44 protein-coding genes, 1 tRNA gene and 3 pseudogenes (1 of these 48 running past the window's edge) are annotated in these 57,671 nt (G+C 53.5%); 23 read left to right on the forward strand and 25 right to left on the reverse strand.

Annotated features, from left to right (window positions below):
* Together LC334_RS19035 and LC334_RS19040 are read right to left on the reverse strand one after the other, a co-directional pair.
* The coding region (locus LC334_RS19035) for a hypothetical protein (protein WP_223413079.1) at positions 1-305 on the reverse strand (305 nt) is incomplete at its 3' end.
* A gap of 1,390 nt (positions 306-1,695) precedes the next feature.
* Positions 1,696-2,256: a hypothetical protein gene (locus LC334_RS19040; RefSeq protein WP_085801905.1), complete on the reverse strand. Its 561-nt coding sequence runs from the start codon at positions 2,254-2,256 to the stop codon at positions 1,696-1,698.
* A 216-nt stretch (positions 2,257-2,472) separates the two neighbouring features.
* On the opposite strand from LC334_RS19040, the gene LC334_RS19045 reads away from it, so the two are divergent.
* Entirely contained in the window at positions 2,473-2,778 is a 306-nt protein-coding gene (locus tag LC334_RS19045; RefSeq protein ID WP_085801906.1) for a putative quinol monooxygenase, read from the forward strand.
* Between the two features lie 151 nt (positions 2,779-2,929).
* Here LC334_RS19045 and LC334_RS23110 read toward each other — a convergent pair whose 3' ends face one another.
* Positions 2,930-6,367, reverse strand: a complete 3,438-nt coding sequence (locus tag LC334_RS23110; protein ID WP_085801907.1) for a Hint domain-containing protein — start codon at positions 6,365-6,367, stop codon at positions 2,930-2,932.
* Positions 6,368-6,833: 466 nt separating this feature from the next.
* The gene (locus tag LC334_RS19065) at positions 6,834-8,444 is read right to left on the reverse strand and encodes a putative bifunctional diguanylate cyclase/phosphodiesterase (protein WP_085801908.1); all 1,611 of its coding nucleotides are present in this window, start codon (positions 8,442-8,444) and stop codon (positions 6,834-6,836) included.
* Positions 8,445-8,775: 331 nt separating this feature from the next.
* On the opposite strand from LC334_RS19065, the gene LC334_RS19070 reads away from it, so the two are divergent.
* Entirely contained in the window at positions 8,776-9,183 is a 408-nt protein-coding gene (locus tag LC334_RS19070) for a hypothetical protein (RefSeq protein ID WP_085801909.1), read from the forward strand.
* Positions 9,184-9,443: 260 nt separating this feature from the next.
* Here LC334_RS19070 and LC334_RS19075 read toward each other — a convergent pair whose 3' ends face one another.
* Positions 9,444-9,701, reverse strand: a complete 258-nt coding sequence (locus tag LC334_RS19075; RefSeq protein ID WP_085801910.1) for a hypothetical protein — start codon at positions 9,699-9,701, stop codon at positions 9,444-9,446.
* Between the two features lie 124 nt (positions 9,702-9,825).
* Positions 9,826-10,788 carry an IS1595 family transposase gene (locus LC334_RS19080; RefSeq protein WP_085801911.1) on the reverse strand — a complete coding sequence of 321 codons (963 nt, stop codon included), beginning with the start codon at positions 10,786-10,788 and terminating at the stop codon, positions 9,826-9,828.
* Positions 10,789-10,950: 162 nt separating this feature from the next.
* Here LC334_RS19080 and LC334_RS19085 point away from each other — a divergent pair, with 162 nt between their 5' ends.
* The 6 genes from LC334_RS19085 to LC334_RS19110 all read left to right on the forward strand — a co-directional run bounded on the left by LC334_RS19085 (position 10,951) and on the right by LC334_RS19110 (position 15,330).
* A complete protein-coding gene (locus LC334_RS19085) occupies positions 10,951-11,121 on the forward strand; it encodes a DUF6471 domain-containing protein (RefSeq protein WP_263286570.1) in 171 nt (56 codons plus the stop codon).
* Complete coding sequence (locus LC334_RS19090; protein WP_139836495.1) at positions 11,079-12,014, forward strand: hypothetical protein; 936 nt, start codon at positions 11,079-11,081, stop codon at positions 12,012-12,014. The genes LC334_RS19085 and LC334_RS19090 overlap by 43 nt, the downstream gene beginning before the upstream one ends.
* 440 nt (positions 12,015-12,454) lie before the next feature.
* Positions 12,455-13,537 carry a tyrosine-type recombinase/integrase gene (locus tag LC334_RS19095; RefSeq protein WP_085801914.1) on the forward strand — a complete coding sequence of 361 codons (1,083 nt, stop codon included), beginning with the start codon at positions 12,455-12,457 and terminating at the stop codon, positions 13,535-13,537.
* Positions 13,534-14,319 (forward strand): hypothetical protein, encoded by a 786-nt coding sequence (locus LC334_RS19100; RefSeq protein ID WP_085801915.1) that lies wholly within the window; start codon positions 13,534-13,536, stop codon positions 14,317-14,319. The genes LC334_RS19095 and LC334_RS19100 overlap by 4 nt, the downstream gene beginning before the upstream one ends.
* Before the next feature lie 78 nt (positions 14,320-14,397).
* A complete protein-coding gene (locus tag LC334_RS19105) occupies positions 14,398-14,637 on the forward strand; it encodes a helix-turn-helix domain-containing protein (RefSeq protein ID WP_085801916.1) in 240 nt (79 codons plus the stop codon).
* Positions 14,638-14,682: 45 nt separating this feature from the next.
* Complete coding sequence (locus LC334_RS19110) at positions 14,683-15,330, forward strand: helix-turn-helix domain-containing protein (protein WP_085801917.1); 648 nt, start codon at positions 14,683-14,685, stop codon at positions 15,328-15,330.
* A 31-nt stretch (positions 15,331-15,361) separates the two neighbouring features.
* Here the strand turns inward: LC334_RS19110 and LC334_RS19115 are convergent, their stop codons facing one another.
* Positions 15,362-15,808: a universal stress protein gene (locus LC334_RS19115; RefSeq protein WP_085801918.1), complete on the reverse strand. Its 447-nt coding sequence runs from the start codon at positions 15,806-15,808 to the stop codon at positions 15,362-15,364.
* 203 nt (positions 15,809-16,011) lie between these two features.
* Between LC334_RS19115 and LC334_RS19120 the strand changes: the two genes are divergently transcribed.
* The 3 genes and pseudogenes from LC334_RS19120 to LC334_RS19130 all read left to right on the forward strand — a co-directional run.
* Positions 16,012-16,428, forward strand: a complete 417-nt coding sequence (locus LC334_RS19120; protein ID WP_085801919.1) for a c-type cytochrome — start codon at positions 16,012-16,014, stop codon at positions 16,426-16,428.
* Between the two features lie 168 nt (positions 16,429-16,596).
* A complete protein-coding gene (locus LC334_RS19125; protein ID WP_085801920.1) occupies positions 16,597-16,827 on the forward strand; it encodes a hypothetical protein in 231 nt (76 codons plus the stop codon).
* A 49-nt stretch (positions 16,828-16,876) separates the two neighbouring features.
* Positions 16,877-17,352: pseudogene (locus LC334_RS19130) on the forward strand (transposase); the annotation flags it as partial.
* A gap of 37 nt (positions 17,353-17,389) precedes the next feature.
* Here the strand turns inward: LC334_RS19130 and LC334_RS19135 are convergent.
* Positions 17,390-20,659, reverse strand: a complete 3,270-nt coding sequence (locus LC334_RS19135; RefSeq protein WP_085801921.1) for an ATP-binding protein — start codon at positions 20,657-20,659, stop codon at positions 17,390-17,392.
* 429 nt (positions 20,660-21,088) lie between these two features.
* On the opposite strand from LC334_RS19135, the gene LC334_RS19140 reads away from it, so the two are divergent.
* Genes LC334_RS19140 through LC334_RS23215 form a run of 3 tightly spaced genes read left to right on the forward strand, consistent with a single transcriptional unit; the run spans position 21,089 to position 26,242 of the window.
* Positions 21,089-23,395: a hypothetical protein gene (locus LC334_RS19140; RefSeq protein ID WP_223413080.1), complete on the forward strand. Its 2,307-nt coding sequence runs from the start codon at positions 21,089-21,091 to the stop codon at positions 23,393-23,395.
* Complete coding sequence (locus LC334_RS19145; protein ID WP_085801923.1) at positions 23,395-24,777, forward strand: N-acetylmuramoyl-L-alanine amidase; 1,383 nt, start codon at positions 23,395-23,397, stop codon at positions 24,775-24,777. The genes LC334_RS19140 and LC334_RS19145 overlap by 1 nt, the downstream gene beginning before the upstream one ends.
* Before the next feature lie 40 nt (positions 24,778-24,817).
* On the forward strand, positions 24,818-26,242 hold the full coding sequence (locus tag LC334_RS23215; protein WP_085801924.1) for a Mur ligase family protein: 1,425 nt from the start codon (positions 24,818-24,820) through the stop codon (positions 26,240-26,242).
* Here the strand turns inward: LC334_RS23215 and LC334_RS19155 are convergent.
* Positions 26,185-27,672, reverse strand: coding sequence for a M81 family metallopeptidase (locus LC334_RS19155; protein ID WP_085801925.1), 1,488 nt, complete (start codon positions 27,670-27,672; stop codon positions 26,185-26,187). The two genes, LC334_RS23215 and LC334_RS19155, sit on opposite strands and share 58 nt — an antisense overlap.
* A gap of 247 nt (positions 27,673-27,919) precedes the next feature.
* Positions 27,920-28,612 carry a Crp/Fnr family transcriptional regulator gene (locus LC334_RS19160; protein ID WP_085801926.1) on the reverse strand — a complete coding sequence of 231 codons (693 nt, stop codon included), beginning with the start codon at positions 28,610-28,612 and terminating at the stop codon, positions 27,920-27,922.
* 864 nt (positions 28,613-29,476) lie between these two features.
* Between LC334_RS19160 and LC334_RS19165 the strand changes: the two genes are divergently transcribed.
* On the forward strand, positions 29,477-29,851 hold the full coding sequence (locus tag LC334_RS19165) for a hypothetical protein (protein ID WP_085801927.1): 375 nt from the start codon (positions 29,477-29,479) through the stop codon (positions 29,849-29,851).
* Positions 29,852-30,067: 216 nt separating this feature from the next.
* Positions 30,068-30,447 (forward strand): annotated as a pseudogene (locus LC334_RS19170) (DDE-type integrase/transposase/recombinase); the annotation flags it as partial.
* On the opposite strand, the gene LC334_RS19175 reads toward LC334_RS19170, so the two are convergent.
* Entirely contained in the window at positions 30,422-30,991 is a 570-nt protein-coding gene (locus LC334_RS19175) for a hypothetical protein (RefSeq protein WP_223413081.1), read from the reverse strand. The pseudogene LC334_RS19170 and the gene LC334_RS19175 overlap by 26 nt on opposite strands.
* A gap of 256 nt (positions 30,992-31,247) precedes the next feature.
* On the opposite strand from LC334_RS19175, the gene LC334_RS19180 reads away from it, so the two are divergent.
* On the forward strand, positions 31,248-31,649 hold the full coding sequence (locus LC334_RS19180; RefSeq protein ID WP_139836498.1) for a hypothetical protein: 402 nt from the start codon (positions 31,248-31,250) through the stop codon (positions 31,647-31,649).
* Positions 31,650-31,843: 194 nt separating this feature from the next.
* Here the strand turns inward: LC334_RS19180 and LC334_RS19185 are convergent.
* A pseudogene (locus LC334_RS19185) lies at positions 31,844-31,996 on the reverse strand (integrase core domain-containing protein); the annotation flags it as partial.
* A 102-nt stretch (positions 31,997-32,098) separates the two neighbouring features.
* Here LC334_RS19185 and LC334_RS19190 point away from each other — a divergent pair.
* Positions 32,099-32,830 carry an N-acetylmuramoyl-L-alanine amidase gene (locus LC334_RS19190; protein ID WP_085801929.1) on the forward strand — a complete coding sequence of 244 codons (732 nt, stop codon included), beginning with the start codon at positions 32,099-32,101 and terminating at the stop codon, positions 32,828-32,830.
* 164 nt (positions 32,831-32,994) lie between these two features.
* On the opposite strand, the gene LC334_RS19195 is transcribed toward LC334_RS19190, so the two are convergent.
* The 7 genes from LC334_RS19195 to LC334_RS19225 form a co-directional block, all read right to left on the reverse strand.
* Complete coding sequence (locus LC334_RS19195) at positions 32,995-33,345, reverse strand: lamin tail domain-containing protein (protein WP_176237755.1); 351 nt, start codon at positions 33,343-33,345, stop codon at positions 32,995-32,997.
* Between the two features lie 204 nt (positions 33,346-33,549).
* Positions 33,550-36,471, reverse strand: a complete 2,922-nt coding sequence (locus tag LC334_RS19200) for a UvrD-helicase domain-containing protein (protein ID WP_139836499.1) — start codon at positions 36,469-36,471, stop codon at positions 33,550-33,552.
* 36 nt (positions 36,472-36,507) lie between these two features.
* A complete protein-coding gene (locus LC334_RS19205) occupies positions 36,508-37,869 on the reverse strand; it encodes a hypothetical protein (protein ID WP_085801931.1) in 1,362 nt (453 codons plus the stop codon).
* Positions 37,870-38,844: 975 nt separating this feature from the next.
* Positions 38,845-39,765, reverse strand: a complete 921-nt coding sequence (locus tag LC334_RS19210; protein WP_085801933.1) for a hypothetical protein — start codon at positions 39,763-39,765, stop codon at positions 38,845-38,847.
* On the reverse strand, positions 39,758-41,614 hold the full coding sequence (locus tag LC334_RS19215) for an ORC-CDC6 family AAA ATPase (RefSeq protein ID WP_085801934.1): 1,857 nt from the start codon (positions 41,612-41,614) through the stop codon (positions 39,758-39,760). Before LC334_RS19215 ends, LC334_RS19210 begins: the two co-directional genes overlap by 8 nt.
* A complete protein-coding gene (locus tag LC334_RS19220; RefSeq protein ID WP_085801935.1) occupies positions 41,611-42,831 on the reverse strand; it encodes a metallophosphoesterase in 1,221 nt (406 codons plus the stop codon). Before LC334_RS19220 ends, LC334_RS19215 begins: the two co-directional genes overlap by 4 nt.
* Positions 42,824-43,627, reverse strand: coding sequence for a DNA adenine methylase (locus LC334_RS19225; RefSeq protein ID WP_085801936.1), 804 nt, complete (start codon positions 43,625-43,627; stop codon positions 42,824-42,826). The genes LC334_RS19220 and LC334_RS19225 overlap by 8 nt, the downstream gene beginning before the upstream one ends.
* A 36-nt stretch (positions 43,628-43,663) precedes the next feature.
* Here LC334_RS19225 and LC334_RS23310 point away from each other — a divergent pair, with 36 nt between their 5' ends.
* Entirely contained in the window at positions 43,664-43,951 is a 288-nt protein-coding gene (locus LC334_RS23310) for a tyrosinase family protein (protein ID WP_223413084.1), read from the forward strand.
* A 354-nt stretch (positions 43,952-44,305) separates the two neighbouring features.
* Here the strand turns inward: LC334_RS23310 and LC334_RS19235 are convergent, their stop codons facing one another.
* Entirely contained in the window at positions 44,306-45,325 is a 1,020-nt protein-coding gene (locus tag LC334_RS19235) for an IS110 family RNA-guided transposase (protein WP_085801938.1), read from the reverse strand.
* 39 nt (positions 45,326-45,364) lie between these two features.
* Here LC334_RS19235 and LC334_RS19240 point away from each other — a divergent pair, with 39 nt between their 5' ends.
* Positions 45,365-45,574, forward strand: coding sequence for a hypothetical protein (locus tag LC334_RS19240; RefSeq protein ID WP_223413082.1), 210 nt, complete (start codon positions 45,365-45,367; stop codon positions 45,572-45,574).
* Entirely contained in the window at positions 45,531-48,698 is a 3,168-nt protein-coding gene (locus LC334_RS19245; RefSeq protein ID WP_139836501.1) for a KAP family P-loop NTPase fold protein, read from the forward strand. The genes LC334_RS19240 and LC334_RS19245 overlap by 44 nt, the downstream gene beginning before the upstream one ends.
* Positions 48,699-49,082: 384 nt before the next feature.
* Here the strand turns inward: LC334_RS19245 and LC334_RS19250 are convergent, their stop codons facing one another.
* Complete coding sequence (locus LC334_RS19250) at positions 49,083-49,973, reverse strand: DNA/RNA non-specific endonuclease (protein WP_085801940.1); 891 nt, start codon at positions 49,971-49,973, stop codon at positions 49,083-49,085.
* A gap of 434 nt (positions 49,974-50,407) precedes the next feature.
* Between LC334_RS19250 and LC334_RS19255 the strand changes: the two genes are divergently transcribed.
* Together LC334_RS19255 and LC334_RS19260 are read left to right on the forward strand one after the other, a co-directional pair.
* Positions 50,408-50,481 (forward strand) — tRNA-Gly (locus LC334_RS19255).
* Between the two features lie 324 nt (positions 50,482-50,805).
* Entirely contained in the window at positions 50,806-52,608 is a 1,803-nt protein-coding gene (locus tag LC334_RS19260; protein WP_085801941.1) for an ABC transporter transmembrane domain-containing protein, read from the forward strand.
* Between the two features lie 102 nt (positions 52,609-52,710).
* On the opposite strand, the gene LC334_RS19265 is transcribed toward LC334_RS19260, so the two are convergent.
* From LC334_RS19265 to era, 4 genes are all read right to left on the reverse strand, one after another.
* Complete coding sequence (locus LC334_RS19265; protein WP_085801942.1) at positions 52,711-55,224, reverse strand: GcvT family protein; 2,514 nt, start codon at positions 55,222-55,224, stop codon at positions 52,711-52,713.
* Between the two features lie 123 nt (positions 55,225-55,347).
* Positions 55,348-56,817 carry a hypothetical protein gene (locus LC334_RS19270; RefSeq protein ID WP_085801943.1) on the reverse strand — a complete coding sequence of 490 codons (1,470 nt, stop codon included), beginning with the start codon at positions 56,815-56,817 and terminating at the stop codon, positions 55,348-55,350.
* A 106-nt stretch (positions 56,818-56,923) separates the two neighbouring features.
* A complete protein-coding gene (locus LC334_RS19275) occupies positions 56,924-57,256 on the reverse strand; it encodes a DUF1491 family protein (protein WP_085801944.1) in 333 nt (110 codons plus the stop codon).
* Positions 57,253-57,671, reverse strand: partial view of a GTPase Era gene (gene era, locus LC334_RS19280; RefSeq protein ID WP_085801964.1) — the final stretch only. It continues 490 nt past the right edge of the window; the window shows 419 of its 909 coding nt (coding positions 491-909); the start codon falls outside the window, past its right edge — the gene reads right to left on this strand; its stop codon occupies positions 57,253-57,255. The genes LC334_RS19275 and era overlap by 4 nt, the downstream gene beginning before the upstream one ends.

Raw genomic sequence — 57,671 nt, forward strand, 5'->3', positions numbered from 1 at the left:
CCAAACTGAACGCCACTGTCGAACTTACCGTATTCGTTGGCGACTTCACCGTTGATGTTGGTGAAATTGTCGACCTTTGTAACACCATCGGCCTTGAATTTCGTCCCGGTGACATCGTCTCCTGTTACGGTCAGGCCATCCGCGATGCTGTCATCTGCAAGATCAAAGAAGATTGCGTTCAGATCACCAATAGAACCGGTGTCATCCAATACTAAAAGGTCGAATTTCAGACTTCCGTCTGGTTGTTCAGTGACCGTGATACTGACATTGACGTCTCCACCCAGCGTAAATGAGAGAGTGCTCATGGAATGCTGTCTCCTAAAGTCCGTTTGTTCCTGGACGGACTTCTTAAGCGGTTGGCGCTGCAAGAATGAGGCAGCCAGGCGGCAATACTGCGGCGACAATTTCAAAATTCGAATAATATGATTTGAACTTGAGGTGCAATAACAGGATCAGTCGGGACTGCCTGCCGTCCGTCGCTTACGTGACAATGGCCGCATTCAGCATCCCGTGCAGAGGGCGTCACACAGGCTGCCAGAGACGCCATACGGGGCACTGAACTGGATAGATATGGCCGGAAGAACCTGTCATTGATTGGCCAGATTTGAAGTAAATTAACAGCGTTTGCCTAAATTATGCCACATTGCCGTGCACATTAGGCCACGTTCGGTGGGGGCACTGAACGAGGTTGTTATGAATATCTGGGAAGACTCACATCCTAAAGATGACCAAATGAAATGGTCAGAATGGACTATGCACCCCAAAAAACAGCCGGTGAAACTGGAGCACTACACTTCTGCAATTGTGCTCGTAACATCTGCTATCTATGTCATGGGTTTCGTTGGCGCATAAGCTCAGACTCTCTGAGAAAGCAGCGAAGAATTCCACTTGTTTTGTCCTGTACTTCGTCAGCGGCGGAAACTGAATCGGTATCTTAGTCTATAGCTTGAATTAATACCGGTTCCCCTTTTCGGGAAGAGGGACCGAGCTGGGCAGAGGTGCTGTGGATGATTCTTTGCGCCATCCAAATATTGGGCGCCCACGAAAGGCGGTTCCACAATACGGGAATACCCGAATAGCCGAGCAGCCACTGTCACTATAAAATAGGGCATCTTTTTAGAACATTGGTTTTTGATTATGCCTAAAACAAAATATCCCTATTCCGCGCATTTGAGTTCCTTTGCCCGAAAATTGAAACTCGAACCTGATGCAAACGAAAGCCGAAGCGAAGCCACACTAGATTGCCCCGAAACACTGGAACAATTTGAAGAGGCAATTTTGGAGCTGTTTTCTCCAGCCCCGGAAAAGAACACAAAACTACATTGAATTAGCCTGGCCTTGAGTAGCGGACCGAAGCTAGGGGAACTGGGCAAATTTCCCGGTTGAATGCTTTTTTCTATTCCAGCGTAAGGATTCCCTGACTTTTAGTGCACTCAGGGAACAGCTATTCTTCATTCACTTACAGTTTACAACCCGTCGCATATGCGGACTTTCATATGCACCTCCCTGTTGGACTGACTCCGGTGCGATCCGGGGTCTTTTTTTGGCCAGGTGGATTGGTGGATGGCGGCTTTGCGGATAGAGCGGTCATTCATCTCAGACCCTTGGGACAACACGTTTTGTTCCGCTCTGAGCTCAGAAAATGGGCGCAGACTTCTAACCTATTTCCGAAATTGCTCACCTTTTTCATCACTTTTATTGCAGTGAGCAGTTGTACCCGTTCTTGGGGGCCTGTTTGGGTTTCAGGCACATCACTGGGGCCACCCGCAGATGCACGAACTTCATCTGCTTCACCAAATCTCCGTACTTCTGGGTGAAAATGGCTTTCACACGTCTGACAGCGGCATCGCGTTCAGCCTTGCTGCCCTTGATATAGAAAGATTCAATAAAAACAGTACCCGGCCCAATATCTGCCAGAAGCGTTTCCTGTGGCTTACCTTGTTCGAGGTAATATTCAGTAAAACCACCTGCCTGAGATTTGACCCATGCATAGCGTCCCGGTGTTTTAGCCTGACCCCAATGGATCATATATTTGAGCTTACCGGCTTTCACCCAATCCGCATCGCTACTGATAATCCCATTTTGGAATTTGTACTTTTGATTTCGCTTGCAGAATTGCTGAAACGACTTCCCGGTCACCGGACAAAACTCGACTGACTTCAGATGCGTCCGACCGCCAACCTCGTGAACAAAGACTACCGAACTCGGGCTACCCTTGTATCTACCTTTTGCATCCGCAGTAATTGCGACCAACATGAAAAGACATATTGTGGCAAAGCACCTTGCAAAATTCGTCATGAAGCCTCTCGCGCTTGTATTTTCGGAAAACTGTCAAACGCGATAAATGCAGTCAAGGCGTAACCATCTGGCAAAGCAGCTCGGTCATTTTCGAGTTGAACGGCAGCTTCGCGGGATTGCTGTTGTTCGGAATTCCTATAATCAATAAAAGCAACCGAAACTGGGAAAAGGCGAATGACTGAAAAATCTGACAGGACGGTTGGTGAAGTGCGTTTGTCTGGGCGTTTGATCTGCGCTTCTGAGAAAGACGCTAAAATCGTGCGAGACTACCTTCCAGAGCATGTTCGCTTAACCAGAAAAGAACCTGGCTGCATCTCATTCGAAGTTTCCAAAACAGATGATCCGATGATCTGGCGCGTGGAAGAATGCTTTCGTGATCGAAAAGCATTCGAGCTTCACCAACAAAGAACGCGCTATTCAGCTTGGTGGTTTGCAACGGCAAGCATTCCGAGGGAATACAAAGTCACCGGCTTGAAATGACGGTTTGGACGAATGTCTTCATCGGGCTCTGAGCCGTCCTGCGGCGATGCGGCGGCTGTTCGCTGTCCTGGACATTCGTCAGCGTACCGGCAGATGGCTGGAGCCAGCCCAGAACTGCCCTTCATAAAGTCCGGCACCTGCTCAATCGTTGTCAAGCCGCCAGTAGTTCAATCTCCAGACGCGTCAGCATTTCGTGCGCTACTGTCTTGCGCAGCTCTTTGCGTGTCAGAACCCGTGCCGCGCGCGCTCCGTATGCTTTTTCGCAAGGGCCGCTGATCAACTCGGGAAACGCGGCATACAGATTCATGCGGCTATATAGCGATAACATTTCCAGTGCCATCGGGCCGGGGTAGAAACTCTCACTCGGGATTTCGTTTGAGATCAGAGTTGCGTGCTTGTCCAGCAGGACATGAACGTAGGTCACCTGCTTCCGTCCCCGCGCAAACGAGGCCAGACGTGTCTCTTCCGCCAGATGTTTTGCCCGCACATAGACGGGCTCGCCTGATTGTTCATCCTTCATAAGGATGCAATGTTGTGGTGATACAATCAGGGGCCGTCGGTTTCCGAGACTGCCGGGTTTTAACCGTACAGGCATTACGTTTTCCGGCAAGGGCGCCGTGCCCTCTCCCAGGTCCGAACTCGCAATCCAACGAACTGGCAATGGCCCGTATTCAAGAGTTGTAACCAGATCACCTTCGCGCAGCTCTTCAACGGCAATCTTCCCCCACGGAGTTGCAATCTGCGTCCCTGATGTAAAGCAGGGGATGCCCATCGCGTTTAGTTCTGGCGCGCTATCGACTTCTGACGGCAGAACACCTTGTAAGGTGACGCTTTCGCCATTCGGAAATGTCAGGATTGCGTCACCGGTGCCATCACCGTTGGTGTCGGTCACGACCACATCCCAGGCATTGACAGGATTACCCTCGGTATCGGTTAGGCCGGTGACGTTGAGCTGATCGACCGTTGTGCCGTCACCGCTGTCGGTCAGGTCGAAATCCGAGACCGTGTCGGTGCCGGATCCATCCGCGAGAACATAATCGTCGGCCCCGGTGCCGCCGGTCAGACTGTCGCTACCGCTGCCACCAACCAGCGTGTCACCTCCGGTACTGCCATCCAGTGTGTCGTTATCCGTGCCACCATAGATGGCGTCATCGCCACTACCGCCAGTCAATTGGTCGTGTCCGCCCAGCCCGTACATTATGTTCTGGTGATGGGGTCCGGTAACAGTATCGTCCCCGGTATCGGAGCCGATGCTGATACCGATCGTTTCGCTATAGGTCAACGCGCTTGGGTCGGTGACCTCAACGGTGACCGTATCGCTGTAAGCGGTTGACGCATCATGATCGCCCACCAGCGATATTTCACCGCTATTGGCGTCGATGGTGAATTTCCCGCCCGCGTCGTCTGTCAGTACGAAGGTGTGTCCGATATCGCCATCGGCGTCGATGACATTAGTGACATCCGCCACGATGGTACCGGCCTCGATTGCGGGCACTGTTCCGCTGCTCCCAAGCGTGGTGACTTCGCTTGACGTCAGCGGCTTGTCAAAAATCTTGACCGAGTCAAGATCGCCACCGAAAAAACGGTCGGCATTCAGGTCCTCACGGGCACCAAGGAAAAGGTTGCCAGAAGGGTTGAAGCTGTCACCACCGCGGCTGTCGCTGTTCTGCTCCACTCCGTCCAGATAGACCTTGGAACCAACCCCGCTTTCGACTGTTAGCGTATAGGTATGCCACTGGCCATCGCTGACAATGCTACTGATGTCGAAATCCAACGCAAAATTATCCAGCGTATCGTCATTGTCGCGGATGACTGTACGCAGGACGTTGGGATCGGTGCCGTGGCTGGCCTCGTTGATGAATATGTTGAGGCTGTTGGTGCTGTTAATGTCACCATGGCTGTAGATGTACTGGAAAAGGCTGCCGGTAGTGTCGTCGATCTTGAACTGGAATGAAACGGTAAACTCGTCGTTCATCGTCACGTCGGGAACTTCAACGTAATCGTCAATTTCGTCAAAGCTTAATGCGTTACCGTCATTGCCCGCCACTGTGGTCGCACCATTGACTGTTCCATCATTCCCGCCAGCGCTATCGACCGCATCGCCTTCAAGCTTGTATTCGTTGGTCAACCCGTCCGGTACCACCTCCTTCTCAACGGTCGCGACATTGGCGTTGCCGCCGAAGGTGATGTCGGTTGTTCCGTCATAGTCGGTGGTTCCCGCTTCGATGATGTTCTCGATTTCCGAGAAACTGATCGTGTCAGACCCGTCAGATACAGTCCCCGATTCTTCACCGGTATAGGTGATCGTGATTGGCTCGGTGACGCCGGAGAGATCGAGCGTGTCTTTGTCGGTGCCGCCTTCGCCGCCAACAATCGTATCGTTACCGAACCCGTCGGAGAGATTGAATGTATCAGCATCATCGCCACCTTCGATACTGTCGGCGCCAGAGCCCCCGTCAAGCGTATCATCACCTTCTTCGCCATAGATCAGGTCATCGCCAGCCCCGCCATCAATGCTGTCATTTCCGGGGACGGGCGCTGGTTCGCTGGGAACGAATGTGATGTCCGAGATGCCGTAATCCGAGCCATCGGTCAGGTCAGTTTGGATCAGAGCCGTAAAGACAATCTGATCAAAATCCCCATGACCGGACACCAGAATAGTGTCATTCCCAGTGCCGGTTGAATCGGTGAAATCGGCCTCGTATACCAGCGCGCCGTCGTTATAGAGCGCATAATGGCCGACTTCACCAAAAGCAGCGGTTTGCAAGCTGAGCGTCGTGAAAGTCAGCTCATCAATCGGATGATCGAAATCGACGATCAGTTTTTCACTGAGACCGGATGACTTGTCATAGGCGATCTGGGCATCAACACCACTATCTGTGTCGGAGACAGCGCCGCTAGCGCCAAAAGATCCGGCATAGGTGCTGATATTCGAAACATCAGCGCTGGTCAGCACACCGCCGACGACATTCTGGGCAGTGACAGTGAACCCGCTGGACGTGTCTGTATAATTTGATGTTGTGATTGACACTGGCGACATGGCCAATTCATTCGGGTCTGTGTCGCCATAGAGCACATCATCGCCCGATCCGCCGTCAATCGTATCGGCCTCCCCCCCGCCATAGACGGTGTCGTTTTCCAGGCCTGCAGTGATGCTGTCATCGCCAGCTCCAGCGCTGATTACGTCTTCATGTCCAAGCGTACCGGTCCCATCTCCGCCATCGACAACCTCGCCATCATCATCGGTATAGCCATTATCAATGACATCATCACCGTCGGTGCCCATAATGGTGCCATCGCCTGATGACGTATAAACTGGTGCGCTGGTAACGGTAGATGTTGTGATGAAATCAACGATCCCGTAATCAGGTACGAAATAGACATTGCCGTCATCGGCTAGCCAGTAGTCACCCGGTTCAAGCTCATTCGTATAAGGAAATCCGCCGGCTTCGCCGGTCCATGTCCACTGGCCGCTGCCCAAGCCGGTTGGATATGCCCCATCGGCAGTAAACGAGATTGCACCACCGCCGATGACATCGCCAGAGTCAAGGCTGCCATCTCCCAGTGTGACTAGATAACCCGTTGGCATTTATCAATCTCCACAATATTCCAACAAACCTTCGGGAGCAGAGTTCATTGTGAAACATGATCAATTGAGCGCCTGATCCCGCTAGCCGGAATAAAGAATGCTTGTTTCTATTCAGTAGATTCTGAATTGGTTTTTTCGGCTAATTTTATCTAATTTACTCGGGCTTTTGGTTCCGACCTATCGTGCGACTGAATGACGAGAGCAAATGCGATGTCGATATCCAATCTGGGAACCAAGTTTCTTTAAATCGGGGATTTACGCTATTCCACTTCCAAACGAGGGAAGCTGCGTGCAATACGGGTCGATTTTGTTCAAAATACCGCGCAACGGAATCATGAGTTTCCATAACGGCTGTACTTGAACAGTGTTGACGGCGCTTCAAAATATCCAATAGTGCTTTTCCCGCTTAGGAATGACAGGCTGTATACCAATTGCAGTCGAACTGACGAGGAGGTCAGCGCTTACTTCAACCTGTATTATCCAAGCGCTTGGTCAGTTCAAAGCCTTCTTCGATTGGATCAACCCGTCGGTTACACCACTTGGTCTCCAACAGCCAGGAAACCTGTTCGGCCGGCACTGCCTTCTCGAACAGGAATCCTTGGCCCAACGAGCAATCCAACGATTGTAGATAGCCGAGGTCATCCGCAGACTCGATACCTTCTGCTGTTACATCCAACTCAAGCCCATTCGCGAGCGTCATGATACCTGCAACGATTTTTTGGTTCTGTGGTTCGGCAGCTATATTTGTGACAAAGCTTCGGTCAATCTTGATCCGGTCAAATGGCAGTTGCCGAAGGCTCGCAAGGCTCGAATACCCAGTCCCAAAATCATCAAGTGCCACTGCCACGCCAAGTACCTTCAATGCATCTAGTTTTGCTCGTGCTACGTTAAAGTCGTGGATGACGGCACTTTCCGTTACCTCGATTGTCAGACGCCTCGCATCAAAATTACATTCCACCAAAATCTCGTTGATTTGTTCCACGAGCTTTGGATTGTGAAATTGGTAAGGCGAAACATTGAATGAAATTGAAAGGCGCGAATCCCAATCACACGCTGCCGTGCAGGCTTGTCGCAGTATACTAAGCCCCAAGTCACCTATCTGGCCGCTGTCTTCTGCAATTTCTATGAACTTACCGGGTGGAATTTGTCCGCGAGTCTTATGCTTCCAACGAGCTAAAACTTCAAACCCTGTGAGCGTTTTGGATTCAATTTGGATGATCGGCTGAAACCACGGTTCGATTTCTGATTTGACAATTGCTTCCCTTAGATCGGCTTCGATTTCCGCACGTTCATGTGATTGTTGATCCAATTCCGCGTCATACCAGGCGAATTGACCTCTTCCCTGGTTCTTTGCTCTATACAAAGCTTTATCTGTCCGGCGTATCGCATCGGCACTAGTCAAATTTGAGTCCCAACTAACCAAACCGATGCTACAGCTAATGAAAATTTGTCTATTTTCAAACTTTATAGCTCTTTCCATAGAAAGCAGCAGTCGCCGTGCAATGCGTTCGACCTGAATTGCATCAATGGGGCGTTCAAAAATTACCGCAAATTCATCACCGCCCAATCGCGCGACGACACTACCGGAACCTACTTCAGCTTTTAGCCTGTGCGCCACTGCTTCAAGAGTTGCATCCCCCGCAGCATGGCCGTGTAGATCATTTACGGGTTTAAACCTGTCGAGATCAATCATAGCGATAAATTGCTCGTCCGCGTTTGAATTCTGAGCAGCAATCTCTTCCAGTGTGGACGAGAAAGCACGTCGGTTCATCAGACCCGTCAACGGATCATGGCGTGCGTTTTTCTCGGCGCGCTGACGTTGAAACTCGCGCTCACGTACGGTTCTCTTCAGTCGTTGTCCTTGAAAAAAAACCGATAAAACTAGGGCGATTGTGAGGTTAACAATGAGTAGCGCGAATTCATCAAGATCCCATTCCTCATGGGCGCGGCTAAACTCGTAAAACCGCTCGAACAGCTCCATCTCCGCTAGGATCAACCATGTAGCAATTGCGGTGATAAAAAACGACGCCGGTATTGCAGAACTTCTTATTAATGAATGAAGTGACGTTGATGCCATTTTTTTACTCGTTGTGCTCACTAAGCTTCATGGCAAGTTGCAGTGAAGTCACCTGCATTACGGTAAATTATCGCAGCAGAATCTGTTTCAAAATTTAGCTGTTGCTTGTTGCAGTTCGGAAATTGTCGATACAGGCAATGTGGACGCGTCAGAACAATGTTTCATATTCTGGGCTCTTTTGTGAGTCTTTCTAGGAATATTTTCGAGGGGCAGTTCTCGGCAAAACAGTCATTCTCGAAATCTGTTCGGACGGCTGGTTTGTCCGGCCTTATGTATCAAACGCACCAACATTCTATCTGAACAATCATGCCGCGTGAATCCATAATAGGGCATGGAACACACGATATTCGGACTGATCAAGAAACGCGGCGAGATAGCAGGCCAGCACAAGGCCGCTGTAAAGGCCGCTGACGCCCTTAAGGCCGATCTGGACGCCATAGACCGTGCGCTGGTGCTGTGCGGCTATGAGGATGATCCCAGAGGCATTGCGCCGCGCGGAAAGTACAAGCAGCTATTCGGGCGCAATGAGTTGAAGCTGACAATCATCAACATGCTGCGGGAAGCCCCTGCGGATGATGAAGTAATAGCGGCGCGGATCATTGAGGCGAAGGGCTGGGGCGATGATATGCACGCCGATGTACTAAAGCGGGTGCGGGATGCGTTGCAGCGTCAGCAAAAAGACGGGCATGTGGTGCAGGACTTTGGGCCGGATGGGTGTTTGTGGCGTTTAGTTAGATAAAATCGTCAGGAGTTTTTGGAAACGGTGAATCGACGCCCAAACGTCGGTCAAGGTATGCTACCACGCTATGGCAGAGTGGCTCGTCGTCAGGAATTCCTACCTGTTTCACAGACTTTCCGTCTGGGGCAGTGATTCGCACAATGGACTTATTGCCCGAATAACCCTCATCGACCCGACATTCAGCATTCAACCGCGCCCAATCACAGTATTCCCTTAGTTTGGGCGACGGTCCGAATGGTGATGACATTTATTCTCCGCTTTCAGGCGGCCTTGAGGAGTCTATACTCTCGAACACCACCAGCCTGCTGTATGGCTTGATCCCACAGGTTGTGGAATCTTTCTGGCGCAGGGTCAATAGCTTGCGAACCATCAAGTTCAGCATCGATCAAGCAATTCATCCGATCTTGCAATTTTTCCATGTCTGGGGCTTGGGTGCAGATGTCATACTCCAAGCACTGTGCGACAAGCATGTCTTCACATTTAGATACGATAATCCGCAAGGATTCTGAGTTGGACATGGGGAAACTCCAATAAAAATTTCTTGTGCTAGAACATAGCACACGCACACTTACAAGTAGTTCATATACGTCAGTTTGTTCTATTAACGACCTATTTGTCAAAAGTGTGACTCCACGTCACATTCTAAGCCGCCCGCTGCCAATATCCTTTCCAGTTCCGACTTACCGGCGATCCCATCGCGTTGCTCACGACGATCCGCGCCAGTGTGCCGTTGTCGGTGCGGCGGTTATCTTCCAACCATGCAGCGTGGTTCGCATACTGATAAAGGTACTTCGGGCTAACGTGGTGGTGTTGGCCTTGAACCATCCGACGCAGGCGCGAGAAATAGCTTTCAACCATGTTGGTGTGCTTGCCGTGATCGCTGTAGATCTCGGAGTGGTTCACGCGATCAACATGGTATCCCATGTGCAACTCATCCCAATGGCTTGCCTCATCCGCTGACATGGTGGACAGGCGCGATACGTTCTCGTTAGCCAATGCAACGCCCTCGGCCTCAGACTGACCCACGAACGGCAGTGTGCGGCCCTCACGCTCACGCATGGCGATCACAACGCGGCGCTTGCCAGTCTGGTGGCGCTTCAAGCGGCGGTCCTTGCGGTCTGCCTTGGCGTTCTCAGGGCGGATATGACCGCCGAAGTATGCACCATCAATCTCGACATGGCCTTCCAGAACTTCGCCAGTGTGGACTTCCAGTGCCATAGCTTCGCGCAGCTTGTGGGCCAACACGAAGGCTGTCTTGTACTGGCAGTCCAGATCACGCGACAACTGCACCATACTAACGCCCTTGGATGCGTTCACGATGATGCAGATCGCCGCCAGCAGGTCTACAAAGTCCATCTTGCGCGAGGCAAAGATTGTACCACTGGTCACGCTGAATTGGTGGCGGCACGCCTTACACTTGAACTTGCGGCGCGTCGTGATTTTGTACGCTTCATCAAATCCACAGCATGGGCAAACGGCTTCGCCATCCGTCTCAGGCCAGCGCATCTGGCAGAACGTTTCATAGGCAGCATCTTCGCCAGCTTTGTAAATCGAGCGCAGTGAAAGCGACCGAGATGCTGCTGAGAGAAGGAAGTGCTGTGCCATTTTGTATCACCGTATAACGTGCTTGTGCATCATATATGGTGACATTGCGTAATGACTTCAAGTGCTATAGCATCATAAATGATGATTTTAGCACCTTAGGAGATGATTGTGCCGGAAAGAACTGACTGGGAAGAGAAGGCAAAGGGTATTTTGCGATCTGAGATGGCGAGGCACAGCGTTACCTATGCTCAACTTGTCGAGAAACTCGCCAAAAAAGGAATCGAAGACAACGAACGCAACCTGCGCAATAAAGTAAGTCGGGGAAAATTTACCGCAGGGTTTTTGCTACAATGTCTTTCCGCACTTGGATGCACGTCTTTGCAATTGGAATAACCTTTGGCCTATCGTCAAATGCTCAGGGCAATGTTGAGCAACCAGAAAGTCAGCCAGAACCCACTAAACAGGATACCGCAGAACAAACCACCGTAGACCCAGATGTGACAGCGCCATCGGTTACCGCCCCAGCTAGCGAAACCAGCAGCGAACATGATGCAAGCGCAACCGCCCAAAGCTATGAGCAAGCGTATCAAATACCCGAAATCATTCTTGGGGATGGCTGGGCACAATGGGCAATGGCCTTTCTCGCGCTGGCGGGCGTTATTATAAGCGCTTGGGCTGTTTGGCTTTTGAAAAAGACCCTTAGTGCTACCATTGACGCCGTTAAAGAGGGTGAGAAGGCTACAGCAGCTTCCCTCGAAGCCGCTCAGGCCGCCAATGAAGCCAACCAGATCATGAGGATGGAGAAACGACCTTGGGTCACGCTTATCCACGAGGTCGCGTGCGATGTTCATTTTGATAGAGACAACTTTCGAATTGCATGGAACTACAATTTTGAAAATAAAGGTTTGTCGCCTGCATATGATGTTGTTCTGGAATGGAAGCCCGTCAAGAACTGGCGACACACAGGCATTGAAAGCGCCATTCGGGAATTCGCTGAGGAAGCTGTGACCCGTCGATCCGGGTCTCGAACACCAGTCCTGTTCCCGGGTGAAACCACCAAGAAACTTAGGTACAAGAGCGTCGGGGTGCACAATTACCTGGACGGCGCGGGCCACATAGCGGAAGCCGAACCGCTGCTCCTGGTGTGCATCAGTTATCGTCTCGGGTTGGGGTCGAACGAAATGGGTGTTGAAACTCGCGTGTTTGCATTCGAAACACGCGATCAGCCCCTCGGACCCTTCACCGCACGGATGCTGGAATACAGTTTCGCCAGATACATCAATTAGGGCAAAGGCCGCCAGCGCCAGAACCTTAATCATCGCTCACACCTTGGTGCGTTTGATACATAAGGCCGGGTTTGTCCGCAGATTGTCTGTTCGCCAGTCTAAAATGCTGCGCAGTGCACCAAGGCCGGCTTTCGGGAAGCTGGTGTCGTGAAATTGGACCGTCGCGAATGGCCGGTTTGGGCCGAATACACCAAAACTGAGTGCATTAGCTTCATGTAATTGCACTGACATACTTGACCTTAGAAAAGCTATGAAATAGGTCATGGTTCGGTTGCGCGGGCGTTGTGTAGTGGTAAGACCTTAGCCTTCCAAGCAAACTGCCTATTTTTCCTCTCGTTTCATTTCTGTTCTTAGTCTTTCTTTTTATTGACGTTTATGTGTCTTCGTGTTGCACTTGAATTCATATCGTTTCAGTTCAATACCGACAAAAAACAGACAAAATGCCGAAGCTCACAGAAACCTACGCTCGCAAGATTTCCCAGACAGAAAACGGCACCAGCAAGTACTGGGACAACGAGATCAAGGGGCTGGTTCTCTTCGTCGGAAAGAAATCGAAGACTTGGTACTTCCAGAAAGACGTGGGTGGTCAGACACGGCGGGTATTGATCGGACGCTTCCCATTGATTTCCGCAGAAGCAGCCCGGCAGACTGCGCTCGGGTTAGCTCTGGAATGGGGTCGAGGGGCCGGTAAACAGATCCAAATTGGGGCCCCTGCCCTACAGGATGCTCTGGAAGCCTATCTGGCGCGCCCGAAGCTTCGCTCTGAGACACATAAATCCAGTATGCGCCAACAGTTCTCACTTCACCTGAAAGATTGGCTGCGCCTACCTCTGGATGAATTCACCAAAAGCATGGTGGTCGACAGGCATCGGTCCATGGCCAAGACCCCTTCAAACGCCAACCACGTACTGAAGTACTTTCGAACTGTCTGGAACCACGCGAGGCGTACATACGATTTGCCTGAATCTCCGACCATGGCGATCGAGTGGTTCGACGAAACGCCACCGGGAACAATCATCGAGGACCTCAGGCTTTGGCGCAAGACGATCAACGGGCTCCAAAACCCGATCCACAAGGTCTTCTATGAGTTATTGCTGTTCACCGGGCTTCGGAAAACCGAAGCAATGACCCTCGAATGGGCGAACGTGCATGAAGATCACATCCATTTGCCGATGACCAAGAACGGACGCAGCTTCGATCTTCCGATCCTTCAATGTCATCACGAGATACTGGCACCGGTTCGTGGACTGAACGACCGTTGGGTCTTCCCTTCTCCTAAAGGACCCCATGGGCGGCTTGGCGCGCCCAAGCGGATAAAGTGGTGTCCTCACGACCATCGCCGTACCTTTGCAACCGTTGCAACGGAAGCCGGCGTGTTGGAGGAAATCGTGGGGCGGCTTCTAAATCACACGCCATTGTCGATCACAGGCCAGCGATATGCGAAACCCTCCCTCGATGCTCTCAGGCCGGCGATGAAAACCGCATGTGATGAATTGGCGAATAGATGCAGGGGTGAGGCATGACCACCTATGACGAATATAATGATGAGTTTGATGATGAAGTGCTCGAGGGGATCGCATTGTTGGAGAAGCATTTCCCAGACGCGGATATCTGGCCGGGGCACGATCTTTTCTTCACCAGAGAATGGCTCTCGGCAGGCGAGCTCACGCCCGTTTCCGAGCACGCAGTCGAAGAAAAGAAACTCATCGAATTCGGCAAGGCTGTCAGACATCTCTGGGATGTCTATTCGTCGATGTCCCTGCAAACCCGAAAGGCGATGACTGTCGGCACAGATTTACGAACCTACAGCTCGAAACACGAGACTGCGGATCTGACCCATAACGGGCAAAGTGGAGAAGACTCGCACGAAGGGTACGCCACATTGCCATCATATGCTCGAATTCGGCTCAACCTGCTGAATGAACTGGTGGGGTTCTACGCCGCCGTCCACGGCGAATACCCGGCGAAATACAAAAACGCCCTGGGAGATGTTCCTGAAATGGGTCTGATTGCGCACGGAGTGAAGAACATCCGGAATCTGCAGAACCTTCATCACAAACGTCGCGATGCTGAGTTTCAGCAAAAGCACCTGCTCATCCGCATCGCCCGCGAAGCATGGGAACGTTACACCGGTGCGCCAGCCCCCATAAAGGGAACAAACGAAAGATATTACGATTTTCTGGATGATTTGTTGCGGTTGGTGGGCAAACTAGGCGAGCCCGGTTGGACAATTGAATCCCTGATGGATGCGCATGCGAAATTCGAATCTTCCGAAGTAGCGCATTTGGGGGGCGATAGCGCCTGATTAACCGACTTATCGCGCCCTGAAAAAATGAGCGCGTTTTGACATGGTTTCCTCAAATTAACTGTCCGGGGAAACCAGATGACACAACACAACACCCGCACGCATGACTTTGCACCGAGCACGATGCGCCCGGCGGAAGCCGCCAGATATGTAGGCGTTTCAGCATCAAAACTTGCCAAGCTGCGGCTGCCGCACAACCGGCAGAACGGTCCGGCCTTCATCAAGCTCGCCGGATGCGTCCTCTACAGGCAGTCCGATCTGGACAGATGGCTGGATCGAAACACGATAAACGGCTCGACCAGGGGCGTGGCCGGTTGACGTCCTGCAGTCATCATATCTCAGCTGTTGTCCGGGTCAGGCGCCATGACTGAGGCCGCGAAGAAAATTTCATTGATCGACAAGTGGAAGGCAGTGGGCCGTGCGACCACGGATGCTCGCCTCAACAACACAGATGCTTGTGTCTTTTTCCGATTGCTTTTTCACCACAACTCAAAAACCGATCTTTGCTTTCCAAGTCAGGAAACGCTGGCAGATGCGCTTAACACCAGTGCCAGGACAATTCGCAGTTCCATCAAGAAGCTGGAGCAAAGCAAATATTTGAAAAAGTTAGGCCAGAGGTCTGGCGGCGGCAGCAACAGGTACGCACTCAACATCATCGGGTCGGAAGATTTTTTCCAGGCAGGCGGAAAGAAATTTCCAGAACAGCGGAAGAAATCTACCGACGATACAATGAAAGAAAAAAGGAAAGAAACAGGCAAGAGTGCCGGCGAGGGAAAGGAAAGCACCAAGCTCAGAGGTCCCTCGCCCAAACCACCGGCTCCGCCCAGTCGCAACCCGGGAGAGTTCCAGGCCAAACTGGTCAAGTTGTTTGGTGGAATTCAAGAGGGTTGGGACGTGTTGATGGAAGTACCGTCAGATCTGCTCGAGGAGCTGGAAGCGGCCTATCTCGCAGAAGATATGGAAACCCACACAGCCAGAGACCGAATACTCAAGCACCTGAGCGAGACCTGACAGTATCACGACCAATCAGTGCTTCAATTTACTAGACAACTGAAAGGCATGCACATTCCGCCAAATGATTGACGCGTTGAGTTGTGCTCCCTTGCACCAGCGAACCAACCGAACCCAAACCTCGACGACCTGTTACAATCAGATCGGCTCCGCAAGCCTTTGCACAATCGACAATATTCTCTGCGGGATCACCAACGTTTATATGAGTTTCAGCGATTGCCTGTTTTAATTCTTCCGCAACCGCCCTGCCCGCGCTGATAATTTTCTCACCGGCTTCCTGCACTTCGGCAGCAGAGGGCATCGTGGTAACTGCGTGATAGCCCGCAACAGCTCCCAGCGCAAAGGCGACCGATTGAGGTTGCGGCGTGTGGACGAGATGCATGTCAGATCCATATTTCTGAGCCAGATCACAGGCCAGACGCAACGCATTTTCCGAAGAATCTGAACCATCAAGACCAACAACGATTTTCCTGAACATTTCTATCCCTCGCTTGTTTGAGCGGGATACACGATAGCTTCAGAGAAAACCGAGCACGTTGATGTGAATCAATGCAGTTGATTAGGATATACCCTCAATTAAATGACCAAATACTCATAGATTCCATAGACATCTGTCTCGTGACGTAGGTCAAAGACAATCCGGCATCTCCCCGCCAAACTCGAGGAAAAAGGAGGCCGAAAATGTTGATCCGAATGGTTTTGACTTTAGCGACCGTCGCCGGAGCTGTCCTGGCACAGGGTTCTGAATTGGATGATGGCCGGGATCTCTTCCTATACTTCTGCGCCGAATGCCACGGAAAGGATGTGGCGAGTGTTGGGCCTTTAGCTGAGATACTGGCAATAGAACCACCCAACCTTACCAACCTGGCCAAACGCTATGCCGGAACTTTTCCGACTGACGTCGTTGCCATGCAGGTCGATGGGCGCATTCCAGTTGAAGCTCATAGTTTTATGCCCGTTTTTGACCCCTCGTTGGACAGCGATCAGATGGTTGCCCTCAAATTACCAAGCGGGCAACCATTGATGGTATCTGAGCAACTCGCTAATTTGATATTGTACCTGCAGTCAGTGCAAACGGTGACAGAAAACGCTGAGTGAACGACCGTTATGCCTTTAAGATCTATGTCTGGGCGGCGCGAGCGCAAATCGGTCCAATCTGACCCCGGGGGGGAGGGTCAGAAACAAAACCCAATCACCCGGGGACCGGAGAGGGAGCCTTTTTCTGCACAAAACGGAAATTGAATAGAGAAATACACATGAGTCAAAATGGCCAAAGCGGCGATTGATCGGGCGAACAGCGAAAACCTGGTTCGAGCCCACGGCGGCAATCTCAAATTCTCGCTGCGCGCGCTTGCAGCACGAAAGATGCCGCAGATACGAAGGGCTTTGCGCCAATATGCGGCAGAAAAACCGGCCATTTGGAGTAGAAGCAGCATAGATCGAGCGGCTAAGGATCAAGACGCGGGAGATTGTGTTGAAAAAATCTTTCTTGCTTGAGACCTAAGCAGCTGATTCAATTGCGTACAACGAGTTGGAGGGTCGGCCGATGTTGGGACCGAAGCAGGAAGCGCAGGCAGCGTTGTTCTACGAGTTTTCGCTGGAGGATCATGTCCCGCAAGATCACTTGCTGCGTTCGATTGATCGGTTCGTTGATCTGAACAGCATCCAAGTTCATCTGGCGGAGTTCTATAGCCATACTGGCCGCCTGTCAGTGATCCAGAACTGATGATCCAGATGCTATTGGTTGGCTACTGTTTTGGCATTCGGTCGGAGCGGCATCTGTGCGATGAGGTAAACTTGAACCTGGCATACCGATGGTTTTGTCGCCTTGATCATACCTACCACATTCTGGATCATTCCACCTTTTCCAAGAACCATCATGGCCGGTTCCGCGAGAGTGACCTGTTGCGCCATGTGTTCGAGACGACTGTTGCCCGCTGCATGGAAGAAGGGCTGGTCGGCGGGCAGGGGCTTGCCGTGGATGCCACTCTGATCGTTGCTGATGTCCAGAAGCAGAGCTCCGGCAACCCGGAAGACTGGGCGGATAGCCGTCTCAGTCTTAGCAGTTTGTCCTTAATCGAAGAAGCTGCTCGACCCTCGAGACAAGATGCTTGAGGCCGCTCGATTGCTGCTCGGCCGCTTGGTTTGCAGCAAGCTCGAGGTTTTTGAGAACCAGCGTAGAAGACCAGCCGCCTCGATTGAGCGCCTCGGCTTTCAGAATCCGGAGGTGGACATCGAACCACTGTTCCTTCGTTCGCTCGGAAACCGATAGCCCCTGATCGCAAGTAGCAATCGTCTGGTCCCAACGCTCTTCGGCAAAATCCGCTTCTGCCAGGAAGAGATGGTAAATGGGCGTGAAGATGTACTGTTCCTGCTCCTTCGCGAGTCGAAACGCGAGCTGGAGCGACGCGCGGCCACGGTCGATCTCGCCGTACTGGACATGCGCGCCGCCCAGAAATCCCAGGCCTACTGCTCGGAACGACGGCGCCCTGTGCCCCTCGGACATCGAAACCACCTCGCTCGCGCAATATCGGAGCCGCTCACGATGCCCGAGCAGCAACTGTGGAATGCAGCCGCCATAGACCATGGCGATGAAACGATTGTGCACGCTAGCGGATGCGTTGCCTTCTTGGATAACCTTGTCGCTGAGCCGTTCGGCATCTGACGCGTTCCCCCCATGCCATGTTGATATGGCAAGCTGTGCGCGGGTGTTGAGGAGCCGGTTTGACATCAGATCGCGTACGCCGCCCTCTACCTTTACCTCCGCGAGCGTCGCCAGAGCTATTCGTCCGTGTCGATCGGCATCTCGAAACCGTCCAAGAGCATTATAAATGCCGACAACCGAGCGATGGGCATTGAAGACATCCTGCGGCGTCAAGATCTCCTGCGTCAGCGTACGCTCCATATACTCCTCGGCAATATCGAGTGCACGTTTGAATTCTGCCCGGTTGAAAAGACATGCAATCAGACCTCGTATTATGACATCGGCGTTCTTGGTCGACCCGGTCTCCTGCATGAGCGCGCGACACGTCTCAAAGGCATCACGGGTTTGGCTCGCGCCATAACCGAAAATTGCGAAGCTCGACTGCCCGTATAGTACCCATAGGTCGAGCGCGTGCGCGCTCGACGCTTTGCCGGTGCGCGCCAGAAGGTCTAGCGCTCGCTTCGAGCTACAGGACGCTTCAAAATGGGCATGCCGTCTCACCGATTTCATGCTGGCCCTGAAGTAGTACTCGATTGCCTCGTCGAAGATTTCCGCGCGCTCGAAATGCTGCGCGACGATTTCAGGATGCGCTTCGGCAAATGCCTGCGACCCGGAGAGGAGCGTAGACGCTATCCGCCGATGCAGTTCATGCCGATGGCTGATCAGGAGAGTTTCGTAGATTACCTCCTGAAGCAGCGCATGTGTGAATATATAGGTCGTGTTCGCCGGCGTGCCGTGGCGGCTGATCAGACCCGCATCGATACTCCGGCTCAGCACCTCGCCGATATCGGGTCCCACATCGTCCAGGATCTCGCGCACGAGGTCAAGCGTGAAGGTCCGTCCAACCGCTGCGCAAGCCTGTAGGAATCGTTTCGCAGGGCCGAGGCGATCGATCCGCGATACGAGCGAGGCGCGTAGCGAGTTCGGCACATCGACCGCGCCCTGCAGCGCGCCTGCATCGAGGGTGCACTCACTTTTGGCCTCGATAGTCGACCGTGCGAGTTCCTTGGCGAAGAGTGGGAATCCGTCAGAGCGGTGGACGATGGCGTCGATCTCCGTCTCTGTCAGCCGGCCTTGCGGATCAGAGTAGCGCACGAGAGCAGAACAGTCCCGCGGATGCAACGCGGTGATCGCGATGTGGCGGATCCGATCCTCGTCGCGCAACATCGAATGGAGCGGCAGTCGCGATGTCATGAGGACGAGGATAGGCAAAACCGAGATCCGCACTAGCAGGTTGTCGATGAGCTTGAGAGTTGTATCATCGATCCATTGGATGTCTTCGATTAGGATGAGAAGCGAGGCGTGGGTCGAGACACTCGCAACATAGTCGAGAAAGAGCGTCGTTACGTTAGCGAGACGCTCCTCTGGTATGGTCTCTCCCCGGTTCGAAGTCGACAATGCCGGGTCGAACAGAGCAGACAACTCCGCATCGATCGCCGCAATGGCCGGATCAAGGCCGCGCCCGTGCAATCTTTGTGATGCCGCGCTAGAGGAACTGGAGCCGAGCGGGTTCTCCCGCTCGCCAATACCGAAAAGCGCTGCGATGGGAAAGAGGCTGCTGTGGATATGATCGCGCAAACAGGACATGCGGATGATTGAATGCTCTTCGCCGTCGATCAGGTCGCCCAACTCCTGGACAAGCCGTGTCTTACCGATTCCGGCGTCGCCTGACACCACGAGTGCTTGCCCCTGGCCTTCGCGAGCGTCGCGCCAGGCCGAGAGAACCGACGCGCATTCGCCCGGCCGGCCGATGAGGGGCGCAGGCTTGCATGTGCCGGCCGTTTGCTCGCCGACAGTGGCGCTCGTCTCGCCTATGACCCGCCAGACTGGAACCTCTGCGGACAAGCCCTTAGGGCGGTGGAAGCCAAGATACTCAAGATCGAATAGCTCCTCGATCTCCGCCTTTGTCGTGGCGTCGATCAGGAATTGGTTCGACTCCGCGAGCTCCTGCAATCGGGCGGCAAGGTTGGGGGTGAGACCCGCCATGAAGCCTGATAGTCGAGCGCACTCGTCTGCCATTTCTCCGACTACGGTCAGGCCTGTAGCAATTCCGATCCGGATCGATAAAGGCTCACCGTCCGGCTTCTTAAGCGCGTTGCAGGCCTTGACGATTGCCAAGCCGGCCCGAATCGACCGCGCCACTTGATCTCCATACCCCACGGGCCAGCCAAAGCATGCAAGGACGCCATCGCCTTGATATTGCTGCGTATACCCGCCAAATGCGTCAAGATATCTTCGGGTGGTAGACAGAAATTCGTAACAGAGCTTCTGAAAGGACTCGGGGTCCATCCGCTGGGACATCTCGGTCGAGCCGACCAAGTCGCAAAAGAAGACAGTGAGTTGGCGGCGCTCAAAGGGAAACGGTTCCGCCTCAGGACTGCGATCAGTGAGCGGGTCTCCGCGAAGTTCGGCAATAGCGGAGCCCAGTTTCCGGCGCGCGCCAATCGACAGCCCCATCTCCACGAGGTCAGCTTCCGTGATGCTATGCGCTACATCGATGTCGATCTCGTTCGCTCGAAAGAGCGGCTCGTACGTCTCGAGACCGTGGCGTGTCAACCATCGACCGATCGACCGGTGCGGGCTAATTCTCCGGAATGTCAGGCTGTTCTTGCGAATAGAGGCCATGACACTAGGAGCCACATCCTTGAAGCGACGGCCAGCTGGATGAAATCGACGCAAAAAGCCCCATGTCTTTCGGCTGTAGGATCATCGCTGCCAAACCAGACCATGTCTGCATTGGTTGATACTATGTCGCCTATTCTCTCCCCTGACAAGGAGCATGTAGCGGCGGCAAGTCTTTGAGCCGAGAGGCAGCGAGCCAGCAAACCGGTATCACCCCTTGTAAAAAGTGCTTTATTGGTGTGATACCTTTCTGGTAAAATAGCGCTCATGCTCCGATGCGCTTTCTCAATCACCGTAGGAATTTTGATTTGCTCCACGGCGTATTCTCAGGAATATCAATTCGTTGCTCCGCCTCCAGGGCCTTATATCGCAGATCCGGCGACGATCACGGAGCTCGATTGCTATCCGATCGAGACAACTTGCCAAACATCGTTGAACTTCGTTCATCTCATCGAAGAACAGACTAGGGTGATCCGGCAGGAACCGACGTTCAAGTTAGCGCATGAAAACAATCTGCAAGGTAACCCGTTCAATCTTCCGCAGATGGCCGCTGTCACGAGCACCATTAAGGACGATCTCACCGAGCTTCGCTACACGCGTAGCGCGCCCGATCCGCAGATGAACCTCGACTTTCTGACAGACCCGAAGTCGACTGTGGAGCTTGTGGGCGTCGTTAATCGGATGGACCGTCAGTTCCTTCGAGGACGCTCGGCGAGCATCTGTGGCGAGATTAGCGTAATCTATCGTTTTACGTACAGCATCCGCGAGGGCAGCCAGAAATCGCGCCTACCGGCGACACTCAACCTCGTCTTCCCTGCGGCCGAGAAGCCCGAGGACTGCCAGCCGATGGCGAAACGCTGGCTCACCTTGTTGAACAGAAGTGTGGCTCCGGCATCGGCCGCAAAGGAGGCTGTGTTCGAGATGATTCGTAACCCGGCCCAATCACCCTTTGCGTGGCTAGACGGCCCGAACATCTCGCGCCTAGAGCTCAACATACAAGCGTATCGCAAGCCGGCCGATTCGGATCCGAGCGACTTCGGAACCGAGGCGATCTATTTGCTTCGCGTGTTTACATGGAACGCGGCGACCAAGGAATTTGAGATCGCATCGCTGCCGAACCAGATCGACCGCAACTCGCTAACCTGTACTGCTGCGGACTCGGATGCGCTCTGCGAATTCAAGCGCGAGAATCGCACAAAACTCGTGGCGTTCCTCCAAGAGCCCGAGAGCGTAGCCGCGCTCGACCTCGGCATCATAAGCATCGATCCGGCACTCGGGCTGTTGTCTAAACGGGCGATCTCGGTCTCACCCGGAGGCATGCATCGGTCGGAAAACCAAAGTTATTGGAACGCGCTCGGCGCGCCAGAGCACGCAATCATCCACGATGACGAGATTGCGGAAGCGATAAAGGCGGCAGAAGTTGCGGGCGTCACGCTGCGCTTCATCCAGTCGACCGACGATTTTCGCGCGCGGTTGAATGAGAGCACCTGCTCCGGCTGCCATCAGACCCGCGCGATCGCAGGCTTTCATTTTCCCGGCGCGGATCGGGAGGGGACGCATGCCTCCAACTCAGTCTTGCTGCCAGCGTCGCCACATTTCTTCGGCGATATCCCGCGCCGAATCGATTTGATCCGCAAGATCGCCTATGGTGAGACGCTGACGGACGAGGACCTGCTGAATGGATACAGCGCGCGCCCGCTGGCGCGGTACAAAGATGCGCTAAGCAGGACCCAACTGATCGGCGGCTGGGGAGGCACATGCGTCATCGAGGCCTCGCAATCCGAGAGTGCGCGCAAGTGGAGCTGCCAATCGGGGCTCGTCTGCGAGCAGGTGTTCCGCTCAGACGGCATTCCGGGGATTGGTACATGCGTGCCGCCAAAGGATCAGCGAAAGATCGGAGACCCTCTCCAGCACGGTACTGTTTCGACAGATATCTTCAGTCGCGATCTTTATAAGCGCACAAAGCCGGAAGTAATTCCGGCACCCCAAAACCCTATCCTGCGGGAGACGCGCATCTTGCCGAAATTTCTCCCTAGGGACCCGCCGCCGGGGAATTCCTATTATGGCGGCCATCAGGAGTTCTACATCGGACTCAGCCCCCGCATGCATCCGGCTTGTCAGCTCAAAGAGGGGGAGACTGGATATCTGCCAGCGCCGATGGAATGCCACGATGCCCGGCGCGACTTCCTGACGGGCGGTTTTCCCGCTGGCAGCCTTCGGCTGTCAGAATGCTCCAACCTGCCAGAGGAGGCGACCTGCGCACTCACCGCATCGAGTGGCTTCAACGGATGCATCGCCGCCATTGGGGAGCGCCAGACTATGCCCGATGCCGACTGGAAGAATTATGTGTACTCTGTAAATACCTGCTTCGAGATCTTCACCTCCTACAGCGGCGAGCGAGCCTGCGACTTTGCCAACCCTTGCCGTGACGACTATATCTGTGCGAAGCCAATGGAGTATGATGGGTCTACGTTCCAGGAGCGTCTAGAGCGGCTTGTGTTTTTCCCGCGTGAGCGCCCAGCTGGCGTGGACGTCTCGTACTTCGAGGATATAACGGGCCGCCGCTATGACCCTGCTGCCTATGGCCAGAAGCGTCCGGACGACAAATGGGCCGCGCGTGACGATCAGCGAGGTGTCTGCATCCCGCCCTACTTCGTGTTCCAGTTCCGATCCGACGGGCATCCCGCTCCGCCGCCGCCAAGTATTACACTGCGGCCCTTCTACTCGGGGCCGCGGTAATGTCGGGCACCAGCGATCCTTGGGAGATCGAAGAGTTCGAACTCGACGAGCGCAGCGAGAACATGCAGATGCGGTTTCCCCATCCGGAGCCTTTCCCGCAATTCGGCCCCGACCCGGCGGCCGGCCCGCAGCCGAGCCACTTGGAGACGGATGGTCGCGCGGGCCACAAAGTAGTGGTGGCGAACCGGGCGCTCTTCGGCTCGGGGAAGCGGCTGGAAGGCGTGCCGGACTGCGCCGTAGTGATCGGAACTGTACAAGCCACTACCAACGCTCACGGGAACGCGACGCTCGATCTCTCAGCACTGACAGATGGCCATCACGGACTGAGCGTCACGCCATCGCCCGCGCAGATGCAGGACGGGCCGCCGGGGCCTGGTTTGCCCACCGATCCGAACGTTGAGCGGATTTGGGACACGTTCTTAGGCAGCGTTGAGCTAGCGGGTGGTCGGGTGGTGGCGGCCGACCCGCCGGAGTGGATCGACTATTTGGTGCATGGCCATATCCGTATAGGGCTGAAACCCAAATGGATGCGTTGCAGGGGTTTCGAGAAGCGCCCACACCCCATCGACACAATCGTCATCCATCACACCGGCGATACCAATCCCGGCAAGGACGCGTATTGGTTCCTGTATGGAGGGGTTGTGTCAGTCCATTATCTGGTGGCACCCGACGGCGGTATCTACAAGATGATCGCCGAGGATAAGCTCGCCTGGCATGCCGGTCGGAGCTATTGGCTGGGCCGCGAGGAGTTGAACGCCAGTAGCATCGGGATCGAGATGACCCATGCGACCGGCGACGAATATCAGGGGGCCCAAGTGGATGCGACCGTTGCGCTCGTGGAACGACTGCTCGAGGCCCATCCCGAGATCCCGCGTGAGCGCGTGGTAGGGCATAGCGATGTCGCCTTAAACGCGCGCAATAAACGCCCACCAACGCTGCACGGCCGTAAATCCACAGATCCGGGATCCGCTTTCCCTTGGGAGCGGCTCGAAGCCAAGGGCATCGGCTTGATCGCAAAAGCGGAGACGCCTGATCCCCAGATTTATGGCGGCTACTTTGCACTTGTTAGCGATGGCGTATTACACCGCGGCGATAATGACGCAACCCATACCTATGGCGGCGAGCGACTGCCGTCGGTCTCGGGCGCGGTCGAGGAACTGCAGCGCGACCTCTCGGAAATTGGCTACTATTGTGAGCCATTCGACGGCATTTTCGGGCTAATCACAGCGAGGGCACTTCAGATGTTCGAGCAGCACTACTATAGCGGGTCTCGGCGCACGGGTCCCGACCCGTGGAACAGTGGCGACGGAAGGCTCGAGTGGCGCACTGCCGAGCTGATCAAGAGCGTCAAAATCAATGTTGTTGGTACTTCCATCGCATGAGTTGAGTACCAGCAGTGAGTACCAGCAATAGGAGAGCGCGGTGACCGAGCGACGGCGGTATTTCTTCAGCGGCATCGGCGGCAGCGGGATGCTTCCGCTCGCCACGTTGGTGCATCGGCAGGGACATATCGTCGAGGGATCGGACCGGGCCTTCGATCAGGGGCGGACCGTCGAGAAATCGGATTTCCTACGACGCCTTGGTGTACAGCTCTTCCCGCAAGACGGTAGCGGTGTCTGCCGGTACGACCAAGTCTTGGTGACCTCCGCGGCGGTGGAGGACACGGTTCCGGACGTGATGGCAGCAAAGGCGCTCGGCGCTGGTCGACTTCGACGGGCTGACCTGCTCGCCGAGCTCTTCAACGCAGCGCCCCACAGCGTCGGGATCGCTGGCACAAGCGGCAAATCGACAACGACCGCGATGATCGGCTTGATAATGCATCGTTGCGGTCTCGAGCCGATTATCGTAAACGGCGCGTTTATGAAGGACTTTACCGACGTCGCCGACCCTTTCGGGAGCGTCGTCATCGACGGGAAGGAACACTTCGTCAGCGAAATTGACGAGAGCGACGGCTCGATCGCAGCCTACACTGCATCCATCGCGGTCCTGACAAATGTCGCTCGGGACCATAAGCCGCTCGAGGAGCTGCGGGAGCTCTTCGGTGGTTATCTCGCACGGGCCGAGGCGAGGGTGGTCAATCTCGACGATCCGGAATCGCGGGCACTGGCGGCAGATCTGCCAAAGGCGAGCTTGCGGAGCTTTGGCATCGAGGCGGAGATGGCTGATCTCGTTGCCCGAGACATCAAGCATGATGCCGAGGGACTCACCTGCCTGCTTTGGCAAGCGGGGGACGACCGGCCGGTACCGCTCAGCCTCGCCGTCCCTGGCACTCACAATCTCTCTAATGCTTTGGCGGCGCTCGCTACGGCCGCGTTCTGCGGCATCCCACTCTCGGCAGGCGCGCAGGCGCTGGCAGCATTTAGCGGGCTCCGGCGTCGGCTCGATATCGTGGGCAAGGCCCGTGGAGTCTTGGTAATCGACGATTTCGCGCACAATCCTCACAAGATCCAGGCGAGTCTCGCCTGCCTCCATCAAAGGCCAGGGCGTCTCTTGCTGCTCTTCCAGCCTCATGGCTTCGGGCCGCTTCACCATTTGATGGACGACTTCATCGATGTGTTCATCGAGCATTTAGCGCCAGCGGACTTCTTGATCGTCACTGAGCCCATCTATTTTGGTGGCACGGTAAACCGCGATTTGAGTATCAGCCAGCTCGTAGATCCCTTGGTTAACCTTGGGCGGGATGCAATGGTCGTCGGTCACCGCGATGCTGCGATGGAGCCCCTGCTGGCGCGGGCACGAGCGGGTGACAGGGTAGTCATAATGGGCGCGCGCGATGACGAGCTCGCGGACTATGCCTCGCGGCTTGTCGGTATGTTGGAGAAGGGATCCGTGATCTTCGGCCAATAGGGCGCCAAGTACTTACGATAGGGGATGGACGAGAATTCTTGGCGCGTAGCCCCAGGTGCATCGACATAGAGCACCTCTGCCGCGATTTCACAAAATCCGGCGTAGAAATGCTGAGTGGACTTGACCACGACCGCGCGCCGCTCCGCAAGACGAATGCCAAACTGCTCAAACCCGTCAGGATGGAGAACCTGCACCCTAAGCGATGTGAGCACCAACTCGATCCCGGAGGCCGAGCGAACGAGGGCTGCCATCCCCAGCCTGCGCCGTGAGCTCGTGCCGAAAGCCTGAGTAGCCTCTTCGAGCACGCGTACAACGGTGACCTCAAGATCGATCGGATCGCCGGAGGTAGGCCCGCATTTGCCGCCGACCCTGAGCGCGAGCCGCGCACCTTCGCCGGCCTCAGCGCATAGGCGTACCGCAGTGGGGTCCCAATAGTAGCCGCTGACGATGTCGCGCATGCCGCGCGCGATCATCGCGCGGAGGATGAAGGTGGAATCTGAAGGTGCTCCACCACCCGGATTGTCAGAGACATCCGCTAGCACGAGTGGCGCGCTGGTTGCCGCCTCCACCGCGTCAAGCGCGACCTCGATGGCGACCGGTTGCGGTAAGGTATCCTCGCGAACCTCCCAAATTCGGCGGGCGATCTGCCGAGCGACGGCTTTAGCGGAGGCTTGGTCTGAATCGGCGACTACGAGCAATTTCGCCGACGTATCAGGCACGTCGCTCCAGGGAAAGCCATGGGCAAAGGAGACGGAGAGTGTCCGGCCTCGCCCTTCTTCTGCCTGCATCGCCCGGACTATCCCCATCATCGGCTCGGTCGTCGTGTACCACATTGAGACCATTCGGCAATCGACCACCGCCATCACCGGGCGGATTTCTCGGCGAGCCGCTCGGTGGCAGAGCGTATAGACCTCCCTAGCGCGCTCTGTGACGTCGACATGAGGGTATTCCTTGTAGGTGACGATGATATCGGCGTGAACGACCATCTGCTCGGTAACACTGCAATGGAGATCGAGTAGTACGCCGATCACCGTTCCTGGGCCCACTATCGCGCGCACTCGTTCCAGAACATCGCCTTCACAGTCGTCGCATCCATCCGCGATCATGGCGCCATGCATAAATAGCATGACCCGCTCGACAGGGCCTGCGGCACGCAGATCAGCCAAGAGCTCGTCACGAAGTGCACGGTAGACGGGAGCGGCAGTTATGCCGCCCGGCTGCGCAAAGGCAGCGAGGCCGATACTCACCGTATCGCCCGCTGCCTCGATCATCTGGCGCCAATAGCGGAGAGGTGTCGCGAAAAGCGCCTCTTCGTCCAGCGGCGTACCGCATCGGCAGAGCATCGTCTCCTGGAATGTCTCAAGACCCGTCGGCAGCGATGAGAACGAATTTGTCTCGGTTCCGAGGCAGGCGATGAAAGTATGCGTCATTGGGGACAGTCCTAGTCGATGTTTGGTGAGCCGTTCCCATAGGATTATTCCGGGTCGAATGCTATTGCACGGATGGTCTTTGATCCATCAGTTGCAGGCCATCGGAGCGGGCGGCTTGTAGCCCACCAGTGAGCTTTGCGGCCTTGCGGTATTGTAGCGCCAACGCCCTAACTCGTCGATGGGAAATTGCGCTTCTCAGAGTGTAGGGAACGCCTCCCCGTTCAACAGCTCGCCCCGATAAATGCACCTAGTGTGAGTTTGCGAGCATACTTAATAGGTCTTGGCGTTCAATTTGGAGTGTTCTTCTTCCGGATGTAATTACTCCAGACTTCTCAAGAGACGATAACTCGCGACTTACCGCCTCTCGATGGCTGCCAATCATTGTTGCGATATGATAGTGGGTTGGAAAATTTGATAATTTTCTCGTTTTCTTCCCGGATTCGCGTTCTCTCTGCGCTTGGATTCTGAGTATTTCCCTACAAATTCTCTGCCGAAGAGTGAGGGCATCATATTCGAAGATTCGGTTTACCAATCTACGGTTTTTCTCAACTAACTTGTTAATCACTGTTTCAGCAACGACAGGAAACCTGACTAAAATCTCGCTAAAGTAATTTGATTTCATTTTGCCGAGGATTGCGTCGTCTTCACAAACTACGGTTGCGGAGCGTGGCAGGAGATCTACCGCGGAGAACTCGCCCAGTATACTTCCTGATGACACAGTAGTATATGAAATCTCGCGTCCGGATTCGGAAAAATACTTCACGGCGAGCTTCCCTTCGAAAATGAAGTATACGTCGGAGCTTTTTTCTCCGGCAGAGAAAAGTAGCTCCTGACTGCAAATGCTGAGGGTTTTAGTTCTTTCCGCTATAAACGCCAAATCTGTATGCGACATTGAGGCAAACAAAGAGATTTTTTTCAGCGATTCTTTCAGGTCAACCACCTTTGCCTCCTAGTTTTCTCCATCTGACATAGGATTCCATAACCATGCCATTATGTCATGCTCGGATAATGAAACGCGATGACATCCGCCGGTATCCGAGCACCGATGACCTTCTGTTATCGCCAACCGTAACGCCCCGCGCAAGCTAGCGTGACGGGCAGAGATAGATCTGACGACGTCAGACGGCCACGGCACGTTTGAGATCTTGAGGAGAGCGAAGGCGTCGAAGCCGACCGTCTGGTGCAGTCTGGAGAGTTATCTCGACGGAGGTGCGGTTGGGCTTAAGCGCGACAAAACCCGCCCGCCCAGGTGCCGCCTTTGTGCCGGAAGCGCGGCAGTAGGTCGTCGCCAACATGGTGTGGGAGAGCCCGCCAAACGCCACCCATTGGAGTCGGCGTTCGATGGCCGAGGTCGTGAGCATCTCGCCGCCGAGCATGGGTCTCACCTTTGCGGAGGCCGGTCTCCAGTCGTATCTTATGATGGGCTTCAAGATCTCCAAAGACCCGCTGTTCGAGTGAAACGTCGCCGACTTCGTGGGGTTTTATCTCGAGCTTCCTGAGCGAGCGACAGTGCTGTGCCTATGCGAGAAGTCCCAGATCTAGACGCTCGACCGAACCCAATCGGGATCGCCTTTCAAAATGGATCGCGCCAATGGCAACTATCAGACTTGGGACACTAGTTCGACGCAGCAATGTGGGTTTTCTCACATACAATCGAAGCATTGAGGCGGAACATAAAGCCCACACCAGTGGTTGGTGTGACTTGACCGCAAGTATGAGGAGAACGGAGGAAGTTCTTTGACGCAGAATAAACTGGTCAAGTTTTTCAATATGCGGGTCGTTGCCCGCTGAACTTAAGGAAAGGATGACCAAGATGCTTATGCGAAATTCCACTATTGCAGCTATGATGCTGACGGCCACCGGTTTCGGATCGGTCGTAAACGCTAGATCGTGGGACCCCGGCCCCTACCCAGAAGGTTTCGTTTCCGCCAATGGCAACGAGGTCTACTATGAGGTATTCGAGGGTGGGTACCTTGCCGAGATCGAGTTGGACGGGGATTGCCGTTCTGACATCGATCTCTGGATCTATGACGACAACGGGCACTTGATCACCAAGTCGACATCCTATGACTGCTACGAGTACGTGAACTTCGTCCCCGCATGGACCGGCGAATTCAAGATCGTCGTCGAAAACCACGGCAAGCCGAACGGCTCCAGGTATTGGCTCACGACCTACTGATCGGGGCCAGCGCCGGGAGGGGGAAGCCACATCCTCCCCCTCCCACGAATGCTGTACCTACCGCGTTCTTACCATCATGCTTGCGAGCGAATTCTGACCCACCACTCGACCGGTTCGATGAGCTGGAAATCAATGCAAGCGAGGTCATGTCAGAGGAACTCGCCTCGAGGAACGTTCAACCACCCCCTACTTTGTCCGCATGGCCAAACACGGCCCATTCAAATTCATCAATCGAGTCCTGAAATCATCCGCTTGGCGGTGATGCTTTACGTTCTCTTCCCACTTTCGCTCAGGAACGTCGAGGACTTGCCTCATGAGCGCGGCATCGACGTCAGCCACAAAGCCGTGCGATATTGGTGGACAAGTTTGGTCCGCTGTTTGCCTCCGAAACCCGCAGAAAGCGAGTTCAACACCTGCGTGCATTCTCGAAATGGCGGTGGCACGATTACGAGGTTTTCGTGAAGATCAACGGCGAGCGCCATTATCTCTGGCGGGTCGTGGGTCATTAAAGCGAGATTCTGGAAAGCGTTGTCACGAAACGAAAAAACAAACCGACCGCATTGAAAATACTCAGAAAAAATTTGCAACGTTACGGTCAACGTCTCGGGCAGATTCATGGATGGAACGCATGAGGTGCCTTGCGGGATCTCCCGGACAGAATTGCGGTTTCAAGGGACATTCGCCGCGGTCATGCTTGGCGGCGCGGTATCTGATGAAGCTGCACTTGCCGCCATTGGCTTTTCGTGGTTTGGAGAAGTTCTGGCGATAAGTCTGCAGCACCTTGCCACCTGAGCAGGTATAGCTATCGGTCGCGGGGTCATAGGCAAAGTCCTCACGTGAGAAAGTGCCGTCCGACCGTTTCGATGTGCCCCAGATCGGAATGTGTAGGGTGATGCCGCGTTCTTCGACCAGCCATCCAAGCATCTCTGCCGATCCGTAGCCCGTATCACCGACCAGCTTGTCTGGCGTCATGCCGAAGCGGTCCGCAATCCGGCCAATCATCCGGCGTGCTGCAAAGGTCTCAGCGGTTCTGATGGGAACCCGACGGTTCGACTTCGACAAATGACCGCATTGCCCAAATCCGCGAGGTATCCTTCTAGACCGAGTTCTTTCGCTCACTCGCTCCAGTTCTGCATCCATAAGGAGACTGAACAATGAGACGAACTTTAACTAATCTATCAGGTCGTTCATCTCAGCCCCCTAAGTTCACCGCATGAGTGTGGGGATTCCCACATACAATCGGAGTGGCAGAGTCGAATATCAAGGCCACACCAGTTGTTGGTGTGACTTGGCCGTGCTCTTGTCGAGATCGAAAAAGATCCTCTAGAGCAAGCAGAGGTTGGTCAGGTGCAACATCTTGCGAGCTTCATGCTCGCCGAACGTGAGGAGAAATATGATGAGCACACTAGCTCAAATAGCTGAAGAACTCGCAGTTTTTGACAGCGATGACGATACGTATGTGGAGCCTTGGGCCGCTGAAGAATTAGAGGCGTCTGAAGGTGAACTCAAGCAAATGGGCGAAGAAGCTTTTGCTTTAGCGCTTGCCGCTTACATTTCGCACAACGGCCGTTGTGGATTCGCTAACGCTGGATCCATCGCATTCGTTGTCAATCGACGTCGCGATCGTCCTGTTCGGGCTACGGTACGCGTGCGCTGGCGCCGAGGCATCAACTATGGAAGCTATGACCGGGTAAAAACTATCCCTGCTGGCAGTCGTGTCCGTCTCGGGTGTACTCGCAGCGGCTCAATTCCTGTTACCGATTACAGTTACTCGGTAATCGGAGCCCAAGTACTGTAAGACTGCAACTAAGTTTGACGGCCCTGCAATACCTTGCCGGGCCGTTTTGACTTCGTGAGAATTAGGCTGTTTGAGCAGTCTCGTCGAAAGTTCCGATCTTCGAATTTTGGGCTGTTCACCAAATCTGTGGAACAGAGGTGGTTCGGTTTGTTTTAACAGTTCCGAGCCGTTTCTTAAGTGGATTTCCTGCTAGGCTACGCCGCCACCAAGATCGGTTTTGGCTTGGTCTGATATACCTGATCGGGCGTTTGCCCGTCCAGCGATGAATGTGGTCTCCTCGTATTGTAGAATGTCAGGTATCGGGCAAGGCTTTCACGGGCGGCGGACACGCTGTCGTAGGCACGCAGTGCATCAAAGATGGGCAAATTCATATTCTAGAAATTTGACGGGCAACGGTCTGTCGCTTAACCATTGGGCCATAGATATAGTGTTGACAAGGGAGTTATTGGATGCCTGTAGTTCAAGATATTGTTGCGAAGGAAGAAAATGACATTGCGTGGTGGCGGTCTAGAGGAGAAATAAGCGCGGCGACGTATAAGGGCTTGGATGTCCTCGTCTATCGCCCTCAAGGACGGGGCAACTACTATTATGCATCCAGAGTGCAAAAAAGTATGGTCGCGTTGCATTATACCGCAGGATATTTGAGCGGTGATTTGGATACATTAACGACAGATAACTACCATGTGAGTGTGCCATTTGTAATTGCCCGCTCAGGTAAGATCATCCAGCTATTTAATCCAGATTATTGGTCATACCATTTAAGTCCGCGAGCCGTCGGTGGAAACGAATTTAATTCAAAGCGGGCAGTTGCAATAGAGATATCTAGTTTAGGGCGGCTTACGAAAAGTGGTTCTTGGATGTGGAATTATGTCGGATCAAAATACTGTAAGGTAGGTGAAACCCAATATTACCATGATCTGGAGCAACCTTATCGTGGTTACCGATACTACGCGACGTTTTCTGGTGAACAATATAAGTCACTTAGCGCGCTTTTGGATGTAGTTTGTCCCGAATATGATATTCCTAGAAACTTTCTTGCTGAGCCGGATCGCTACAAGCTGTTTTCATCGTCCAGTGATGCTAGAAGTTACAAAGGGATTTGTAGCCACGTGAATTATCAGCCTTCTGGCGTAAAGGAAGATATAGGGCCAGCGTTTGAGTGGCCGAGGATTGGTGCATAGATATACTTTCGCTGAGAAATGGTTCCACACTCAATCTCGCGTGCTGAAGCAGACATTCGTCGCCGTTCGGATCACCAAGTCGAACTTCTTCTGGGGAACCTTCGCGGCACACTCTTTGACTGGAAAGCGACAGTGGTGCAAGGATATAAACGGCAGGTCTAATACTAGCGACCTAGCTCGAACTCATAGAAAATGCCGGGCCCTCCCCTTAACAACGCCTCTCGTGTCCAAGTCACATGATCAACAAGCACGTTATCTGCCTTACGCAGCATCAGATCTTCTCCCTGATTACCCAGGCGCAGGGTGCCTATGTCAGCTCCCCCGATCATGTGCATCCGCCCCGGCCCCACGCGTCCCTGCAGAACCGCCTTGCGGCCGTTCTTGCTCCGCATCACCCATCCGTTCAGATTGATCTCGTCCTCCGTCCGATTCAATAGAGAGACCCATTCCTTACCCGTCTCTGGGCTTCGAGGCCGGATCATCGCGGAGAAGATCGAGATCTCACGCTTGGCCAATTGCAGCTGTCCGCTCCGCGGGCTCTCCAACCGCGTCATCACATCGCTGGAGTTACCAATTGGCAAAACTTCAGGCGGGCGCGGTCAGCAGGTCAAAATGCTTATCGCCGCCGAGTAAACCATGTTTCGCCTGACGCAATTCACGGCTGTGCAATCTAAAAAATCTGGCTTAGCACAAATGTGTTCCGGAAATTGGGAGAGCCTTTACCGCTTAACTTTTTCAGAACGTTTGGATCCCTTGCAATCTGGATACTTCACGCATCCAAGAAACTTACCCCACTTACCAGTTCGGTCGATCAGCCACCCGTCAGAACATTCCGGGCACGCAGGAAAATTAGCACCGCAGCTGCAGATCAATATGCCTGTTTTTTCCTTGTCGCTAATCGGGAGATCTTTCCCGCAAACATTGCATGGCCGCAGGATCTCACCGCAGAGTTTTCGGTGTTCACACTGGAAATAGGGTCGCCCGTTTTTTGAGATTTGCGAAAGCATCCGGCCCCCACACTTGCCACATCGATGCTCTGCGACGCCCGCTTCGCCAAGCTCAACAACGCCATAGTCTGGATTTGCAATCAGCTCGCGGGCAAAAACCGACGGCATTTGCCGATCCGCTAGAACGGTCACAGAGGTCCGAGCGCGCGTGAGAGCAACGTAGAACAATCTCCTTTCCTCAGCATGATCGTATTCCTCTGGCTTTGGGAGAACGAGATCCAAAAGTGGATCATCTATAATTTCTGAAGGAAATCCCATGCGGCCAGAAGCTGCTTTCAAGATGACGACGTGATCAGCTTCTAGGCCTTTCGAGCGATGAATGGTCATAAATTTGAGAGAAAGGCTTGCGTACTTATTGCGAAGTCGCGGAAACCCGTCTGGTTCCAGGAAATTATAACGCCCGAGTAACAATACAGACGTTTGGACCCCATTCGAAGAGGCGTTTAGATTTTCCAGTACGATCTGAAGTGCCTCATCTTCCCCGCCCCAACCGTAGTGCAATACCATGATTGCTGGTGTGTCAGTCGTTCCAGCGGGGATCACCTGCTTGGCGATCTGAGATGGGTTTTGAAGAACGAAAGTTCGAGCGGGCAAAGCAATTTTGTCAACACTTCGAAATGTACGTCCCAGATCTACGGAACTGTGCACGCCCGACTCACCGGCGAAGACGCCTCCAAACTCCTCTCCGAAGTCCCGCATTAAGTGAATATCTGATCCCGTGAAGCGGTATATAGACTGCCAATCATCTCCCACAGCGAAAATACGCGCGTCTTCATGTTGCGCCTTCAATGCCTTAAGCAACCTGGCGCGTCCCTCCGAAATGTCCTGGAATTCATCCACGAGAAGATGGCGATAAGGGCTTGAATATCGGCCCGCTCTTACGTGTTCGGTTGCGCGGACGATCATATCTTCAAAGTCGATGCGGTCGCCCAAGCGTTTTTGGTAAGCTTCAATCACAGGATCAAAGATCTTCAAGAACGCAGCACTTCGTGCCTTATCTTGTGACTTTTCTGCCCGGTTTAGACATTGTTCAACCGTTGCTGCTGAACTTTTAAAATGTCGCAGGAATGTGCCCAGCACCTGTGTGAATGCATCGACTTGGCCCATCTCCTCCAATTGCTCAAAGATTTGCTCAGAGGGGATCGGATTGGAAGATGCATGAGGTGCTAGTTTCTCTTCGAGACGTTCAGTCAAACGCTCCTCAACACGATCGTAGCTATAGGTCTCGATGAGGATCGTTCCGTGATCCTCATGTACCTTCCGCTTCCACTCCATACCTTCGATGTAGGTATTGCGATCGACATGCGGCGCTGTCGTAAGGATCTCGCGTCCGCTTTGGTCACGGGATTTTCGCACACCGAAATGCTCGATGTAAACACCGCTCTCAGTCAATCGAAAATCAGGCGTATAAGCTGTCCTGATATTTTCGGGGAGGTCGTGTTCGTAGTCAGGCTCATACTCGTAGGCGATGCCATTCAAGTACAGCCAATTGGCAATTTCCCACTCCTCAAAGCTCTTTACCAAGTCGCCTTGAAGCGTCCGCAGCTCATGAGATTCTATGTATTGGAAATACTCATCCTTGGTTTTGAAGTCCCACTCACTTTTGTACGGCCAATAGAATTCCGAGAACCACTTTAGTAGCAGCGCACCAAGAACTGGTTCCGTTGCAATATCTTTGAACAGGATATCTCGCAGCAGTGCCGAGAATTGTTTGTCGTCGCTCGCATGTGCGGCTAGTGCCGGCGCCCCTTTCTCTACTTGGCGAATAATACTGTTGCCTAAAGCATGGAAAGTCAGGGCATCAACTTTTGCGCCGGCTCGCTCTTCAATACGCGTAGCCATCTCAGAAGCCGCGTCCTTGCCGAAGGCCATCAATAGGATTTCTTCTGGTTCCCTGATCTGTCGCAGTATCAGATAGGCCGCTTTTGCAACGATGACACTTGTCTTCCCAGAGCCGGCTCCAGCAAGGACAAGCGTCGCGTCCTCATCGGTTGCCACCGCGAGACGCTGCTCAGGCGTCAGTGGGTTGGATTCGATTGTGTCAAAAAATTCCTGCATCTGCTCCATATCCGCATCGAGGAAAGCCTTTATGGCAGACTGACGCATGGTCTTTGATGAGGTCCGAAACTTTGACACCTGATCGACGATCTTCTGCTGAATTGGCGGCAACACATCGGCCGGAATGGTATCTGGTAGCCGATCAAACACCGCAATGGCGCGTGTCAAATAAGGTTCAAGAAGACAAGCTGACGGAAACCGCTTCGGTTGTTCAAGGCGCTTTGCAACTTCGGCAAGCGCACCCAATTCCTCCTCCAGAGCGTCCACTTGTTGCGTGAAGTGGTGCCGCCAATTCGCATTGGCCGAAGACACAAAATCGAGTGCCTGAGTTCGCTTGAACCCAGCTACCTTTAGGTCCCCACTCTGGGCAGGCAACGAAATCGCCGCGAACCAAAGTTTTTTCGTTACCTCAATTGGCCCCGACAGTTCTGCGAAAGTCAGATCTCTCGGATGTCCACCCGATATTGATAGCCCGGTGCTTGTGAGCCTGATGGCATTGCGCCGATAGCCGAAAAAGAAGAGCAAAGCTCCTGCAAATCTACTTCTGAGTATTTCATGGTGGCCGGATTGGGTCACGCTATATTGCCGATTTTGATTTCAGAATTCCGAGCCCTAAGCTTCGAAGCCTTCAGCGTCTTCAGCTATTCCGCTGGGTGACACATCATCCCCGCTAGAACGCTCTGATTTGATCTGCGGCGCTTTGCGGACCCAGGCCGCAAGGTTTGCCCCGGTCTCGCCGTAGAACTTGGGAACGATGCGCTCCAACTCAGAAATGAAGTTGGTTTGCTGTGTGAACTTTCCACCAAGCCTTTCAGACAGGAATATGTGAAAACCATGCGAGGCGAGATGCTCTTTGCCTTCGGAAGCTAAGTCCGGATCTTCCCGCAAGTCTGCAACCGGATATTGGGTTGGCTCACTGCCGCCAGGCCAAAGAAGCCGGACAAATAACCCTTCTGTATCCGTCGCTTTGATCTGACGGAGCAGCCAGTTTACGCGAGCCTTGGTAGACTTCTTGTCGTCGGGTGCTCTGAGCGTCATACCAACGTCCACAGAGCGTCTCATGACATCTGCTGTTACTTCAATTGGCGCGGCCGCATCGGGAATTGTGAGCGTACAATTCAAGCTGTGATTATCACGCAGATCGCCCAGTTCATCTTTTTGGCGTTGCGCAGGGTTGCCTATGTGTTTTCGAGGCAGCTTTTCCGCCACCGTCATTCCAGTCATGCGGCTCAAGATCATCGACAGATCGCGCGTTTCCTGATGCCAAGCCTCTAGCACCGCCTGCGCCATCGGTGACTTTGCTGGAACCGCGCCACCGCTGGAAATGAGTTTGTTGAGTTCAGACCACTCCTTGGGCATGCGATCAAAGCCTTTTACCCCAGCGCTTTCATGTGTCAGGAAGCGCCGAAGCTCATTGAGAAGCATCAATTGATCGATATCTGCGACGTCCTCTCCTGAAACGAGCAAATCTGCTGTCGTCAGGATATGCATCCAGGACCAGTGAAACACAGGGATCTTTGATCTGCTTTTTCGAACCGCTTCCACAGGGTGGCTGTCTGGAGATGTTGCGAACTGGTTGGATATTGAAATGACGCAATCGACACCATTGTCTTTTGCGAGCACTCTGTATCGCTCGATCTGGTCGGGGTCCAACTCGCTATTCCCAACTTTAGCCTCAACCAGGGCGCGCCATTGACGACTTCCAACTTTCAATGCAATCAGCCCATCAGGCCGGTCTTTGATTTCAGCGGTCTGTTTTTGAAAGACCACTTCTGTGTAGGTTTCGATCGACGCTCGTTTGCCAACTTTTTGCCCGACCGACGCAAGCAGTTGAGCGCCAAATTCATCAATTTTGCATAGGCATGCCAATACAATTGACGTCGTGCGCCCTTCTTTTGAAGTGGTTGATAAAACGGGGAACAGTCGCGCGGCCTCGCCTTGTTTCAAATAGTCCGGCAGTTGTTCCTTGCTCATTTATCAATCCTTTGATCTTCAGGCGCGTTGCAGGTTAATGAAGCAGCATCGGAATCTATCCGTCAACCTTTAGGCGACTGAAGGAATGGTTAGCACTATCGTGAGTGTCATCGATCAGGGCGGAAAGCGGAGTTCAAGGCGAGCTCGAAAATGTTCTGAATTACCTGAGCCAGGCATTCGAAAACCAAAACACCCAAGGCGCTGATGCGCATTATGACGCATAACTCGAGTCGACCGACTTTCCACCAAACACCCGACAAGTTGAGTGTGTTATTTTCCTCCTTTTCGCTTGTTTGGCTTTTGAGTCAATGCAGAACCCGCTGCGGACTTCGCTGCCTTTGAAGCAGTCTTACTCCTTAGGGTCTTGCTAGCCGCACTCGCCGCCTTTGGTTTTGTAACCTTTAAAGTGTTGGATTGTGCAAGGGCTGAGCCGGCGGCTGACTTCGCAGCCTTGCTTGCCTTGGGGTTTTTTAGCGTTTTTGATGCCGCTGTTGCTGCTTTCCTACCTGTTTTTTCGGTGTTACTAGCCACTTCATTTCCTCTTCATTAGGTGTTCCAATTTTCTTCAAGAGTATAATTGCTGGTTCGGTTGGCGTTGACCTCGATCAAGTATCCCACCACACAAGATTACTTTTCGCTCTAGCGACCAGAAGCAAAATTGGTATCCTCCTTTTCGCTGTATCGATGGGTGAAGTGTGGCTCAGATTATTCAATCGAACTTGGGGGCCCATACGCCTCGGCGAAGTTGGCCCGTCACGGGCGGGAGGAAACCGGTCATTCGCCGCAATGCAACGAGAAGATTTGCAAGCTATGAAAGCTGACTTTTAACACTGGAAATATTGTTCACTATGCTACTGAATTCATGCTCATTGGTACGGTTGCCCGCTTCAAAAACGAGGAGCCTACGCTGGTATCATGGATGCATAAATCTAACAGAGCGTGAACCAATTTGGCCAATGACGAAAGGCAGTCAGGTCAACTCGTGAACCGAAATGCAAGCCGGATGTCGACACCACTGGCTCGAGCATCATCTGTTGAAGCCGGCGCTACCTTTGTAGCAGTCGAGTGCCTCCAAACCATGACTGACGGATGAAGAATTAGTGCCACAATCAGTGATACAGCAGCGAAGATCTTTGGCCCCAAAGGGAGAATTAGAACGTTTCGCTCATGCGTCTCGAACTCCACAATTCTTCGGATCTCGTAAAAGAGGGCCTCCGGCTTCAGAAGATCGTAGCGTTGAAGCAGTTCACCCTCTTCCAAAAAACTAAAGTCTAGGTTGTTTTTCTCGATCTCACGCTCGAACCGTGGGTCGGTCCCGACTGGTGTCAGACAATAGATCCTATCTGGTTCAAGAAGGTCAATGGCCCCAACAGCTCGGCCATACTCATATCCGGCTCCAATTATCAGCGCCAAAGACTCTCTAGAAAATGAGGCTTCGCCAATGAACGCAGGAAGCACAGGTCCAAAGGACCGTACTATGTCCAAGCTATGAGACGGTTCGGTGAAATCTCTGGGGAAGTAACAAATCGTAACGGAACCGACACAACTCGACTTCTTAAAAATACACCGAAGGAGCAACGCAATCTTTTCTCGATCAAGAGAGGTGATGTCGAGCAGAATTGAAGCTTTCTCATTGTTATCAATATAATCAGCAAGGCGATTTAGGAGCTTACTGAAGTCATGGATCAGATCAGCGCCCTTCAGGCATTCAGCGTCGAGGTTTTCAAGATACGAATGGAGATCACCAGAACGATAATCATAGACAAACGACGTGCCATTGTATCCGGATGCAGCCATCTCCTTTAAGGCTTGAAGAGAGCGGTGCTCGTATCCTACACAACCAACGAATACATCGGGCCGCGCTTCGGAAGGGTCGATAAGTGCAATATCAGCCATCGTCTTTTTCCCAATTCAGCAGGTCGGGCTGATCCCTGTACGACAATCGCGTAGTGGGCAAACCGGAAAGCATTCTCGGTTGACCAGTGATCGTCGGCAGCTTGTAGAATGGTGCAAGGCGATGGGACACGCGGAAGCGGCAGCCTTCAAGATCGAAGATCAATTGCTTTCCCCCCGTTGACTGATCCACTACCAACGCACCCGAATTGATCGCCAACACCAAGGCATCGCTCAATACTGGATTCAGTCTTTTGACTTCATACGAAAGTGAAGGTTCTGGTTGGAACTCTGGCCCCAGCAAGACCTCGCTCAATGCGTCGCCCAATTTATCGACCAATTGCAACGGTGACTGCACTTGATCACTCACAATGTCTCTCGAGTAAGTATGGGCCGAAACCAGAGCTCTAAAGCGATCAACATTCCGGCTGATTGCCCTGTTCTGCGCGACAGCCGAATTCTCCTTGCGTGCCAAACTTCGCAACAAATCTGTTACGTAATATTTGATTGCACGAGGATTCCCCTCGGTCAGTGCCAAGATCTGATCATATCCATGGTAATACCCAAATCCTTTTGCCGAAGTACGACGGCTATCAATATCTAGCCGTTTTCCGCCTTTCACTAGATAGTAACTACGGACCTCTGCAATCGGGGCCGGTTTCCGGATTAGTTGCGCTCTCTTTTTCTCTCCTGTCACGGCTTGAAGATCGCCGGATTTGTTTATCCCGTTGCGTCTCATGTACTCGACATACGATTTGTCACCAGCCTGCGCAGCCATTGCGTGGATCGCGACATAGTCTCTTTCAAAGCCCTTGTCGGTAAAGCGCCTTGTCCCGCGATGTATCGCTGAGGATGAGTTTAGGTAACTTGCGAACTCTCCAATGTGAGTTCCTGCAAGCGCACATTCGTTTGTGATCAAGCGCTTCGCCAACGAATAGTCTGGGTTGGCAAATTTGTTTGCCAATATGACTGTGTGGAAATCTTGACCGTCTGTCGGTCCACGTTCCGACGCTGCCATCCGTTGCTCAAAAGAGTAGAAATCTATGTACGGAAAAAGAGAGAACTTGAGTACCGCTCTTTGATCAAACGAACGCAAATTTTCATATAGCTGAATAAGAACGCGTTTGGGGGCGATCTCCATCTCATCAAAACAAACGCTCCATCTCAGTCCGCTACGCAGGCTTCCAACTATGTCAAAGAAGCCCTTAAGCATGAGCAGAAAGTCATACTTTGGATAATTCATCGCTATGTCGAGAGCCGACCTGTCTGGAAGCGACGTGATTGCTGAACGGTACTCGTTCGAGCGTTGAAGAAGTGCGAGCTTCAGGCCAACAAATGAGTTCTGAGCCCTGTGGAGCCCCCAAAACTTGGAACACTCGTTGCACACTTTCTTTTCTTCAATCTCAGTGAGGAAAACAGACCAAGGATGAAAATCTTCTCCCGAGCCGAGGTCTGCATTAACTAGCGCGTCTTCAAATGAAGAGACCAGTTGGTGCAAACAGTGATCAACAAAGAGTCCATTAAGTATATGATCTCGCTCGTGCCCTTCGCTTAATGCTCCAGAAATCGATTGAGCATTACCTCGCCATATGGACTCTGCCGGAATGTAGATGGGTACATACCCAAAATCGATGTCTCGCAAAACACCTTTGAGGTCGTCTCTCTGATGCAAATATTTGAGGCCGGAAGCCGTCAAAGCCTTCATTATAGTTGTCTTGCCCAACCCCCTCGGTCCAACCAAAACCAAATTGTGAAAGGCTGCCACTTGTTCGAAATAGTCGGGGACGACGAAAGACTCCGCAATCTGCCTGGGAGTTGCGTTCCTTGCATTAAAGGACGAGTTAATCCTCATGTCTCACCCTCTTGTACCATAGCACCACTTACCTTGGACTGCCTGATAACGATCTCGAGCCCAGTGCTGTCTAACCGCTCGTTTAGCACTTCAATTTCGTCAAGAGTTAGATATTCGATCTCAGGTATCGCCTCGAGCAGCTTCGCGCGGTTTACCGAGGCAACGATGCCAAGGTCTTTGAGAGCCTGCTCGATTTTGTCAAGATCAGGTACTGGGCCAAACTTCGAGACGTGAGGCATCGATTGTTTTTTGCTCGGCTCCCAACGCGCGGCGCTCCAGTCCCAGGAAAGCACCGTTCCTTGAGCTCTCTCCGTTATTGAGGTGTCGTATTCGAGCAAATGGAACTGATTTGAGTAATGGCTACCCTGCCCAAGGTAAGGGTATGCTGCCAGACTCGCCGCTGACAGCAGAGCAGGATACTTTGCATCCGCGTCTGGCCTTCGTAACTTTACGAGGTGCTTGTGGCCATGCACCACAAAACACGTCTTTGACGACTTTGTGAGTCGCTCCAAAAGCAAGGGCCCATTTGGAACTTCATCGTAATCGGTATCGACGACACCATCGACTTTCAGCGGATGATGGTGCATAATAATCAATGCGTGGCTACACGCGCTTTCTTCTATAGATTCAAGAATCCGATCAATCATTCCATGAGTAAGGTAGCCTACCGACCAAATGCTTGAGGAAGTCGTTCCGTCCTTGCCCAACCCATGTAGCGTACATGTGTCAGCCGCAACGACGAGGCACTCACCCAACTCCAGCGCGCCCACACCGTTTTGATGGTAGCCACCACTGAACGCATCGTCGTCCGACGGAAAACTTGGCCGGATTTGTTTTAGAAACTCGACCCTGCCTGCCGCGCTTTGCATGTCCTCTACGCGAGTCGCGATATCATGGTTCCCGGTTATTCCAATAACTTTTGGTATGCCCAGAGCATCAGCAACATCGTGCAGATCACGCCATACCTGCAACATAACGAGCTTCTTGGCCTGATGAGCAAAATCACCTAGGCAAATAAGCGCATCAATTGGTTCATCGTCATTTTTAAGACATTCCGAAATTGCCAAAACAGGGTTGCTTGAGGGAGTTCTGTTCTCGACTCGAAAACTGCTTCCGTCTTCTCCATGGTAGCCATGTTCTTGAGGGAGCTTAGAGAGCTCCTCCGAAATTGCATGAATATCACTCACAATTAAGAATCGTTTCAATGAATCAACCACCCAGCACTGCCACTAGTTCTTTCTCGGACTTTCGCCGCCCTGCGAAGCCGCCAACGTTCCGAGTAACGGAGATATCGCCTACTATGTATTCTTGGAATATATCAGAGAACTCTGAGCAGTTCTTGTACGAAACAACAATCTTATTTCTGCTAGCGAGTCTTAAGGAAACTTCAAATAGGCGCTCTAAATCCTTGTTCTTGAATGTATTTGGTCCATATTCGCCAAACACCCTCTCATCATTGGTGAAGTAGGGTGGGTCCATGTAAATGCACGCGTTGTCTGGCTTCAATTGATCTAGGAAATCTTCAAAATCTTTCGAAGTAAGATGGGCAGGTTTCAGTGCTTGGGAAAACTGCCGAAAATCGTTCTTTGATAGCTTCTTTTTCGGTTTTTGGCGTCCGCCATAGGGAGTATTGAATTGCCCTGCTTTATTGGTTCGATAAAGACCATTGAAGCAAAAGTGGTTGAGGTAGACAAAGTGCCCCGCTTTTTCAGGACAATCACTCAGCTCATTATATTTCGCCCTTGCGTCGTAGAAGGCATCTTCCTCTACAGGAATTGCATCATAGTAAGACCAAACCTCGTCCGGCAGTTCACGTGTGTGCGTGAAAAAGCTAATCAAGTCAGAGTTGAGGTCATTCAGGTAGCTTACACTGGGAGAATTGTCGAAGAAGAAGAAGGCAGAGCCGCAAAAAGGTTCAATGTAAACTTGATCGAAGCTCAGATACGGGCTTATCCGATCTGACACCTGTGATTTGCTTCCTGCCCATTTGAGTAACTTTGGTTTGGTCTTCATCTCCGCATGGTAGCACGACCTCCCTGATCTTAAACACTGCTTTCTAACTTAGAACATACACGGCTCGGGGGATCGATGGGGCCTGGGACATCGCCAAATGATCCCGTCTTCTTTTTGCATCACGCCAATGTGGATCGGATTTGGTCGAAATGGGCACCGTCAGGTGGAAATGAGCCTTATGTGCCAATGCAGGGTTGCTCCTATGGGCATACCGCTAACGACCCGATGTATCCTTGGGATGGACGTACTTTACCCGAAGCTGTCACCGTTCTCCAAGGGGATGACCCGCGTGACACGGTCTATGTCGAACCGGCGACCGGGTAGTACTACGTTGATTGTATATCGTACCGACAGCATTTCAAAGTATTCGCTGAATGGCTGCTCTGGGGAAGCCGCACTGCAGCGTTCGTGACCCCAGTGAATGTCGTCTGTGGGTGGCTCCTGCATTGCAAGAGTTTTTTGGTGATATTTGCGGATATTTTCGTCAGTACCGTCGTCTGTTCGGCCTGTTTGTGCGGTGGTGTTCCGCTGGCCCTGATGAATTCCGCGAGCGAGGTTCCAATCGGCTAATCGACCTTAAAAGAGGGCCGCTGACATTCCCGGAGTGTCCTTGCTCTTGGTTGACTTGATTCCGCATCATCACTTCAACGTCTTGCATCTCGTGGGCAGCCGGCGCGGTTAGAACGCAGGCTGCCGGTACTCCTGTTGCTTCGTGAGCATTGCCCAGATGATCCTCGCTGCCTTGTTTGCCATGGCGGTCGTTGCCAATCGGAATGGTTTGTCTGCGATGATCTTCGCCGTCCACAGGTCGACCTTTTCTGGCGAGCGTTTCGCCATGACGGCACGCGATGTCATGCTGACGACCAGCAACTTTCGTATGTACCGGTCACCTTTCTTGGTGATCTTGCCAAGGCGCTCCTTGCCACCGCTGGACTTGTTGAGTGGGGTCAGACCAAGCCAGGCCGCCAGGTCACGGCCTGTCCGGAATTGATGTGCATCCCCGATCGTGGCAACAATTGCCGATGCCGTGATCGGCCCAATCCCTGGCATGCGCATCAATCTGCGTGCGTCTGCATTCAGCAGGGCATGTTGTTCGATCATCTTGGAATAGCCGTCGATGCGCGTGTTCAAGCCGATGAATTGGTAGCACTGAATGCCGAGCATGCCGTTGGCGATCTCAGGCATGTCCGGGTGGTCACCATCAAGGTGACGCTTTGCAAAGGCCGTTACCGCTTCGATCCCGATGGGCAAGATATGCCCAAACTCACGCAAAAGGCTGCGGATCATGTTGGCCATCTGGGTGCGTTGCCGGACTGCCAGATCTCGTGTGCGATGGATCGAGAGGATGGCTTGCTGGTCCTCCGTCTTGATCTCGACAAAACGCATGGTCGGACGCCGAACTGCTTCGCAGATCGCCTCAGCATCCACGGCGTCGTTCTTGCCGCGCTTCACATACGGTTTGACGTAACCGGCGGGCATGAGCTTCACATCGTGGCCAAGCTTGCGCAGCTGACGTCCCCAGTGATGGGAAGAACCGCACGCTTCCATCCCGACCCTGCAGGGCGGAAGCGTCTCAAAGAACCGGAGCAATTTTGCCCGCTTGATGGCTTTGTTGAAGATGATCCGGCCATTCTCAGAAATGCCGTGAACTTGAAAAACATCCTTGGCCAAATCCAGGCCTACGGTCTTTACTGTCATTGGGTGGCTCCTTTCCTAGCAGTCGAAGATAACTGCACTTTGGCACATTCGATGTCGGTGGAGCAGGAGCCACCCACCTCATCCGCTAAGGGCCATGCTGCTATCACTCAACCAAGCAAGTCGATTGTCAACGAAGTTGCTAAATACCAGCGTTTCGGGGCAACCTTAAAAAAATTGAAAACGATGTATTGCACTGGAGGTGATTTTGGCCGCGCCATCCGTCAAGATAAACAACCTGACTGCTTTTGAAAACTGGGGGAAGGACAAGCCCGATACCTGGCTAAATCAACTTGCAACTAGAATAGCCCTTAGAGGACTGCCGAGGGTATTGACCACGTTCGATTTGGCTGAAAGTTCTGTACCGCTTGAAGAGCAAAAACAATTGCTTCTCCAAGCGTTTCGCGCAAGTTTTTTGATCTGGACGAGTGCATTCTATCCAAATCAAAATATTGGATTTGCCCAAAAAGAGGCTGCGGAAGATCTCAGAAAAGCCATCGCTAAAGTTAAAAAGCACGTTGATGGCAAGGAACTCGTCGCCGGGCGGGTTATTTTGATCGTCGCAGATTACGTCGGCACAACGGACAAAGATCAGCTACTTCGACCCGCCCTTGAGCTTTCTGCCAGCCTCGGTTCCCCGGCTAGGGGTGCTGGCGAATGGGATGCGATAGGAGCAGATGCAGAGTGGCTTGAAGGAAATTTAGGCAACGAAAATGATCTTTCAAAGCAAGCACTCTGGTTGTTGGACGTTAGGGGGGACAGCAGATATCTGACCAACTTTCCGCTTTCGATGCGTGAACCGTTCGATCGGTTCGATAAAAGTAAACTAGTTGTTAATGGGCCATGGTACGTTTGGCTGAAATGGTACCGGGGGATCATTCCAAATACCACCGGTGACAAACCTACGAGCGCATTTGGGGAGAGAGCCGACGTTTCTATCGCGGCCCTGAAACGAGACTTCTGGAACCGCCCTGCTGACGACGTCGTAGAAGAATTGGCCCGACTCGTCGAGTCAAGAGCGCTATCAGAGGACGGATCTGTTGATGGCGTTGGAGAAGCAGATTTCGATCGCTCCAAGTCACCTCGAAATGCTTGGTTGGCGCAGTTCAAGGATGGGGATCGAGTAGCGCAATGGGTGAGCGAAGCTCGTGCGGACACTGAAATTGATTGGAAGATTGGGAACAGAAACATCGACGAGATGCGGCCAGGAGATGCGGTAGTCTACTGGCGCACAATTACTAAAGGAAGAGACAAAGGTGGAATTGTAGGTACAGGTTTCATCAATTCCGCAGATCGAATTCTGGACACGGGCGGTGTCGAGCGTGTCAAAACAACCGTCGTTGAGTTTTTTGATGAAGCGCCTGTAGACCGCAAAGAAGTCATTGCGCAAACCGGACTAAATCCCGGGATGTGGCAATTTTCACTATACCAATTGCCAAATGACGTTGCGGAGAAAATAAACTCACTTTTAGAATCGCACAACCGCAAGGGACTGATATCAGAATCCATTTCATCATCCCGTCCGCCAGCAGGCGAAGTGGTTTTTGTAAGCGATGCACCCGAGAATGACGAGGATTTGTTGGGCCGTGCGGATCTATCCTTCATGCTTGCAGCTAGGCTAAATCGAATCTGGGACGAAATGGCGAAAAACCCCGGCAACGCTGGCTTTGTTGTCCATATAGACGCTCCGTGGGGAGGTGGGAAAACCAGCTTTGCAAATTACCTCGTTAGCATGCTCAACCCGTATCGATTCAATAAATCGCTTCCAAAAGTCCTATCTGGCATCCACTTGGAAAATGAAAACTTTTGGCCGGCCAAGTATCGGCGGCCTTGGTTCATTGTTGATTTCAATGCCTGGCAACATCAGCACGTGAACCCGCCGTGGTGGTGCTTTTATCAAGCGATACGTAAACAAACTTTTGATGCGGTGCGTGCGAAACTAAACCCCGATCCTGACAATTCAGTCGTGGCAAAGCTCGGGGGAAGGTCATCCGGATGGATCGGTCGTCACGCAAAGTGGCTGAAACTGTGGATGGCCGAATTGTGGTGGCGCTTGTTTCAACCCAAGACACGCAACCTCCTTGGAATCTCCATTGTCACTCTTTTGATGGCCTTTTTGGCAATTAGATACGGGCTGCTCAGCTTTGACGACACGAAAAACAAGTTCACATGGTCATTCGACAGTTGGCCACCACTAGTATTAAGTGCGGCGACATTGACGCTCGGGGGAGCGTCAGCGATTTGGGCGTTTGTGAGCGTGATTTCGGAATCGCTTTTTCCGGGTAGCCCAGCATCAGCAAACAACTATTCACTTGGTGCTGGTGATCCTTTGGAGCGGTTTCGAAAACACTTCTCCGGTTTTTTGAAGCGCCTTCGACATCCAATTATCGTGGTTGTGGACGATATCGACCGGTGCGAACCGCAGTTTGTCGTCGAACTTGTACGTGGAATGCAAACAATACTGAAAAGTCCTCGCATTGTTTTCTTGCTGCTCGGCGACCGCGACTGGATAGAGCAAGCGTTTTCGGAAGCTCATAAAGTAATGCAGGGGATTGACGTGGGCTCCGAGCATACCTTCGGCGGCCGGTTTGTTGAAAAGGCGATTCAGCTTTCAATCATATTGCCCGACATCCCCAAAGAGCAACGCTCCGAGTTTGTGCGATCATTATTGGGCGTAGACTACGATTCAGAGACCTCAATAGAACAACTGCCTGAAAATGAGAGGAAAATTGTCGAGGATGCGATGATCAAATTGGATACCACATTGGAACCATCCCAACGCGACAGGGACGCCTCCGAAGTTCGTGACACAATTGCAAATCTGCAATCGATTGACGATGAGCTCAAAGAAAAAGTTGTGACTGCAATCGACCGAAGAACCGCCTTGCGATCTGCAGCAGACGAAAAGGTTCAAGCAGCAACTAGACATAGGTTGGAACCCATATCTGATCTACTTCCGCCGAATCCTCGGCAGATCAAACGCATAATTAATTCAATAGCCTTGTTCCAAGAGATTGCCAGGACGACACTTAGGATTCAACCAGACACGAAGAATTGGCGGCAATTGGTTTTATGGATCATTCTGATGACAGAATGGCGGCAAACATTCATGACCTTGGCGACTTGGCCCGAACTGGTATCAAGAATCCACGATCCTGAAACGCAAGTCAGTATTGCCGGGCTGGATAACTCCTCGGCCGACGAGTGGACTGAAGCAATTCTCGCTAACCCTGACGCAATGGCGTTACTCGATTTTCCAAGTGTAAAGGGTGCACCCAATGAATGGAGTGACAGCAGGATTGATGCGGCCGCAATCAAAAGGCTGAATATCATTTTCCCTCCGACTAGTGGGAGAACTTTGCCGAGTTCTGTGTGAGGACTAGTCGAAGGCTCGTTCGTTTTACACAATTTGACATATCGATGGCATTCTTTGCCAAAATGTAGATTAATGGCCAATTGCGTGAATGGCAGCTTTGGATATGCGGTAATTCGGAAAAATTTATGGAGCTAACGACCACACAGGGTCGTCCTCAACATGCCAGAAAAGTTTATTAGCAAGTTACTGAGTTTCTACGATGACGGTATCGAGCCTAACACGTCGAACTTGGCATTAGATATCAACGTTGGCTTTTACCAGCGGCTTGACTTTTTATTTTCCTAGGCCTTGTACGGCAACCATCCGTCAAAAAAAAATTCGCCGTCCCTGAGAGGAAAGAGCCTCTGCGGATGCGACGCTCTTAGTGGGACACGGTGCGCTTCTTCATGAAGCCAGAATCTTCTCGATCGTATCGGACTTCCGGTCATCCACGGACGCATCCAGCCCTCTCATAATAGCGATATCGACCACAAGCTCTTCCTTCAGCGACGACAACTTTGCCTGGGTCCACGGCCCGAGCATTTCTTCTTTTCTTATCCACATCTCCCCTTTGACCTCTTTGTGTTTATGCAGATCACCGCCAGACACACGGTCCCAAAACCTGCCACCAACATATTGTTCAACGTCGTAGGTTTTCTCCAAAAAAGTACGCAGATCGGCGTCTTGCTCTTCATTGTCGATTTTAAAGGTCGAAAGAATGAATTCGCCATTTCTCTTTTCCGCAAGGACACTTTTGACAAAAGCATGAGGAATGGGAATATCGATCCCGTACTTGTTGTCTTTGTCTCCGATGACCTCGATCTTTTTTTCAAAATCAAAAACTGGCGCCGTGAGAACATAAGTTTCCAGCACACTGTGATACTCGTTAAGTTCGCGGACGGCAATTTCCAGGTCACGCCAAATCTTTCTATTAAAATTGGGCAGCTGCGGGGACATATTGGAGAGCAAAAACGTCTCGCTGTTTTGAATGTCAGTCTCGTTTAAATTGGCACTGGCGGCTAAATGACCGCGGTCAAATCCGCTGCCCTTATAAGCCTCCAAGCTCGCTCGGAACCGTCTGGGGATGCGTTGATCTGGACGAAAGTTATCGAGCCGATCGCCATCAGCATATTCGATGTCCAACAACGTTTCATTTGGCTTTATGATTTCCAGCACCCATTTGGCTTGTCGAAAATACCATGAGTACCCGATTGTAAAGTGCCGCCCAGTCAGAACCTGATCACAGACCGGCGCTCCGTAACGCAACTCTCTTTGTATTTGAAATGGATCGTCCATCTTAACCTCCTAAAATCAGAAAGCCACCTGAGGCTCAGGGGGCTCGCCCGACGAAAACGAGGCTATGCTGATTCCACAGATTTAAACAAATAGAGATTGTACGTCAGAGGTTTTTTCGCGCTTTGCGAGCTGTGTGCTTGCGCGGCAAAAGCATGGAGGTTAAGCACCATACACCTCATCCTTACTACAACCGATGTATGCTTTCACCGAAAACCGAAAGGCAAGTAAGTCCTCATCGATCGGCATTTCGAGCAGCATTCAGTTTCGCGCTCGCGGCGAATGGCAGCAAAGCGGGCTGCAGCCGCAGCAACCATGACTCACGCTGGATGGCCGGATTGGGCCGAGACTACGCCTTGAGTGTCAAAATGAAACCATCAGCTTCGCTCCAACACTTGACCTCCGAAAAGCAATGAAATAGGTGATAATCCTGTTGAGCGGGCGTTGTGTAGTGGTAAGACCTTAGCCTTCCAAGCTAATGACGCGGGTTCGATTCCCGCCGCCCGCTCCAAAAATCCACTTCCGACACATCACCTACAAAGAAATAGGAACGTTTCCGACAAACTACCGACAAATAAAGATTTTTCAGATTTTGCACTTTTGTCTTCCAAGCTAATGACGCGGGTTCGATTCCCGCCGCCCGCTCCAGGCATAATATCCCTAGATTTATCACACTTGATAGCGTTCACAAAGAGCGGCCTCGGAGGTCCGACGCTGCGATACATGCATGGATTTCAACGCCTGATCACATCTCACTGTCTTCCGTGTCGATCTGACCCTTGACCGCTGCATCTGTGACAGCCAAACACGACCGAACATCTTGGAGAAGCAACACATGGTGCGCAGGGCGTCAAACGGGGCAGATATGCTCGACCGCGAGAAATCGAAAGACATGGGCGCTCTGTCCCAGCTTTGGCCGTTTCTCGCACCTTACAAGTTGTTGTTGCTGGGCGCCCTGCTGGCCCTCGTGCTGACGGCCAGTGTTTCGCTGATCTTACCCTTGGCGGTACGTCGGGTTGTCGACAATTTTGGTGCCACGGATGGCGCGATTCTCGATTTGTACTTCACCGCAGCCCTTGGCGTCGCGGGTTTGCTCGCTCTTGGGACCGGGCTGCGTTATGCGCTGGTCACGAGGTTGGGCGAACGTGTCGTGGCCGATATACGCAAGGCGGTGTTCGCCCGCGTGATCGGACTGAGCCCCGCCTTTTTCGAACGCCTCATGACCGGTGAAGTGCTCAGCCGGATCACCACGGATACGACCCTGATCCTCAGCGTCATCGGATCCTCGGTGTCGATCGCGCTCAGAAACTTCCTGATCTTTCTGGGCGGTCTCGTCCTTATGCTTTTTACGTCGGCAAAACTTACCGCAATGGTGCTGCTGATCGTGCCGCTGGTCATCGTGCCGATCCTCACGCTGGGGCGCAGGCTGCGCGTCCTAAGCCGCGAAAATCAGGACTGGATCGCCGCCAGTTCCGGCAACGCGTCCGAAGCGCTTTTGAGCGTTCAGACAGTGCAGGCCTTCACCCATGAGGATGCCAGCCGCGACGCCTTTGGCGATGTGACCGAGGAAAGCTATGCCGCCGCGCGCAAACGCATCACCACCCGCGCCCTGATGACCGTGATCGTGATCTTTCTGGTTTTTTCCGGTGTGGTCTGTGTGCTCTGGATCGGGGCGCGTGATGTCCGCGCCGGCGGGATGACTGCGGGCACTCTGGTGCAATTCGTAATCTATTCGGTCATGGTCGCAGGATCCGTGGCGGCGCTGTCGGAAATCTGGGGGGAATTGCAGCGCGCCGCTGGTGCGACCGAAAGGCTGGTTGACCTGCTGCATGCCACCGATGCGGTGACAGATCCCGTTCAGGCCACCGCCCTGCCCCGCCCGGTCAAGGGCGCGATCAGCTTTGAGCGCGTCAATTTCGCCTACCCATCGCGCCCCGAACAACCCGCGCTGGATGATCTGACTTTGACCATCAAACCGGGCGAAACCGTCGCGCTGGTCGGCCCGTCCGGCGCCGGAAAAACCACGATCGTGCAGCTTATTCAGCGGTTTTACAACCCCGATCACGGGCAGGTCACGTTGGACGACATTCCTTTGTCGCAGATGATGCGCGCCGATTTCAGGCTGGAAATGGCGCTGGTGCCGCAGGATCCGGTGATCTTTGCCACTTCAGCGCGCGATAATATCCGCTTTGGGCGATTGGATGCGACGGATGAAGAGGTTGAAAACGCCGCGCGGGCGGCAGCCGCGCACGATTTTATTGCCTCCCTGCCCGATGGCTATGACAGTTATCTGGGCGAGCGTGGCGTGATGCTCTCGGGCGGGCAGAAACAGCGTATCGCCATCGCCCGCGCGATCCTGCGCGACGCGCCGGTGCTGCTTCTGGACGAAGCAACTTCAGCGCTTGATGCGGAAAGCGAACGCGCGGTGCAGCAGGCGGTGGACGCGATGGCCCGAACCCGGACCACAATCATCGTCGCCCACCGGCTGGCCACGGTGAAGAAGGCAGACCGGATTATCGTGATGGATCAAGGCCGGATCGTTGCAGAAGGCACACATGACAGTCTGGTAGCACAAGACGGACTATATGCTCGCCTTGCCCGGCTGCAGTTCACATCTGATACCGCGCTTTCCGAGTAACCGCGCGCGACCCCGCGGAGAGCTGACGATACCATACGGTCTCGTGAAAAAGGCCGGACAATATTGCCCGGCCCTTGGAAAATCAGCGCTGTAGATCAGTGGTCAACCGTCGATCCGGATAACCTCGTTCCTGGGATCATAGGGGCTGTCACATGTGACGGTCGCATCCCATAACTTATCCAGAATTTTGACCTTCAGCTTGGTTCCCTCAACCGCCAGATCAGGCGTGACGTAGCCCATGCCAATGGATTTACCGAAAACCACCGAGTATCCGCCCGAGGTCAGGCGCCCAACCCGCGTGCCATCCGGTGTATAGAGAACTTCACGGCCCCAGGGATCGGCGTCCGCCGGCCCGTCGATCAGGAGCGTGCAGCATTTGACGCGCACGCCGGTCTCGACCAGCTTGTCCTTGCCGTGGAAGTCTTTCTCCAGATCGACGAAGCGCGACAGATCGGCCTCGAGCGGGGTCGCGTCACGGCCCAGTTCGGTACCGAAGGCGCGGTAGCTCTTTTCCTGGCGCAACCAGTTCTGTGCGCGCGCGCCGACCAGCTTCATACCGTGCTTCTTGCCGGCTTCCTCCAGCAGATCAAAGAGGTAATTCTGCATCTCCATTGGGTGGTGCAGCTCGTATCCCAGCTCGCCGGTGTAGGCCACGCGGATCGCGTTGACCGGGCACATGCCCAATTCAATCTTGCGCGCTGACAGCCAGGGGAAACGCTTGTTCGAAAGCGCGGTGGCCGGATCGGCGTCCTTGATGACTTCGTTCAGTACATCTCGGGATTTCGGCCCGGCAATGGCAAAAACGCCCCATTGGGTGGTCACGTCCTGTACACCAACCCACTTGCCTTCGCTCGTGGGGTTCCAGTCCTCGATGGCTTTGAGCAGGTAATCCTGATCGTACTCTGTCCAGGCACCCGCAGAGACGAGGTAATACTCGTTCTCGGCCCAACGGACGATCGTGTATTCGGTGCGTGTCGTGCCATGAGCCGTGAGCGCATAGGTCAGGTTGATGCGGCCCACCCGGGGCAGCTTGTTGCAGGTGAACCAGTCAAGGAATTCAGTCGCACCCGGCCCGAAGAGGGAATGCTTGGTGAAGGCGGTGGCGTCGATCAGGCCCACGCCTTCGCGGATGGCCTTTGCCTCTTCCACGGCGTGCTGCCACCAGCCGCCACGACGGAACGAACGGCTGTCATGGTCGAAGGTGTCCGGCGCATCGAGCGGTCCGTAATAGTTCGGACGCTCCCAGCCATTGACCCAGCCGAACTGCGCGCCACGGGCTTTCTGGCGGTCAAAGGCAGGCGCGGTGCGCAGCGGGCGGCAGGCCGGGCGTTCTTCGTCCGGGTGGTGCAGGATGTAGACGTGCTCGTAGCATTCCTCATTCTTACGCGCGGCGAATTCGGTGGTCATCCAGTTCTGGCTGTAACGTTTCGGGTCAAGCGACGCCATGTCGATCTCGGCCTCGCCATCGACCATCATCTGCGCCAGATAATAGCCGGTGCCGCCGGCGGCGGTGATGCCAAAGCTGAACCCCTCGGCCAGCCACATGTTGCGCAGGCCCGGTGCCGGACCAACCAGCGGATTGCCGTCGGGCGTGTAGCAGATCGGGCCGTTGAAATCGTCCTTGAGGCCGGATTCGGCGCAGGACGGCACACGCTCGGTCATTGCCATGTACTGCTCGGCGATCCGGTCCAGATCGAGCGGGAACAAGTCGGCGCGGAAACTGTCGGGCACGCCGTATTCAAAGCGCGCCGGGGCGCCGTGTTCGTAGATGCCTAGGATCCAGCCGCCGCGTTCCTCACGCGCGTAGGATTCGGAGTCGGCATCGCGGACCACCGGATGCTCGGGGTTGCCCGCTTCGCGGTATTTCACCAGCTCGGGGTCCTTGTCCATGACGATGAACGTGTGCTCGACCGGGATCGCCGGCATCTTGATGCCCAGCATCTTAGCGGTGCGCTGTGCGTGGTTGCCCGATGCCGTCACGACATGCTCGGCGGTGATCACGATCTGCTCGTCCGAGGCCACCAGGTTGCCACCCTTCTCGATCATTTTCGAGCAGGTGACCTCCCAATGGCTGCCATTCCAGTGGAACGCATCCGCCTGCCATTTGCGTTCAATCGCAACGCCGCGCTGACGGGCACCCTTGGCCATCGCCTGGGTCACGTCGGCGGGGTTAATATAGCCGTCCTCTGTATGATAGATCGCACCTTTCAGGTCCTCTGTGTGGATCAGCGGCCAACGTTCCTTGATCTGATCAGCGCTCAGCCATTCGTAGCTCACGTCACAGGTCTCGGCGGTCGAAGCATAGAGCATGTATTCGTCCATGCGTTCCTGCGTCTGCGCCATGCGCAGGTTGCCGACCACGGCAAAGCCCGCATTGAGGCCGGTTTCTTCCTCAAGCGTCTTGTAGAAATCGACCGAGTATTTGTGGATATGAGTTGTCGCATAGGACATGTTGAAAAGTGGCAGAAGACCCGCCGCATGCCAGGTACTTCCACTGGTCAGCTCATCCCGCTCCAGCAGCATCACATCATCCCAACCCGCCTTGGCGAGGTGATAGGCAATCGACGTCCCGACGGCACCGCCGCCGACAACAAGGGCTTTGACATTGGTTTTCATGTGATGCGACTCCGTTGCATGACTTGACGGAGTTTTATCAGCCCTGCGGCGTCGTGCGCAGCCCAGCCGACGCTCGATCGCGCAAAACCGACGCGAGCGCTCTGCCGCGCATGAATTTTCGCGTCAGTTCTTGCAGAAACCGCCCTGCGAATTCTCCATACAAGAGGTGCCGCCGGATAGCTGGAGCCGTTTGGGTTTGGCGGCAGGAGCGGCCTCTTCCTTGTCGTCGCGCTTCATGAACGAGCTCAGAATGCTGCCCAGAGTTCCCGAGTTGGCTTCCTTTGGTTCATTGCCGCATTCTACCCGGTAGTTGACCATCGAAAATTCGCAACTTCCCTTGAGCAATCCGTTTTTCTTTTCGAATTTGCGGACGCTTAAACCCAGGCCGATCTCGGCCATCGATCTGTCTGACGCACTCATCGATTGCAGCTCGAGTATCATCTGATCAGGCAAAGGTACCGAAGCGAGCGCATGCTGAGTGCTGTCCCGTTGCATCCCGATATCGTCATAGACATCAGCGCGGACTGTTTGCACAGGTTGATCCGAGGTGGACTGATCCAGACTTGCCAGTTCATCCGGCGCCGCCACTCCTTTGGCTTCGATATCCTCCATCGCGTCCGAAAGTGCTGCATCCGCCGCACCCATCGTTCCGCTGACGCCAAATCCGGTCTGGCGTAAAGCCAGCGTCATGGCATCTTCGGGGGAAGACGCTGACCGCAACCAGTTCTCCGCTGCCGCCGTGCGTTGCTGGATCAGATCTTCGCGGAGCTCGATCATGCGGGTGGCGAAATCTGCTTGCTGCGCAAGTGGAATTTCCTTGGCGCCCTTGCCAACATGCGCAAGCGGGCGAGGCAGAAGGGCATTCATCTCGTCATAATCAATCAGGTCAAGTATCTCGCGGGTTGCAGCGTCGCTTGTGTTTGTGCGCACGTTCAGTTTCACTTCATCGCCGAACCCGATGACAGCGCTCAGCGTCAGGTAATCTTTCTCTTCATTTGACGCAAATGAGGAATAGGTGCCATACGCCACCCCCTGAATGACGCCCCACCCTTCCATGATGTTCATCGCATTCAGGTTGCCGGCGATCATGTTCATCGCATTCGCGCTGATCGTGTTGCCTTTGGGGGCCTCAGAGACACGCGCCCGGACCGACACGATTTCATCGCCACGCTCATAGACCCATGTCTGGCTGTTGAATTCCTCAGCCGCACGTTTTTCCGAGGCGGCGGCCATGTTCTTCAAGAGCGTGTTCGATGCGAGAAGTTCTTCTTCAAAATCTGCCATCTCACGCGCGGGCTCGGAAATCCGGCTGTTATCCCCAGCATTCCATTCGCGGCGCGTCCAGCCCTCGGGTGCTTCGGGCAGATATGGGCGGACGCCCGCGCGCCGGCGCTTTGCCCGCCCCCGTTCTTCGATCTTGTCCGCCTTGGCCTGTTGCACATCACTAAACCGTCCGGAAATGGTCTCGACATAGTCAGCGATGCTCAAATCCCCGAGCTTAAGATCGGCTTTCAGGCTCTGCTGATGATAATCAACTCCAAGGCCGACCACCGCCATGATCAACGCAAATATAACGACTTGAAAATTAAACATGAAAACCCCGTGCAAGCTTGGTTCACCGGAGGTTTCGCCCGCAAATCAGGCAGAACTATGGAGGCGTTTCGACAATTTACGGGTTAAAACTACAGCCGCGGCAAATCTAATCTGACAGGCCGGGTTCCGCCAACAGATGCCGGCCCTTCGCGTCCTCAACTTCAATCACCCAGAGATCAGGGTCGAAGCTGCGCTGACGGGCGATCGCATCGTCCACCTCCATCTCGACACCTTTGGCCAGCTCGACCCACTGTCGCTCGCCACTCATCAGATCAAAGCTGCGCTGGAACGCAGTAGCCTGACCGTCAAGAGTGTTCAGCTTTACCAATACGGCACCGGCGGTGTCGTCCCCATGCGTCACGACGAAAGCGGGGATATCACTTAGTCGCAGGCGGGTCAGGTAGGCATGCACCCAGAATTGAGCCGTCAGGCGTGTCACGTGTTGCCGTCCTTAAAGTCTAATCCCATTTCGGAATAGCGCTCGGCCTCTTCCAGCCAGTTGGGGCGTACCTTTACTTGCAAAAACAAGTGGATGCGGCGGTCGGTGAACTTTTCCAACTCTTCGCGTGCGGCTTTTGAAACGGCTTTGACGGTCTCGCCTTTCTTGCCCAGCACGATGCCCTTGTGACCGTCGCGCATGACATAGATCACCTGGTCGATCCGGGCCGAGCCGTCTTTGCGCTCTTCCCAGTTTTCGGTCTCGACCGTCAACTGGTAAGGCAGTTCCTGATGCAGCCGGAGGGTAAGTTTCTCACGCGTCATCTCAGCCGCGATCATGCGCATGGGCAAATCCGCAATCTGATCTTCGGGATAAAGCCAGGGGCCTTCGGGCAGCTCACCGGCAAGCCATGTGC

The sequence above is a fragment of the Roseovarius aestuarii genome (assembly GCF_019966515.1).
Taxonomy (GTDB): domain Bacteria; phylum Pseudomonadota; class Alphaproteobacteria; order Rhodobacterales; family Rhodobacteraceae; genus Roseovarius; species Roseovarius aestuarii.

Bases quoted from the DNA above. Each gene is read 5' to 3' on its own strand.
- LC334_RS19040 (WP_085801905.1), bottom strand. From the start codon at position 2,256: ATGTTGGTCGCAATTACTGCGGATGCAAAAGGTAGATACAAGGGTAGC.
- LC334_RS19045 (WP_085801906.1), top strand. From the start codon at position 2,473: ATGACTGAAAAATCTGACAGGACGGTTGGTGAAGTGCGTTTGTCTGGG.
- LC334_RS23110 (WP_085801907.1), bottom strand. From the start codon at position 6,367: ATGCCAACGGGTTATCTAGTCACACTGGGAGATGGCAGCCTTGACTCT.
- LC334_RS19065 (WP_085801908.1), bottom strand. From the start codon at position 8,444: ATGGCATCAACGTCACTTCATTCATTAATAAGAAGTTCTGCAATACCG.
- LC334_RS19070 (WP_085801909.1), top strand. From the start codon at position 8,776: ATGGAACACACGATATTCGGACTGATCAAGAAACGCGGCGAGATAGCA.
- LC334_RS19075 (WP_085801910.1), bottom strand. From the start codon at position 9,701: ATGTCCAACTCAGAATCCTTGCGGATTATCGTATCTAAATGTGAAGAC.
- LC334_RS19080 (WP_085801911.1), bottom strand. From the start codon at position 10,788: ATGGCACAGCACTTCCTTCTCTCAGCAGCATCTCGGTCGCTTTCACTG.
- LC334_RS19085 (WP_263286570.1), top strand. From the start codon at position 10,951: ATGGCGAGGCACAGCGTTACCTATGCTCAACTTGTCGAGAAACTCGCC.
- LC334_RS19090 (WP_139836495.1), top strand. From the start codon at position 11,079: ATGTCTTTCCGCACTTGGATGCACGTCTTTGCAATTGGAATAACCTTT.
- LC334_RS19095 (WP_085801914.1), top strand. From the start codon at position 12,455: ATGCCGAAGCTCACAGAAACCTACGCTCGCAAGATTTCCCAGACAGAA.
- LC334_RS19100 (WP_085801915.1), top strand. From the start codon at position 13,534: ATGACCACCTATGACGAATATAATGATGAGTTTGATGATGAAGTGCTC.
- LC334_RS19105 (WP_085801916.1), top strand. From the start codon at position 14,398: ATGACACAACACAACACCCGCACGCATGACTTTGCACCGAGCACGATG.
- LC334_RS19110 (WP_085801917.1), top strand. From the start codon at position 14,683: ATGACTGAGGCCGCGAAGAAAATTTCATTGATCGACAAGTGGAAGGCA.
- LC334_RS19115 (WP_085801918.1), bottom strand. From the start codon at position 15,808: ATGTTCAGGAAAATCGTTGTTGGTCTTGATGGTTCAGATTCTTCGGAA.
- LC334_RS19120 (WP_085801919.1), top strand. From the start codon at position 16,012: ATGTTGATCCGAATGGTTTTGACTTTAGCGACCGTCGCCGGAGCTGTC.
- LC334_RS19125 (WP_085801920.1), top strand. From the start codon at position 16,597: ATGGCCAAAGCGGCGATTGATCGGGCGAACAGCGAAAACCTGGTTCGA.
- LC334_RS19135 (WP_085801921.1), bottom strand. From the start codon at position 20,659: ATGGCCTCTATTCGCAAGAACAGCCTGACATTCCGGAGAATTAGCCCG.
- LC334_RS19145 (WP_085801923.1), top strand. From the start codon at position 23,395: ATGTCGGGCACCAGCGATCCTTGGGAGATCGAAGAGTTCGAACTCGAC.
- LC334_RS19155 (WP_085801925.1), bottom strand. From the start codon at position 27,672: ATGACGCATACTTTCATCGCCTGCCTCGGAACCGAGACAAATTCGTTC.
- LC334_RS19165 (WP_085801927.1), top strand. From the start codon at position 29,477: ATGACCAAGATGCTTATGCGAAATTCCACTATTGCAGCTATGATGCTG.
- LC334_RS19175 (WP_223413081.1), bottom strand. From the start codon at position 30,991: ATGGATGCAGAACTGGAGCGAGTGAGCGAAAGAACTCGGTCTAGAAGG.
- LC334_RS19180 (WP_139836498.1), top strand. From the start codon at position 31,248: ATGAGCACACTAGCTCAAATAGCTGAAGAACTCGCAGTTTTTGACAGC.
- LC334_RS19190 (WP_085801929.1), top strand. From the start codon at position 32,099: ATGCCTGTAGTTCAAGATATTGTTGCGAAGGAAGAAAATGACATTGCG.
- LC334_RS19205 (WP_085801931.1), bottom strand. From the start codon at position 37,869: ATGAGCAAGGAACAACTGCCGGACTATTTGAAACAAGGCGAGGCCGCG.
- LC334_RS19210 (WP_085801933.1), bottom strand. From the start codon at position 39,765: ATGGCTGATATTGCACTTATCGACCCTTCCGAAGCGCGGCCCGATGTA.
- LC334_RS19215 (WP_085801934.1), bottom strand. From the start codon at position 41,614: ATGAGGATTAACTCGTCCTTTAATGCAAGGAACGCAACTCCCAGGCAG.
- LC334_RS19225 (WP_085801936.1), bottom strand. From the start codon at position 43,627: ATGAAGACCAAACCAAAGTTACTCAAATGGGCAGGAAGCAAATCACAG.
- LC334_RS19235 (WP_085801938.1), bottom strand. From the start codon at position 45,325: ATGACAGTAAAGACCGTAGGCCTGGATTTGGCCAAGGATGTTTTTCAA.
- LC334_RS19250 (WP_085801940.1), bottom strand. From the start codon at position 49,973: ATGGACGATCCATTTCAAATACAAAGAGAGTTGCGTTACGGAGCGCCG.
- LC334_RS19260 (WP_085801941.1), top strand. From the start codon at position 50,806: ATGGTGCGCAGGGCGTCAAACGGGGCAGATATGCTCGACCGCGAGAAA.
- LC334_RS19265 (WP_085801942.1), bottom strand. From the start codon at position 55,224: ATGAAAACCAATGTCAAAGCCCTTGTTGTCGGCGGCGGTGCCGTCGGG.
- LC334_RS19270 (WP_085801943.1), bottom strand. From the start codon at position 56,817: ATGTTTAATTTTCAAGTCGTTATATTTGCGTTGATCATGGCGGTGGTC.